Below are 55,498 nucleotides of genomic sequence, written 5' to 3' on the forward strand. Positions count from 1 at the left end.
GCGTGAGCTCCGTCGAACCCGTCACCCGTTCCGCGCCCGCGCTCGGCGGACCGCGCATCCTGAAGCAGCGCTGGACCGAGGCGACGTTCCTGCACTGGCGGGTCGACCCCGCCCTGGTGGCGCCCCACCTCCCGGCCGGGACGAGGCCCGACGAGCACGACGGCTCCTCCTGGGTGGGCCTGATCCCGTTCCGGCTCTCGCGGACGGCCTTCCTCGGCGGCCCGCGGGTGCCCTGGCTCGGCACCTTCCCCGAGGTGAACGTCCGGCTCTACTCCGTCGACGAGCAGGGACGACGCGGAGTCGTGTTCGTCTCGCTCGACGCCTCCCACCTCCTTCCCGTGCTCACCGCGCAGGCGGTGTTCGGGCTCCCCTACCGCTGGGCCCGGATGAGCATCGAGCACCGCCACGGCGCGGTGATCTACGACACGATCCGGCACTCGGACTCGGCCGCCCGCTCCCGGATCGTCGTCCGCCCGGGCGACCCGGTCGGCGAGGACCCGCTCGCCTCGTTCCTCACTGCACGCTGGGCCTACCACGAGCGCCACCTGGGCTCCACCTGGTACGGCCGCAACCTGCACCGGCCGTGGCCGCTGCGCCGCGCGGAGCTGCTGGCGCTCGACGACGGGCTGCTCGACGCCGCGGGCTTCCCCGGGCTGGCGACGCGCGCGCCGGACTCGGTGCTGTACTCGGCGGGAGTGGAGACCGTGTTCACGGTGCCGCGGAAGGTGTGAGGGGGGCGACCCTCGTGGGGGGTGGCGCTGACCGACATTCATCGGAGAGCATTCGTCTGCATCGATGTCAGCTCAGCTTCACCGGGAGTCAACCGTGGAATTCACCGAACGTCTCATCGCCCTGGCCACCAAGGTCCATCAGCAGCGGGAGATCATCCAGACCGAGGAGGCGACCAAGAACGCCTTCATCATGCCCTTCATCTCGACGATCCTCGGATACGACGTCTTCAACCCGCTCGAGGTCGTTCCCGAGTTCATCGCCGACGTCGGAGTGAAGAAGGGCGAGAAGATCGACTACGCGATCGTCCACAACGGCGATGTGCAGATGCTGATCGAATGCAAGAAGTCCACCGAGCCGCTCCGCATCGAGCACGCTTCGCAGCTCTTCCGCTACTTCGCCGTCACGAACGCGAGGATCGCGATCCTCACGAACGGCGAGCAGTACCACTTCTACACGGACCTCGACGCGCCCAACCGCATGGACGCGAAGCCGTTCCTGGTACTCGACCTGACGGATATCGACGAGACTCTCATCCCCGAGCTGATGAAGCTCACGAAAGAGGTGTTCGACCTCGATTCGATCATCAACGCGGCCGGCGAGCTCAAGTACATCGGGCAGCTGAAGCGGGAGCTCGGCGCTCAATTCACCGCTCCGAGCGACGAGTGGATCAAGTTCTTCACCACGCGGGTCTACGACGGCGCTTACACGCAGAAGGTGAGGGAGCAGTTCTCCGCACTCGTCTCGAAAGCCTCGAAGCAGTTCCTCAACGAACAGGTCAACGAGCGGCTGAAGACCGCCCTCGGCGCACCCAACTTCCCCCGCACGGAGGCGATTGCAGCGGAGCAGTCGCTGACCAGCCAGGTCGTCGTGGAGGAGGAGCTCGAGGAGCAGAGCGACATCGAGACGACGCTGGAAGAGCTCGAGGGCTACCAGATCATCAAGGCCATCGCCTGCAGCGAAGTGAAGGTGAACCGGATCGCGCAGCGAGACGCGAAGTCGTACTTCGCCGTCATCCTCGACGACAACAACCGGAAGCCGGTGGCTCGTCTCCATTTCAACCGGAAGCAGAAGTACCTCGGCACGTTCGACGCCGAGAAGGTCGAGACCCGGCACCCGATCGCCTCGCTCGACGAGATCTACGAGCACGCGCAGACGATCCGGGAGACAGTGCGCGCCTACGCCTGAAGGCCAGGAGGTAGTCGCTCCTCCACAGGCGGTCGACTCGACGTTCTTCTCACAGAGCGAGCGGGGAGCCACCCGTGGAACGCCTGCGATCGTTTGACTGGCGACATGCACATCACGAATAATCCGGAGGCCTCCGGCAGCGACCTGCTGACCTCGGTGGGGACGGTCTGCGCACGGCACGCCGAGCGCTCTGCCGTCGAGGCATCCCGGTACCGGGCGATCGAGGAGGCACGCCGCCTCGCGATGGCGGCACCGGCGGCTCTCATCGGCGACCACGTCCAGGTGCAGGTGGATCAGGCGGAGGCGGCGCACCGGGCGCTGATCGCGGAGCTCGCGACGGGACTCCGGGTCTCGGAGGCGCACGCCTCTGCACTGGTCGACGAGGCACGCCTGCTGGTGAACGACCTCCCGGCGACGTTGCGCGCACTCGCGGACGGAGCGCTCTCCCCCGAGCATGCGCGACTCGTGGTGCGAGGAGCAATCGACGTCCCGGCTGAGGCCCGTGGGCGCTTCGACGAGGAGGCCGCGACGATCGCGGTCGCCTGCACGCCGCCCCAGCTGCGACGCGCCCTCCGGTCGCTCCGGGAGCGGCTGCACCCGCAGACGCTCAGCGAACGTCATCGGGACTGCGCCCGTCGTCGCGCGCTCTGGGTGGAGGGCCTCGACGACGGGATGGCGATCCTGCACCTCTACACCGCAGCTCCCGATGTGCTCGGTGCGATGGACAGGATCGACCGGGCCGCCCGCTCCCTCGCGGATCTGCCGGACGAGGAGCGGACGCTGGGCCAGCTCCGCGCAGACATCGCCGCTGCGCTGCTGGTCGATGGGGAGACATCGGCCGACGGAGACGGCACGTCGATGCCGGCGGGAGTGCGCGCCGAAGTCGCGGTGACCGTGCCTGCACTGACCCTCCTCGGGCGCTCCGACCAGCCCGCCGTCCTCGACGGATACGGACCCGTCGATCCGGAGACCGCGCGGCGTCTCGCAGCAGGTGCTCCCTCGTTCACGCGGCTGCTCACCCATCCGGAGAGCGGAGCGGTCCTCTCCGTCGGACGCGACTCCTACCGAGTGCCGGCGGACCTGCGTCGCCACCTCCAGCACCGCGACGGGACCTGCCGGTTCCCGGGATGCACCCGCAGCACGCGCCGCGCGGACGTCGACCACACGAACGACTGGCAGCACGGAGGCACCACGTCGGCCGACAACCTCGCGCACCTCTGCCGACACCACCACCGGCTCCGCCACACCACGGGGTGGACGCACCGGCAGGAGCCGGACGGCACGCTGCGCTGGACGAGCCCGACGGGACGGCAGCATGTCACCCGGCCCGGGGAGCCAGGGAACGGGACGGAGGGCAGACACGATCCAACCGGGACCGGCGGGCCGTGACAAGGGGCAGGTCGGGTGGCGTGGACCGGCAGGTCAAGGGGCGGGCCCGCTTCGGCGCGCCCGCGTAGCGTGGACGCACGGGCCGATCGGCGTGGAAGCGACAAGAGGGGCAGCGACATGGCAGGAACGAAGGACAGGAAAGACGCGACGACGGGGACCTCGGCGGTGCTCTTCGACATCGACGGGACCCTCGCCGACACGAACTTCCTCCACGTCGAGGCGTGGTCGCGCGCCTTCTGGCAGGCCGACCTCGTCGTGCCCGCCTGGCACATCCAACGAGCGATCGGCGCAGACTCGTCGGAGCTGCTCGACATGCTCCTCGAGGACGACGTGAAGGAGGAGCAGCGCGCACTGGTGAAGTCGCTGCACACCAAGAACTACGCCGAGACGACAGCACGCATCGTTCCACTCCCGGGAGCTCGCGAGCTCGTCGCGACGCTCGTCGGTCGAGGCGTCCACGTCGTCCTCGCCACCTCGGCACCGCAGAACGAGCTGGACGTGCTTCTCGACGTCCTCGACTTCGGCGGCTCCGTCCACGCTGTCACCAGCGGCGCAGACGTCTCGACCGCCAAGCCAGCACCCGACCTGATCTCGATCGCGCTCGACCGCGCGGGCGTCTCCGTCGACCGCGCCGTCATGGTCGGCGACGCGACCTGGGACGTCCTGGCCGCCGAGCGCGCGGGCCTGGCAACGGTCGGAGTCCTCTCCGGCGGTACCTCGGAGCACGAACTCCGCGAGGCTGGGGCCGTCGCCGTCTACGAGGACGCGGCGGCCGTCCTGACCGGTCTCGGTGATGGGCCCCTCGCGAGCCTCCTGAGCTGACCGGCCGTCGTCACAGGAGGGTCACGAGCCTCAGTCGCGGGGCCGCCGTCGCAGCACGAGGAGCGTCACTCCGATGGCGGCGGCGACCGCGGCGAGAGCGCCGCCGATCCACAGGACGTCCCCGAGGAGTGCCGGGTCCGATCCGGACGTCGCCTGCGCCTCGTCGGCGGACTCGGCCTGTCCTCCTGAGAGCGCGACGGTGCCGTTGCAGTCCGGGACCGAGTCCGACCCGTCGGCGAGCGCGGTCCCGTCGACCGGTGCCCAGTCGAACGCGTACTGGCCCGACACGGGGTGCCCGTCGGTCGACACGACCTGCCAGGTCACCTCGTACTCCCCCGCCGCGCCGAGCTCGAGCGGCATCGACGCTTCCGGCCCGACGACGCTGACGCAGCCGTCGCCGTAGTAGAGCCCGTCCGGCCCGACGACGCGCAGAGCCGCCGCCGTTCCGTCTGTCCCGAGGACGAGCAGGTCGTCGTTCGTCGTCAGCACCAGCGTTCCCGGCTGCTCCGTCACGGTCGAGTCCGCAGCGGGAGTCGTCGAGACGAGGTAGTTGTGCGCGCTCGCGGGCGCCGCCACCGCGATCGAACCGAGCAGCCCGATCGCGGTAGCGGCGACGAGGGCCTTCCGACGGGTCACGCCGACGCCCGGGGTCCGCGGCGGCGGGAGGCGAGCCCGACGGCCACGCCGACCGCGCCGACGACGAGCCCGCCGACTCCGAGGATGCGGGCGAGCACGTCGTCGCCGCTCGTGGCCGTCGTCGCCGAGGCAGTGGTCGCGACCGCGTCGTCACCGTCGCCGTCGTCGTCGTGTCCGCCCCCGTGGCCGGACCCCGCTTCCGCCGCGGTCACCGCGACGGTGGGAGCGGGCAGCTCGGGCTCGTCCTGGCCGTCGACGGTCGGCTGGTCCCAGGCGGTGCTGCCGGTCTCGCACGTCTGCAGCACGGGGAACTCCAGCGTGGAGCCCGCCGCGTCCTCGGGGAGCTGAAGCTGGAGGGCGACGGTGTCGCGGTAGCCGTCGGCGAGGGGAGTCTTCGCCGTGTAGACCACGTCCGAGACCCGCTCGGTCGCGGTGTTCCCGTGGGAGTCGGTGACCGGGTCGGCGATTGCGACCTCGTTCTTCACGACGTCCCAGTTCGGGTTGATCGTCGGGCTGACCGAGTTGATGCCGTCGGGCATCGTGATCGTGAGTCCCGTCGTCGGCGAGCCCTCGCAGCCGTGGGCCAGCGAGAACGTCACCACCGTGTACGAGCCGGCGGCGGTGCTGCTCGCCGCCGCGGTCACGTGGGCGCTGGCCGCAGTGGGCGCGGCGACAGCGAGCGCGATCGATCCGGCGGCGACGAGTGCGCCGCTGCCGACGAGGCGGAGCCGCGAGAAGGAAGAAGAAGAAGAAGAACGGGTCATGACGGTCGTGTCCTCGGGGGAGATCCGGCGCGGGGCCGGGAGTTCTGGACGCAGCGCGGGTTCGCGGTGCATGCGGAGGCGCCGACCGGAGCCGCTCCCGCACGGGAGGGGCGTCAGGCGGCGCGGAGGACCCGCAGCGGCGGCCCGCGGTGCCGGAGGATCGAGAGGACCGCGTCGAGGGAACGGGGCGCCCGCGGCTCGGGGGTGCCCGTCATCGAGACGCCGGGTGCCGATGGGAGCGCGACCGCGGACGCGCGGGCGACGATCCGTACGACGACGCGCTGGAGGCCTGCTCCCAGCGTCCAGAAGAGGCGCTCGCCGTACCGGAACGACGCGATCGTGAAGGCAGCCGCAGCGAGGTGGGCGACGAGCATCACCGGCGCGTGAGCCGCGTGTCCGCCTCCGCCGGCGATCAGCTCGATGGTCGACCCGTCGTGGAAGTGCGCGCCGGTGCCCGTCGTCCCGACCACGCTCACCTCCCCACCACTGCCCGTGATGAGGAAGAGGCCGTGGTACGCGATCTGGCTGAGGAGCACGGAGAGCGTCAGCCGGGGAAGGGACAGACGGCGCCCCGAGAGGAGGACGCAGACGACGACGGCGAACGCCGCGGCGAGGGCGAGCACGGCAGGAGTGGGGGTCTCGGCGCCCGCGACCGTGTGGGAGGCGGCGGCCGTGGCGGTCGCGGCGAGAGCGGCGGCGACGCCGCGAGCCACTCGTGCACCTCGGGTCTGCACTCGCCCGTCCTCTCGTCGTCGTGTCGACGCGTGCGCGCGACGTCTCCAGGGTAATCGACGCGGCGGAGCAGCCGCCCGCCGTCCCGGTTCCCTGCCGTTACGAAGCCGTTACCTAGATCACCGAAAGAAATCCAAACCCCCGCAGGGAGGGCTCCGAACACATGTCAACGGCCGCGAAACGGTCCACACAGAACAGGTCCTCCGCATCACGTGGGGGCCGTCTCACGAAGGAGTAATCCCATGCGATCCACCAAGCGTTCCGCCCTCGCCGCATTCGCCCTGCTGGGCACCGCCGCCCTCGGCCTCACCGCCTGCTCGAGCGGAAGCGGCTCGACCACCGCCGCCAGCGACGCGGCGACCGAGATGTCGACCCCGATGGCCACCTCGTCGGCCTCCGCCTCCTCGACCCCCATGGCGACCATGGACCCGGCCGCGAACCTCGTCGGTCCCGGCTGTGCCGCCTACGCCGAGCAGGTCCCGGACGGCGCCGGCTCGGTCGAGGGCATGTCGCTCGACCCCGTCGCGACCGCCGCGTCGAACAACCCGCTGCTCACCACCCTGACCGCTGCGGTCTCCGGTGGCCTCAACCCCGACGTCAACCTCGTCGACACGCTGAACAGCGGCGAGTTCACCGTCTTCGCCCCGGTCGACGACGCGTTCGCCAAGCTCGACGCCGCGACCGTCGACTCCCTCAAGACCCCCGAGGGCGCCGCCACGCTGTCCTCGATCCTGACCTACCACGTCGTCCCCGGCCAGATCGCCCCTGACGCGATCGCCGGCGACCACGCCACCGTCCAGGGTGGCAACCTCACCGTCACCGGTTCCGGCGACGACCTGAAGGTCAACGACGCGTCCGTCATCTGCGGTGGCGTCCAGACCGCCAACGCGACCGTCTACCTCATCGACACCGTGCTGACCCCCCCGGCCAGCTGATTCCCCTCACCGGCTCCGGCCGGTGAACACGCCGAAGGGCGGGCACCTCGCGGTGTCCGCCCTTCGGCGTTCGTGCGTGCAGAAGCCCTCCGCGAAGCCGGGCACTGCAGAGCCGTCCAGCACAGAGCCGTCCAGCACAGAGTCGCGCAACGCAGCGCCGCCCCACGGGAAGCGGTACAGCGCGGAGCCCTGCGCAGTGCGGAGTCGGAGGGTCACCACGACCCGGCACTCGCCGTCACGCCGCACCACAGCACCCACCACGAAAGACGACGAGGCGCGGACCCCGATGCAGGGGTCCGCGCCTCGTCGTCGTGCGGTCGGCGGCTACTCGGCCGGGGCGCTGATCTCGCGCAGGACGCGGTCGCCGGGGCGGGCCTCGATCATCTCGGCCTCGATCTCGGCACGGTCGAGCAGTTCCTCCATGCGGCGGCGGCGGTTGCGCGTGATGAGCGTCACGACCGTGCCCGTCTTGCCCGCGCGGCCGGTGCGGCCGGAGCGGTGGAGGTACGTCTTGTACTCGTCGGGAGCGTCGGCCTGGATCACCAGGTCGATGTCGTCGACGTGGATGCCGCGCGCGGCCACGTCGGTCGCGACCAGCACGTCCACGCGTCCGCTGGTGAGCAGCGCGAGGTTGCGGGTGCGGCGCGACTGGTTGAGGTCGCCGTGGAGGCTCGTCGCGGGGATGTCCGCGTGGTCGAGCTGCTCCGCGAGCTGCTCCGCGAACGCGCGGGTCCGGGCGAAGATCAGCGTCTTGCCCTGGCGGGCGGCGAGCTGCTCGATGATCTCGGCCTTGTCGCGGTGCTCGATCAGGAGCACGCGGTGGTCGATGGTCGAGGACGCCTGGTCCTCGCCGGCGACCTCGTGGACGCTCGGCTCGACCAGGAACTCGTCGACGAGCGTCGCGACGCCCTTGTCGAGCGTGGCCGAGAACAGCAGCCGCTGGCCGCCGTCGGCGGTCTGACGGAGGATGCGCTGCACGGGCTCGAGGAAGCCGAGGTCGCACATGTGGTCGGCCTCGTCGAGCACCGTGATGGTGATGTTCGAGAGGTCGAGGCGGCCCTGCTCGACGAGGTCCTCGAGGCGGCCCGGCGTCGCGATGACGATGTCGACTCCGCGCTGGAGGGCTCCGACCTGCTTGTACTGGGGGACGCCGCCGTAGATGGTCGTCGTGAACAGGCCGACGGAGCGGGCGATCGGCTGGATCGTCCGGTCGATCTGCATGGCGAGCTCGCGGGTCGGCGCGAGGATGAGCGCGCGCGGAGCGCGGCCCGGCTTGCGGCCCTTCGCTCCGTTGTTCTCCATCAGGCGCTCGACGACGGGGGCGCCGAAGGCGATGGTCTTGCCGGAGCCGGTCTTGCCGCGTCCGAGGACGTCCTTGCCGGCGAGCACCTCGGGGATGGTCGCGGCCTGGATCGGGAACGGCGCGGCCGCTCCGAGCTCGGTCAGCATCCGGACGATGTTCCCGCCCAGGCCGAGGTCGCCGAAGGTGACGCCCTCGACGTCGACGGCGAGCGTGGCGGTCGCCTCGAGGCGCTCGAGCACGACGTCGTCGGCCTGGTGCGGCGCACGGGCGTCGCGGCTGGGGTAGAAGTCCGAGCCGGAGTCGCGGCGCGAGGGCCGGGAGTCGCGGTCGAACGAGCGGGTCGGGCGGTCGCCGCGGTCGTGGCCGCGCGAGGGGCGCGCGTCCCGGTCGAAGGAGCGGGCCGGACGGTCGCTGCGGTCGAACGAGCGGGCGGGACGCTCGGTGCGGTCGTAGCCGCGCGAGGGGCGCTCGTCGCGGTCGCCGGCGCGGGCCGGACGGTCGTCGCGTCCGTAGGAGCGGGCCGGACGATCGTCGCGGTCGTTCGAGCGGGCCGGACGCGCATCGCGGTCGAAGGAACGGGCCGGGCGGTCGCTCCGGTCGAAGGAACGCGCCGGACGCTCATCGCGCCCGTAGGAACGCGCCGGACGATCGTCGCGATCGTTCGAGCGGGCCGGACGCGCATCGCGGTCGAAGGAACGAGCCGGACGGTCACTGCGGTCGAAGGAACGCGCCGGACGCTCATCGCGATCGTTCGAGCGGGCCGGGCGTGCGTCGCGGTCGTACCCGCGGGCCGGACGCTCGTCACGGTCGTTCGAGCGGGCCGGACGCGCGTCGCGGTCGTAGCCGCGCGAGGGCCGCGCGTCGCGGTCGTAGCCGCGCGAGGGCCGCTCGTCGCGGTCGTTCCCGCGGGCGGGCCGATCGGCGCGCTCGGTGGCCCGCTCGGCGCGCTCGTCGGCGTTCCAGCGCGCCTTCTTGGGGGCGTTCTCGTCGACGGCGCGGAAGCCGCGGTGGCCCTCGCTGCGCGAGCCCGGCTTGGCGCCGGGGAAGCGCGAGCGGCCGCCGAGCTGGGACTTGCCGCTCGAGGCGCCGAAGCGGTTGGGCTCGAAGTTCTTGGCCGGACGTCCGCCGGCGGGCTTCTTGTTCTTGGGCATGGCAGTTCTTCCTGGGTTCAGGTCGTGCGCGAGGAGGCGACGCCGGAGGAGCCCCGTCGTGAGGGGCGTCCGTGCGCTGGACTGCTGCGGGGCAGCAGGGGGAGAACCCGGGCGAGTCATTGACCGGGGCCGATTCACACATGTGATTCGTCTCACGACGACTGTCGGAGACTCGGCCCACTTGACTAACAAACCCATCCGCACGAGAACGCACGGTGTCAAGAGCCGACCGAGCGAGTCTACACGCGGCCCCGGAGCCTGGCTAGGGCGGGGAGACGTGCGGCCAGGAGCCGCTCAGGTCGGGAGCCGCGAAGCCTAGGAGCCGCGAAGCCCGGGAGTCGCGCACCTCCGCGACCGGTCCCCCGCGGAGTCGCCCCGCATACAGCCCCCCGGCCCCGAGCCGCAGCACGATCGACGCGCGCCCGCGCGCAACTACCGCCCGTCCGCTACTGCGACGCCCGCCGAGCCCGGTACGCGGCCACGTTCGCGCGATTGCCGCAGTTGCCCGTGTCGCAGTAGCGCTTCGAGCGGTTGCGGGAGAAGTCCACGAGCACCGCCTCGCAGTCCTCCGCCGCGCAGACGCGGATCCGCTCGCGCTCGTCGCCGCGGATCACGTCGACGAACGCCATGGCGGCCTCGACCAGGATGCGCGTGGCGAGCGGGCTCTCGTCGCGCGTCGCGTGGAGGTGCCAGCCGTAGGGTCCGTGCCGGACCAGCTGCGGGAGCGCGCGGCCGGAGTCGAGCATCCCGTTGACGACGGGGACGAGGTCCTCCTCGGCCCGCGTGAGCCAGAGGGTGCGGAGGGAGGAGCGGATCGCCCGCACGGCCTCCAGCTCCTCGGTCGATCCGTCGCGGCTGCCCGTGTACCGGTTCTCGAGGAGGAAGTCGTCCAGCTGCTCGATCGTCGCCATCTCGTCCTCGCCGGACGGCGACAGCTCGGGGAGCGTGTTGACGAGGGTGGCGGTGGAGGTCAGTGACGCCTCGACGTCATAGGCGAACACCATGTTGACTCCTGACAGTGCGGCTCAGTAGTGTGCGATCAGCTCGCTGTCACGAGTGTAATCCTTTTGACTCCTGAAGGAGCCGAGCATGACCGCCGAGAGCACCGCCGCCGTCACCCTCCCCGCCGCGAGCGCGCCCGCGCCTGCACGGCGCCTCGGCTCGGGCCTCGTCGCGGCGCTGGCCGCGTCGGCGGCGTTCGGTCTGGGCGGGCCGTTCGTGAAGCCGCTCCTCGAGGCGGGCTGGACGCCGGCGTCCGCGGTCCTCTGGCGCGCGGGCGGCGCCGCCCTGATCCTCGCGATCCCGGCGGTCCTGTCCCTCCGCGGCCGCTGGCCCGTGCTCCGCCGCAACCTCGGCACGATCGCCCTCTACGGAGTCTTCGCCGTGATCGCCGCGCAGCTCTGCTTCTACAGCGCGATCGAGCACATGTCGGTCGGCGTCGCCCTGCTGATCGAGTACCTCGCGCCGGTGTTCCTCGTCCTCCTCGCCTGGGCGCGCACCCGCCGGCACCCCGGCCGCTTCACCCTCGCCGGCTCCGCTCTCGCGCTCGGCGGCCTGGTGCTCGTGCTCGACCTGTCCGGCGAGTCGACGCCCGAGCTGGTCGGCATCGCCTGGGCGCTGACCGCCTCGCTCGGCCTGTGCGTCTACTACGTCATCGCCGGCCGGGTGGATCCGGAGCTGCCGCCGATCGCGCTCACGGCGGGGGCGATGACGGTCGGCGCCGCGATCCTGCTGGCACTCGGGGCGCTCGGCGTCACACCGCTGCGCGCGACGTTCGGAGAGGTGGTGTTCGTCGGAGCGGAGGTCAGCTGGCTCCTCCCCGCGGGCGTGATCCTCGGCATGTCGACCGTGCTGGCGTATCTGCTCGGGATCGAGGGCGGACGCCGCCTCGGCACGCGGATCGCCTCCTTCGTCGGGCTGACGGAGGTGCTGTTCTCGATCGCGGCCGCATGGCTGATCCTCGGCGAGCTGCCCGCGCCGATCCAGTTCGGCGGCGGCGCGCTGATCCTCGCGGGGGTCGTCCTGGTCCGGCTGCAGCGCGAGCCCGGCACCCCCTGATCGCGGGGGTGCCGCATCCGGGGCGCCGGGCACCCCGTACGCTGATCGCACTCATGCGCGAGCCCACCCGATCCCCGCGACGCGTCGCCGCGGTCCTGGCCGCCCTCGCACTCCTCCTCTCGGGCTGCGCGAGCACCACTCCCGTCTCGGAGCCGGTGGCGCAGGCGCTCGGAGCGGCACCCGCACCCGACTGGTCCGGCGTGAGCGTGACGGCCGACGTCGTCTACGACGCGAGCACTGGGCAGAGCGCCGACGTCTGCTCCTCCCCTGCCCCGTCGGCGGAGCCGCGGCCCGCCGTCCTCGTCGTGCACGGCGGCAGCTGGGCCCGTGGAGGCAAGGCCGACGCGAACTGGCGTCCGATCTGCCAGTGGCTCGGATCGGAGGGGTTCGTCGCCGTCTCGGTCGACTACCGCCTCGCGCCCGCCGCCGTGTTCCCCGCGCAGCTCGACGATGTGACGGCCGCCCTCGACTGGCTGCTCGAGCCGGAGCAGACCGCGCGCTTCGGCATCGATCCGGAGCGGGTGGCGGCCTTCGGCGGCTCGGCCGGCGGCAACCTCGCCTCTCTGCTCGGCACGCTGCCGGCGACCTCGTCGCACCTGGCCGCCGTGGTCGACCTGAGCGGCCCCTCCGATCTCAGCGCCGCCGGCCTCGCCGACGACGACCCGGTTGTCGGAGTCGCGGCCGCCGTGCGCAGCTACCTCGACTGCGCGGACCTCGCCTCCTGCCCCTCCGCGACCGCCGCCTCGCCCCTCGCGCAGGTGGACGGCTCCGAGCCGCCGTTCCTCATCGCGCACGCGGCGCACGAACGGGTCGCGCTCAGCCAGTCGACCCGCTTCGCCGAGGCGCTGCGCGGAGCGGGCTCGAGGGTCGACCTCCTCGTCCTCCCCGGCTCGCTGCACTCGATCGCGCTCCTCGACGACGCTCTGCGTGCTCGGGTCGTCGAGTTCCTTCGCGCCCACCTGGGCTCGTGAGCGGAGTCGTCGTCCGCCTCGAGGACGCAGCCGGAGCGGAGGGCCTCCTCGCCGCGGTCCCACCCCCGCACGCCCGCGTCCTGATCGCCCGGATCGACGGGGCGGCGGCCGGCGTGCTGGTGCTCGCTCCCGGCCCGGACGACTTCGCCGAGGTGCTGGAGCTCGTGGTCGCCTCCGTCCACCGGCGCACGGGAGTCGCCCGACGGCTCGTCGCGGCGGCGGAGTCGTGGGCGCGGGTGCAGCGGATCCGCACGCTGCGCCTGGCCGCCGCGCCGGAGCTCGCCCCGGCGGCCGGGGCGCTCGGCTTCACGGCGATCGACGGCTTCGGAGCCCACGTCGGCGACGACGCGGTGCTCTGCTTCGCGCGTCCGGTCTGAGCAGCGCCCGCTCCGATCCGTGTGCCGCTCCCGAGAGGCGGCCCCGCCTCGTCCGGCGCGCACCCCCGCCGTCAGTCGATCGAGCAGCCCGGCTCGTCCGACAGCGCCCGCTGGATCCGGGCGCGGTGCTCGTCCGACATCGGCGGCAGCGCGTCGGGCGCGAACCAGCCGACCTCGGTCGACTCGTCGTCCGCGACGTGGGCCTCCCCCGAGATCCAGCGGCAGCGCACCACGTGGTCGAGGTACTGCGAGCGGTCCCCGTTGGGGTACTGCATCGGCGGCAGGGTGTGCACCTGCACGAGGCGCTCGACCTCGATCTCGACGCCCGCCTCCTCCTGCGCCTCGCGGCGGGCGGTGCCGGCGACGGTCTCGCCCGGGTCGATGATCCCGGTGACGGCCGTCCAGGCGCCGGTGTCGGCGCGCCGGACGAGCAGGACCTCGAGCGCCGGCTCCTCCCGGAGGATCACCGCGGTCACGCCGGTGAGCCAGAGCAGCTCGGTCCCGATCCGCTCGCGCAGTCGCAGCACGAAGTCGGGAGTCGCCATCAGTGCTCTTCGGGTCGGAAGTCGAACGCGACGATGCCGGCCGTGTCGACGAACGGCCCGACGAACTCCTTGAACGCGTCGTGCGCCGGATCCCAGTGCGCGGGGTCCTCGACGGCCGGCCGGCCCAGGTAGTAGTGCAGGTCGCCCTCGGAGGAGAAGGTCAGCAGGAACGCGCGGTCGAAGCCCTCGCCCGCGCCCTCGATGCTCAGCTGCGGCCCCGTCTCGATCGACTCGATGTAGGTCCGTCCGTCGCGGACGCACTCGTCGGCCAGGGCGAGGAAGCGGCGGGTGACCTCGTCCGCCTCGGCGACCAGCGCCGTCGGGCGGAAGCGGATCAGGACGAGGTGCCGGAGCGTGCCCGGGCGGAAGTCGCGGGCGACGAAGCGCTCCGGACCGATCTCGTCGAGGACCGCGGTGGCGCGCTCCGGGCCGCTGCGCCAGCGCGAGCCGACCGTCTCGGCCGCATCCCTGATGTCCGTCATGCCGACGCCTTCCCGGCGCGGGCGGCACGCCGCCGCTCACGATACCCCTCGACCAGGTTGTAGACGACGGGCAGGACCACGAGGGTCAGCACCGTCGAGGACACCAGGCCGCCGATCACGACGATCGCCAGCGGCTGCGAGATGAAGCCGCCGTGGCCCGTGATCCCCAGCGCCATCGGCAGGAGGGCGAAGATCGTCGCGAGGGCGGTCATCAGGATGGGCCGGAGCCGCCGCTCGGTGCCGTGCAGCAGCGCCTCCCGCACCGGCATCCCGCGGTCGCGGTACTGGTTCACCAGGTCCACGAGCACGATCGCGTTGGTGACGACGATGCCGATCAGCATCAGCACGCCGATCAGGGACGGCACGCCCAGCGGCACGCCGGTGATCACCTGCAGGAGGATCGCGCCGGTCGCCGCGAACGGCACGGACACGAGCAGGAGCAGCGGCTGCAGGAGCGAGCGGAACGTCGCCACCATCACGACGTAGACGATCAGGATCGCGACCAGCAGCGCGATGCCCAGCTGCGAGAACGCGTCGGCCTGGTCGGCGGTCACTCCGCCGAGGGAGGCATCGACACCGGCCGGAAGCGCCGTCGCGTCGATCGCGTTCTGCACGGCGACGTTGGCCGAGGCGAGGTCGTCGCCCTCGGGGGTGACGGTGATGGTCGCGGTGCGCTGCCCGCGCTCGGTGGTGATGCTCGCCGGACCGTCCGTCTGCTCGACCGCCGCGAGGGTGGAGAGCGCGACGGCGCCGGTGAGGGTCGGCACCTCGAGGTTCCGCAGCTCGTCCACGGTGGCCGGCGGCTGCCCGTCGGCCAGGTAGATCGAGAGGGTGCGGTCGTCGATCACGACGCTGCCGACCTGGCTGGGCTGGAGCGCCTGGCTGACGATCGTGCCCACGGCGACCTCGCTGAGACCCGCCCGGGCCGCGGCGTCGCGGTCGACCCGCACCGCGATGTAGGGCAGCGAGGAGGAGAGGTTGCTCTCGGCCTGGCTGATCCCGTCGGTCCCGCGCAGGGCCTCGAGGAGCTGGTCGCTCGCGCTCTGGAGGTCGCTCTGCGAGGCGGTCGAGAGGTCGACCTCGATGTCCGAGGAGGCGCCGAAGCCGGAGGAGGCGGCGACGCTGATGTCCTCGGCCGAGGCGACGCCCGACAGCGCGTCGCGGACGTCCGCCTGCACGGCCTCCTGGTCGGCCGACTCGTCGGTGGTGACGGAGTAGCGGATCGAGGTGCCGCCGCCGCCTCCCCCGCCGAACGCGCTCTGCAGGCCGCCGGAGGAGCCGACGGTGAGCTGGACGGTCTCGACGCCGCCGACGCCGAGGATCGCCGTGCTCGCCTGCTGCGCCGTCGCGTCCTGCGCGTCGAGGCTCTGGCCGACGGGGACCGTCTGGGTGACGGTGAAGGTGTCCTGCCCGCTGGAGCCGAGGAAGTTCGTCTTCATCAGCGGATACAGCGCACCGGTCCCGACGAGCACGAGCAGCGCCAGGAGGACGGTGACGACCGAGTGCTTCAGCGTCCAGTGGATGATCGGGCCGTACACCGACTGCAGCCCGCGCGCCCGCCGGGGAGCGGCGTGGGCGCCGTGGTGCGGGGCCTCCTCCACCGGCGCAGCGGTGTCGGCCGGGACGCCCGAGGCGGGTGCCCCTCCGGCCGCCGCGCGCTCCTCCGCGAGCGCCGCCTGCGCGGCCTGGCGCACAGCCGGCCGCTTCGAGGGGCGGAGGAACCAGTAGGCGAGCACCGGCACGATCGTCAGCGCCACCACGAGGGAGGCGAGCAGGGCGATCGACACGGTCAGCGCGAAGGGCCGGAACAGCTCGCCCGTGGTGCCGCCGACGAACGAGATCGGCAGGAACACCGCGACCGTGGTGATCGTGGAGGCGGTGATCGCGCCGGCGACCTCGCGGACGGCGACCGCGATGGTCCGGGCCCGGTCCTCACCCGCGTCGAGGTGCCGCTTGATGTTCTCGATCACGACGATGGAGTCGTCGACCACACGGCCGATCGCGATGGTGAGCGCGCCGAGGGTCAGGATGTTGAGGGTGTAGCCGGCCGTCTGCAGGCCGATGAAGGTGATCAGCACCGAGGTCGGGATCGAGATGGCCGTGACCAGGGTCGAGCGCACCGACAGCAGGAACAGCAGGATCACCAGCACGGCGAAGACGAGGCCGAGCGCCCCCTCCTGCGCGAGCGACGCGATCGACTCCTGGATGTAGGGCGCCTGGTCGAAGACCGGGGTGAAGGCGGCGTTGTCGCCGATCGACTCCTCGAGGTCCGGGAGCAGCGCGGCCACGCCGGTCGACACGTCGACGGTGTTCGCGGCGGGGAGCTTGGTGATCGAGAGGGTCAGGGCGGGCTGGCCGTTGACGCGCGAGATCGAGGTGACGGGGGCGTCGGTGACGGCGACCGTCGCGACGGAGCCGAGGGTGGTGACCGTCGGCTCCGCGGTCACGGCCGCGCCTCCCGCCGCCGCTCCGACGTCGGAGCCGCCGACCGAAGCGCCGGAGCCCGCGGAGGCACCCGCGCCCGCTGACGCACCGGCGCCGCCCGCACCCGCGGAGGCACCTGCGGACGGCAGCAGCGGCAGCGCCGCGATCGCGTCGGTCGAGTCGAGCTTGACGCCCGACTGCACCGAGAAGGTCGACCCGTCCTGGGTGATCTGTCCGCCCGCGACGAGCACGCCGTTCTGCTGCAGGGCCGAGCGGATGTCGCCGGTCGAGAGGCCGGCCGCGGCGAGCGCCGCGTCATCGGGAGTGATCGTGACGCGCTGGGCGGTCTCGCCGACGAGCGCCGCCTCGCGCACGCCCTCGACCTTCTCCAGGTCCGGGATGACCGTGGTGCGCAGGCGCTCGGCCAGCGCGTCCGCGTCGCCGTCGCTCGACACGGCGAGCTGCAGCACCGGCAGGTCGTCGAGGGAGCCGGTGACCACCTGCGGGTCGACGCCGTCCGGGAGCGTGCTCTTGATCCGGTTGATCGCCTGCAGGATCTTCTGCTCGGCGGTGGCGAGGTCGGTGCCGTAGGTGAAGGACGCCGAGATGAGGGAGGAGTCCGTGGAGGACGTCGCGCTGGTCGTCTCGAGCCCCGGCACCCCCTGGATGGCGGTCTCGATCGGCGTCGAGACGTCGTCGTTGACCACCTCCGGAGCGGCGCCCGGGTAGGACGTGACGACGGCGAGCTGCGGGAAGGAGATCGACGGCGCGAGCTCCTGCTTGAGCCCGGTCAGGGCGACTCCGCCGAAGACGGCGATGACGACGGTGACGAGCGCGATGAGCGCCCGGTTCTTCATGCTGAGGACCGCGAGGAGATGCACCCTCCGAGTCTTCCATCAGCCGACTGAGTGTTGGGAGGGACGCGGCGTTCCGGGGCGCGCGACGGGGCGACCCGCGCCACCGGCCGGCCCGGACGCCCTCAGCCCAGGCGGACCTCCGCCGTCGACGACCCGACAGGGAGGCTCACTGCAGCGCCCGCCCCCGCGCTCGAGAGCGCGAAGTCCCCGGCGAAGGCCCGGACGCCGACGCGCCCCTCGGCGTCCGTCCGGAGCACCGTCGGCTCGAGCCACCAGTCCCCGCGGATCCGCGAGCGCAGCGCCTTGTAGGCCGGCTTCGGGCTCCCGTCGCGGCGGAGGAACCCGCCCGGCGCTCCGAGCCAGGCTCCGGCGTCGTCGAAGCCCCAGTAGGTGATCGCCTCGACCGCCGGATGCGCGACCAGCGTCTCGTAGTGCCGCACCATCTCGTCCGCCTGCCGTGCCTCCCCCTCCGGAGTGGTCGGCCAGTCCTCGACCACGTGGTCGTTGAGGTCCTCGATCTCGGCGGGCATCAGCTCGCCCGAGACGAGGGTGGTCTCGGTCCAGTGCAGCGGCAGACCGAAGCGCGCGAACCTGTCGCAGATCGCCGCGATCTGCTCCTCCCCGCGGAACCCCTGGTGCATGTGCGACTGCAGGCCGATCGCATCGGGCCGGATCCCGGCCTCGAGCACGTCCTCGATCAGCCGCTCGTACTCGGGCCCGAGGTCGAAGTCGTTCAGCACGAGCACCGGTCCGGTGCCGAGGCTGCGCGCCTCCGAGAAGGCCAGCTCGACCATGCCGACGCGTCCCTTCTCGCGGGCGAGGCGTGTGACGGCGTTCGTCACGCCGTCCGGCTCGTTCGCGAAGCGCGGCATGATGACGACCTCGTTGATCGCGTCCCAGGTGTCGATCAGCCCGGCGAAGGCGCCCACCCCCCGGCGGATGCGCGCGCGGAGGAGCTGCTCGGCCTCGTCCAGCGGCAGCGCGTCGAGCCACTCCGGCTTCACGTAGTGCCAGACCAGCGGGTGCCCCTTCAGCCGGACGCCGTCCGCGGCGAGCGCGCGCGCCTCGGCGAGCACCTCCTCCGTCGCGGTGCGGCCGCGCTCCGGCTCGAAGCGGCCCCAGTAGACGGGGAGCGTCGCCGTGTCGAACAGGTCGAGCCAGAGCCGGCGCTCCTCGGCGCGGGCGGGGTCGGTGCTCGGAGGAGTGCAGCCGAAGGCGAAGGCGTGGCGGCGCTGCTCGACCGTCACGTCGGCGTGGGCGAGCGGAGCGCCGTCGGCGCCGAGGACGGTGACGAGGGCGTCGGCGAGACGGGGGCTGAAGTCGGTCATGCGGGGCCTCTCAGGCGGGGTGGCGCTCGTCGAGCGCCGTGTACTCGGATCGGGTGAGCGGGAGGACCGCTCCGTGCTTGGTGTCCTCGGGCAGGTCGAACTCCTCCGCGAGCTCCCAGCGGCCCGAGGCCGGGTCGGTGCTCGTGTAGGCGCGGTAGCCGTAGGGGCGGAGGGCGTACTGGTCGACCCAGAGCGACCAGCGCTCCTCGCGGTGGTGCCGGAAGACCAGCGGCCCCTCGATGCTCGGGCCGAGCTCCTGCCCGATCCCCCGGGCGACGGTGGCGAAGTCGTCCGCGAGGAGGGAGGAGCCGACCTGCTGGAACACCTGCATCGTGTCGGGGGCCTCGTCGTGCTGCTTGGCGAAGCGGTGGACGGCCGTGCCCTCGATCAGCAGCGTCATGTCGATCACTCCGCCGGGCAGCCGCAGGTAGGTCTCGGGCTCGGCGAACGTGCGGAAGTCGCGCGTGCGGGCGAGCAGGATGCGGCTGCCGCCCGTCTCGCCGGTGGCGGGGTCGCCGTCCTCGGCCAGGCCGGAGGACCAGTGCACGAGGAAGTCGCCCGAGACCGGGTCGTAGACCGACTCCGGCGCCCAGGCCATGCCCGCGCCCTCGGGAGCGACGGCGACCGCGCGCGGCTCGGACCACTCGAGGAGGTCCGGGGAGTCCCAGACCACGAGGTCGCGGCTCCCCCGGTGCCGGTAGAGGTCCCAGTCCGGGCCCTCGGGCCGCCAGACGCGGAGATCGGTGGCGACGAGGTGGAAGCCCCGCGGCCCGCGGACGATGTGGGGGTCGCGGACGCCGCCCGTGCCGCCGGTCCACTCCAGCACCGGCCCGAGCGCTCGCCAGCGCAGCGGATCGTCGCCCCGGCTGAGCGAGAGGAAGATCTTCTCGCTGTGGCCGGTCCGGTCCTCCATGAAGTGGACCAGCAGGTAGCCGTACCCGTCGCTCATGAGAGAACGATCTCACACGCCCGGCAGGCACTCCACCTCAGACCACGTCGGCGAGGTACCCCGGGTCGGCCGCCGGGTGCCGGGCGACCTGCGCCCAGGCCGTCGCGAGCGCCTCCACGGCCCGATCGGTCGCCTCGGGCGAGTAGCCGATCGGGATGCGGAGGAAGCGCTCGAAGGCGCCGTCGATCCCGAAGCGCGGGCCCGCGGTGATCAGCAGGCCCGCCGTCCGGGCGGCGAGCGCCAGCTGCGAGCTCGCCGGCCGGCCCAGCCCCACCCAGGTGGAGAGGCCGCCCGAGACCCGCGGCACGCTCCACTCCGGGATCGCGCGCGCCAGGGCCGCCTCGAGGTGGTCGCGGCCGGCGCGCAGCTGCGAGCGCCGCAGCTCCAGCACGCCGTCCATCCGGCCGAGCATGTCCGCGACCAGGAGCTGCTCCAGGATCGGCGTGCCGAGGTCGCTCGCCGAGCGCGCCAGCGCCAGCTTGCGGATCACCGCCCGCTCGGCGCGGATCCAGCCGATCCGGATGCCGCCCCACAGTGTCTTGCCGACGGAGCCGATCGAGAGCACCGTCCCCTCGGTCCCGTAGGCGGCGAACGGCAGCGGCGACATCCGCCGGTCGATGTCGAGCTCGGCCGTCGTCTCGTCGGCGATGATCAGGGTCCCCTGCCGGGCCGCGGCGGCGATCGCCCGCTCCCGCAGCTCGGGGGCCATGGAGCGGCCGGTCGGGTTGTGGAAGTCGGGCATCAGGTAGGCCAGGCTCGGGCTCGTGCCGCGCAGCGCGGCGATCAGGCCCTCTCCGTCCCAGCCCTCCGCCCCGTCGACGTTCACCGGCACGAGCCGCGCGCCGGCCAGCCGGAGGGCCTCGTAGGCGTGCGGGTAGGTCGGGGCCTCGATCAGCGCCCGGTCACCCCTCGCGAGCAGGGTGCGGGCGACGAGCGCGATCGCGTGCTGCGCGCCGATGGTCACCATGATCTGGCCGGGCTCGGTGCGCAGACCCCGCGCGGTGTAGCGCTCGGCGATCGCGCGGCGCAGCACCGGCAGGCCGACGGTGTCGTAGGAGCCGGAGTCGAAGTGCTCGGGGGCCGCCTGCGCCGCGCGGGTGTACGCCTCGGCCAGCTCGGGGACGGCGGGCAGGGCCGCCTTGGTGAAGTCGAGGAAGTCCGGCGCGAGCGAGGGCACCGCGTGCACGGCCGCTCCCGGCAGGCGGGTGACGCTGCCGGAGCCGCGCACGCTGACGAGGTAGCCGCTGTCGCGCAGCTCGCGGTACGCGGCGGCCACGGTCGTGCGGCTGACGCCGAGGCGGGCCGAGAGCTCGCGCTCGGCGGGCAGGCGGCTGCCCGCGGGGATGCGGCCGTCGATCCCGAGGAGGCGGATCCGATCGGCCAGCGCGAGGTAGGCGGGCCGGGTGCCGCGCTGCTCGCGCCAGTCGCCGAGGAGGGTCTGCAGGGCGCGCGCGCCGAAGTGGACATCAGCCATGCGTCCAAGGTAGCCGGATTGGACCGCGCGAAGAAGGCCAATGTCGCGCTGTGATGAGTCCATGACCCTCACCGCTCCCGTTGCCGCCGCCGCTCCCCCAGCGGGCCAGTGGCGCCTCCGACCCGTGCCGCGCCTGCTGATGGGCCTGATCCTCTACGGATTCGCCGACGCGATGATGATCCGCGCGGCGATCGGCGTGGACCCGTGGACCGTCTTCGCCCAGGGGGTCGCGCACCAGACCGGGCTCGGGATCGGACTGCTCACGAACGTGATCGGCCTGCTCGTCCTGCTGCTGTGGATCCCCCTCCGGCAGCGGCCCGGCCTCGGCACCGTGCTGAACGTGCTCGTGGTCGGCACGATGATCGATGTCGGGCTGCGCGTGCTGGCGACGCCGGACGAGTGGTGGGCCCGCGGCCTGCTCTTCGCCGGAGGCCTCGTGCTTCTGGCGGTCGCGAGCGGGATCTACATCGGCGCCCACCTCGGTCCGGGGCCCCGCGACGGACTGATGCTGGGCCTGCACACCCGCACGGGCCTGCCGATCTGGGTGGCGCGCTCGGGCGTCGAGCTCACGGTGCTGCTCATCGGCTGGGCCCTCGGCGGCGACGCCGGCCTCGGCACCCTCCTCTTCGCGGTGCTGATCGGGCCGCTCTGCTCGGTGACCCTGCCTCTGCTCGGGGTGCGGAGGCACTGACCCGCGGACGACGAAGGCCCCGCCTCCCGGACCGGTTCCGGGAGGCGGGGCCTTCGCGATCGGATCGGCTAGCGCTTGGCCGCGATCTCCGCGCGCATCCGCGACGCGTCGTCGGAGTCCTGGATCGAGGCGATCCCCTCGGTGATCGAGGTGCCCGACGCGGGGGCCTCGTGCTCGTCCGCTCCGCGCGTGGTCTCGTCGAAGGGCGAGCGCCCGCCGAGGACCTCGCGGACCTGCACCATGTCGATCTGCTTGGTCCAGGTGCCCACGAGAAGGGTGGCGACCGCGTTGCCGGTGAAGTTGGTGACCGCGCGGGCCTCGGACATGAAGCGGTCGATGCCGACGATCACGCCGACGCCGTTGACCAGGTCGGGACGGAAGGACTGGAGGCCGCCGGCCAGCGTGGCCAGGCCCGCTCCGGTGACGCCCGCGGCGCCCTTCGAGGCGATCATCATGAAGAGGAGGAGGCCGATCTGCTCCGGGATCGACATCGGCGCTCCGGTGGCCGAGGCGATGAACAGCGACGCCATCGTGAGGTAGATCGCCGTGCCGTCGAGGTTGAAGGAGTAGCCGGTGGGCACGGTGATGCCGACGACGGGCTTGGAGACGCCGAGGTGCTCCATCTTCGCGATCAGGCGGGGCAGCGCCGCCTCCGAGGAGGAGGTGCCGACGATCAGCAGGTACTCGCGGGCCAGGTACTTCATCAGCGAGAAGATGCTGACGCCGGTCACCAGGCGCAGCAGCAGGCCGAGGACGACGACCACGAAGATCGCGCAGGTGATGTAGAAGCCGATCATCAGGGTGGCGAGAGCGACGACCGCTCCCCAGCCGGTCTTGCCGACGACCGCGGCGATGGCGCCGAACGCGCCGATCGGGGCGACCCAGAGCACCATCGAGAGGATGCGGAAGACCAGGACCTGGAGCTGCTTGATCGCTCCGAGGATCGGCTGGCCCTTGGCGCCCATCTTCTGCAGCGCGAAGCCGACGAGCAGCGCGACGAAGAGGGTCTGCAGGATGCTGCCGTCCACGAGCGAGGAGAACAGCGAGACGGGGATGATCCCGAGGACGAAGTCGCTGGTGCTCTCGGCCTTGAGGTCGCTGGTGTCGTAGGTGGCGCTCGAGATGTCGAGGCCCTCGCCCGGGTGCAGGATGTTGCCGACGACGAGGCCGATCGCCAGGGCGAAGGTCGACATCACGATGAAGTAGCCCAGCGCGAGTCCGCCGACCTTGCCGACCGTGGCGGCCTTCGCGATGGAGCCGATGCCGATGACGATGGTGCAGAAGATGATCGGCGCGATCATCATCTTGATCAGTCCGACGAAGGCCTTGCCGACGGGCTCGAGCGTCGCCGCGAAGGCGGGAGCGACGAGTCCGACCACGACGCCGGCGACCACGGCGATGATGACGGCGATGTAGAGCCAGTGGTTCCGGTCGATGCGCCGCCGGGTCTTCGGAGGGGTGACCGCGGGGATCAGCCGGTCGGCCGGCGTCTGAGGCGTCTTCGCCATGGGGTGTCCTTCTCTTCGTCGAGGTGAGGGGGTAGGACGATGGTGGCCCCGCCTCCGGAGCCCGGCACGGTTGCGTTCATACTGTTCACGGCGGGGCGCCCCGAGCGCTCGCTCACGAGGGAGTGGCATGGTCAGGACGCCGAGCGCACGCGGACCGCGCGGCAGCATCGCCGCGCGCCTGTTCGCCGTGCAGCTGCTGAGCATCCTGCTGATCGCCGCGGCGGCGGTCGCGGTGCTGGCCCTCGACGCGCGGAGCCGGGCGGGCGACGAGGCGGCGCAGCGGAGCCTCGTCGTGGCGCGCACAGTGGCCGACAATCCGTTCGTCCTCGAGTCGGCGGCGGGAGCGGATCCCTCCGCGAGCCTGCAGCCGTACGCCGAGGAGGTCATGCGGGACACCGGCGTCGACTTCCTCACGATCATGGCCCCCGACCGCACCCGGTACACCCACCGCGACCGCGACCGGATCGGCCTGCCGTTCCAGGGCACGATCGAGCCCGCGCTGGAGGGGCGGACCTTCACCGAGACGTACACCGGCACGCTCGGGCCCTCCGTCCGCGCCGTCGCGCCGATCGAGGACGCCGACGGCGCGGTCGTCGCGCTCGTGTCGGCGGGCGTCACGCTCTCGGCCGTGGACGCCTCCTTCGCCGCCCGCGTGCAGGTCGTCGCGTGGGGCGCGCTCGGCGCGGTCGCGCTCGGCGCGCTCGGCTCGTGGCTCCTCGCCCGCTACCTGAGGCGGGTCACGGGCGGGCGGGGCCCGGAGCAGATGAGCCAGGTCTTCGCCTACTACGAGTCCGTCCTGCACTCGGTGCGGGAGGGGCTGCTGCTGGTCGACGACCGCGGCCGACTGGTGCTCGCCAACGACCACGCGCTGGAGCTGCTCGGGCTCGAGGGCGTGCGGACGCCGGTGCCGGTCGCCGAGCTCGACCTCCCCGGCGCCCTGCGCGAGCTGCTGCAGGACGACGAGCCCGTCTCGGACCGCCTGGTCGTGGCCCGCGAGCGGATCCTCGTGGTGAACGAGCGGCCCGCCGCCTCCCCCGGAGCCCGCCCCCTGGGCACGGTCGTCACGCTCCGGGACCGCACCGAGCTGCAGCGGGTGAGCGGCGAGCTGGAGTCGCTGCGCACCCTCTCGGACGCGCTGCGCTCGCAGACCCACGAGTTCTCGAACCGCCTGCACACCATCGCGTCGCTGATCGAGCTCGGCCGCCCCGACGAGGCGCTCGCGTTCGCCGCCGGCGAGCTGAACCTCAGCCAGCGCCTGGCCGACCGGGTCCTCGGCTCCGTGCAGGAGCCGGTGATCGCCGCCCTGCTGCTGGGCAAGGCCGCACAGGCCCGCGAGCGCGGCGTCGAGCTGCACTTCGAGACGCACCTCGAGCCCGGCACGCAGGGGCTGGAGCCCGGGGACCTCGTGACGGTGCTCGGCAATCTGATCGACAACGCCCTCGACGCGGCCGCCTCCTCCGCTCCGGACCGCGAGCCGTGGGTGGAGGTCTACCTCGGCCTCGCGGAGGGCGAGCTGGTGGTGCAGGTGTCGGACAGCGGCCCCGGAGTCGCGAGCGCCGCCGACGTCTTCGCGCGCGGCTACTCGACGAAGGAGTCGGACGGCTTCGGCCGCGGCATCGGCCTGGCGCTGGTGCAGCAGGTGGTGGAGCGCCTCGGCGGCTCGATCGAGGTCTCGCGCCACGTCGGCGCGGTGTTCACGGTGCAGCTGCCGCTGCCCGCGCGGGTGGCGTCGTGATCCGGGTGCTCGTCGTCGAGGACGAGCCGCTGACCGCGAGCGCCCACGCCGACTACGTCCGACGGGTCGACGGCTTCGAGGTGGCCGCGGTCGCCGGCAGCGGGGCGGAGGCGATCCGGGCCCTGCGCGCGGACCCGGGCATCGCGCTGATCCTGCTCGACATGAACCTGCCGGACATGGGCGGCCTCGACCTCTGCCGGGCCGTCCGGGCGGCGGGCCTGGACGTCGACGTCATCGCGATCACCGCCGTCCGCGACGCCGCGAACGTGCGCGCCTCCGTCGCCGCCGGCATCGTACAGTACCTGATCAAGCCGTTCGTCTTCAGCGCGTTCGCCGCCAAGCTCGCCAGCTACCGGTCGTACCGCGAGCGGATGCACGGCGCCGACGTCGCCAGCCAGCACGAGGTGGACGGGGCCTTCGCGGCGCTCCGCACCTCCAACGCCCCGGGTCTGGCGAAGGGGCTCTCGGCGCAGACCCTCGAGGCCGTCACCGCGCTGCTGGGCCCCGTCGGCCTCTCGGCGGCCGAGCTCGCCACCCGCCTCGACATCTCGCGAGTGACGGCCCGCCGCTACCTCGAGCACCTCGCCGACTCCGGAGTCGCGGACCGCGCGCCCCGCTACGGCTCCCCCGGCCGCCCGGAACTGGAGTACCGCCGCCGCTGAGCGCGCGTCAGGCGGCCCGCAGTGCGGCGGCGATCTCCTCCTCGATCAGGTCGTGGTTGATCGCCGCGCCCACGCGCAGCCCGTCGGCGGACGAGGCGACGACCTGCGCCATCGGCTCGACCAGCGAGCCCGCGGCGAAGACCCCGGCGACGCCGGTCCGGCCCATCGGATCGACGGCGAGGTGCCGCGCGACTCCCGACGGATGGTCGGCGAGCTCGAGGCCGAGCCCCTCGGGGAGCCGCCCCTCGACCCGCGGGCCGACGACGAGCGCGTCGAGCTCGTGCCGCCGACCGTCGATCACCACGCCGACCAGGCGGTCGTCCTCGACGAGGACCTTCTCGACGCGGCCCGGCACGAGAGCGATCCCGCGGGCGGCCAGCGCCGCCGCCTCGTCCCCGGCGGGCGCGGGTGCGCCGTGGAGCAGGATCGACGTCCGGTCGCTGAGCTGCCGGAACATCTGCGCCTGGTGCCCGGCGAACGAGCTGCCGAGCACGCCGATCCGCCGGCCGCGCACCTCGAAGCCGTGGCAGTAGGGGCAGTGCAGGACGTCCCGTCCCCAGCGGGCGCCGAGCCCGGGGATCTCCGGCAGCAGGTCGCGGACGCCGGTCGCGAGCAGGAGGCGGCGCGCGCGGAGGACCGTGCCGTCGACGAGGGTCGCGGTCACGCCCTCGGCACCCGCGGAGGCGCGGACCGCCTCGCCCTCGACCACCCGGGCACCGTAGCCCTCGGCCTCGGCGCGCGCCAGGCGCACCAGCTCCGTGGGCGGGACGCCGTCGCGGGTCAGCACGTTGTGGGCACCGGGCGAGGGTGCGTTGCGTGGAGGTCCGCCGTCGACGACGAGGACGTCGCGGAGACTGCGGCCGAGGGCGGTGGCGGCGGCGAGGCCGGCGAAGGAGGCGCCGAGGATCAGGACGTCGGCGGGGGCGGGGGCGGACGGGCCGGTGGGGGCGTCGGTGGAGGTCATGGGTCGATGCTCCGCCGCCCCGGGGCGGGCCGCGAGGATCCGTGCTGTTCCGGCATGCGGCGCGACCGCACGTGCCAGGATGGCGTCGTGCCCGAGACCCCGCCCGCCCCGTCCGACGACGAGATCGTCGCCGCCGTCGGGCCACGGCTCCGGCGCCTGCGCACCCGCCGCGACCGCACGCTCGCGTCCCTCGCGGCCGAGACCGGCATCTCGGCGAGCACTCTCTCGCGCCTCGAGAGCGGCGGCCGCCGCGCGACGCTGGAGCTGCTCCTCCCGATCGCCCGCGCCCTCGGGGCGCCGCTCGACGAGCTCGTCGGCGCCGCGCCGGAGGATCCCCGCGTGCACGGGCGGCCGGTGCGCCGGAACGGCATGCTCATCCAGCCGCTCAGCCGCGACTCGGGCGCGCTCCAGGCGTTCAAGCACACGCTCCCGGCCGGGCCGGTGACGGAGCCGGCGGAGCAGCGCGCGCACGAGGGCTTCGAGTGGCTCTACGTGCTGAGCGGGCGGCTCCGCCTGCGGCTCGGCGAGCACGATCTGGTGCTGCCGGCCGGCGAGGCCGCCGAGTTCGACACCCGGGTGCCGCACTGGTTCGGCCGCGCCGACGAGCAGCAGGTCGAGTTCCTCAGCCTCTTCGGCCGCCAGGGCGAGCGGATGCACGTGCGCGCGTCAACGCGCCGCTGAGCGCGGTCACGCCTCGCCGAGCACCTCGCGCGCGAAGCCCTCGGTGCGCGCCCGCAGAGTCGCGATCCGCTGCGCTCGCGCCGCCTCGAGGTCGAAGCCGATGTAGGCCACCGACGGACGCCGCCGCACGTTCACCGAGCACTCGAAGCGGGAGCAGACGAGCGTGCCGAGCGAGTCCCCCGCCCGCCCGGCCGCTCCGGCCTTCCGCGCCCCGAAGAAGACGACGTCGTTCGGGAGCTGCACGTCGCGGCACCACGAGCACTGCGCCCGCGAGCGCGGCAGGGCGTCGGCCTGGGTGAGCAGGACCCCGACGAGGCGCTCCTCCAGCGGCACGACGACGTAGGCGCGGCGGCCCATCCTCCGGTCGCGCCACCCGAGATGGTCGATGACCGACCAGTCCAGCGCGTCGAAGTCCTTCGGCAGCGCGAGATCGGCGACCTCCTTGCGGGAGGCGTTGACGAAGGACTCGCGGATCTCGGTCTCGGTCAGTGGCTGCATAGCGCTTCCGAGCCTAGGCCGGGATCAGCCCAGGTGGGCGACGGCCTCCTTCGGAGCCTGGGCGAGGAACTCCTCCTTCTTCACCCGGATCATCGCGACGGCGACGACGGAGGCGACGACCAGCCCGATCGCGGCCGCGACGAAGACCGCGGAGTAGCCGTCGACGAAGGCGACCGGCGACTGCTGCTCGCCCGCGACTCCCGCGTAGAGGGTCGTGAAGATCGACAGCCCGATCGAGCCGCCGATCTGCATGGCGGCGTTCGCGGTCGCTCCGGCGGCACCGGCGTCGTGGGCCGCGACTCCGGTGAGCGCGAGGTTCTGCAGCGGCACGAAGACCATCGCCATGCCGACGCCCAGGAGGATCAGCGCGGGCAGCACCTCGAGGAGGTAGCCGCCGTCGGGGGTGATGCGGCTCAGGTAGAGGAGCCCGGCCGCCGCGATCAGCGGGCCGACGATCATCAGCACGCGCGGGCCGATGCGCGGCAGCAGCTTGGCGGCGACTCCGGCGACGATCATGATCGTCACCGTCATCGGCAGATTGGCCAGGCCCGCCTCGAGCGGCGGCAGGCCCAGGACCAGCTGCAGGTGCAGGGTCAGGTAGAGGGTGGAGCCGATCATCACGCTGCCGACGATCGCCTGGACCAGGAAGGCTCCGCCGCGGACGCGGTCGGCGACGATGCGCAGCGGCAGCGACGGGTGGTCGGAGCGGGCCTGGATCCGCACGAAGAGGGCCAGCAGCAGCACGCCGACGAGGAGGAAGCCGAGGGTGTCGACGCGGAGCCAGCCCTGCTCGGCGAGGGTGAAGCCGTAGACGACGCTCGCGAGCCCGAGCGCGACGGTGATCGTCCCGGCGACGTCGAAGCGGTTGCGCCCCTCCGCGCGGCTCTCGGTGACGAGCAGCTGGCCGGCGATCGCGCCGACCACGACGACGGGGACGTTGACGAGGAGGCACCAGCGCCAGTCGGCGAACTCGGTGAGCAGCCCGCCCAGCACGAGGCCGACGGCGGCGCCCGCTCCGGCGACCGCTCCGAAGACGGCGAAGGCCGTGCCCCGCTCGCGGCCGGAGGGGAAGGAGACGGTGAGGAGGGCCAGAGCGGCCGGAGCGAGCAGCGCGGCGAAGGCGCCCTGCAGCCCGCGGGCGGCGATCAGCTCGGTGCCGGAGGTGGCGAGGCCGCCCCAGGCGGAGGCGGCGCCGAAGCCGATCATCCCGATCAGGTAGGTGCGCTTGCGGCCGGTGTAGTCGGCGATGCGGCCGCCCAGGAGCAGGAGCGCGCCGAACGCGAGGGCGTAGGCGGTGACGACCCACTGGCGCTCGACGTCGGTGAGGCCGAGGTCGGCCTGCGCGGCGGGGAGGGCGATCGTGACGATGGTGCCGTCGAGCACGACGACGAGCTGCGTGAGCGCGAGGATCACGAGCACCCACCAGCGGCGGGCGGAGGAGGGAGCGGACGGGGAGGGCATGGCGGCCTTTCACACGGAGCGGAGCGGGACCGGCGGGTCCGGATCCGAGCCGCGTCATCGGGGCCGAACCACCCCAACCAGTTGGTTGGGCGAAGAAGAGTGTATCGTTCGAGCGCCCGGAGGTGAACCATGGAGCCGACATCCGATGCGGCGCTGCCCGCGCGCGAGCGGATCCTCCGCGCGGCCTCCGTCGAGTTCGCCGCCCACGGCTTCGCGGGCGCCCGGGTCGACCGTGTGGCCGCGGCCGCGGGTCTGAACAAGGAGCGGCTCTACGCCTACTACGGCGGCAAGCGCGGCCTGTTCGTCGCGACCGTCGTCGAGGCGCTCGGCGCTCTCGACGAGACGCTCCTCGCCGAGGCGGCGGACCTCCCCGACCTCGCGGGCCGCATGTTCGACCACGTGTGGGAGCACCCGGAGTTCCTGCGCCTGCTCACGTGGGCGCGCCTGGAGGGAGCCGGCGTCTGGGAGGAGGCCGGCGAGCAGCTCGGCGGGGTCCCCGCCCCCGAGGCCCGGGTCCTCGAGTGGCAGCGCACCGGCGTCGTCGACGCGAGCTGGTCGGCCGACGACCTCTTCATCGCCCTCCTCGGCCTGTGCGAGATCTGGCACCTCACCCCCTTCGCCTCCCGGAGCGGAGAGGAGACGCGAGACCGCCGCCGCGCCTTCGTCGTGCACGTCGCGCAGCTGGTGGGCGCACCGCGCTGAGGCCGGCCCCTCCCCCCTCACGGGGAGCGACGTCGGCATCTCCGATCCGGACGCGGTGGACGGGGCGGCTCATCCCTCCGAGCCGGAACCCGACGGATCGGACTGGAGTGGGAGGTCCCACGGATCCGGCTTCGGGACGACACCTTCATCACCCGGAAGGACCGCGCCCGCCGCGCGCTGAGCCTCGTCCTCGAGGAGGAGTGATTCGAAATCGCCGGGCGCGCACGGCATCTCCGCCCCGATCATGTACATCTCCTCGACAGCGCCGGTGACGAAGCTCGCCCGCAGCACCGGTCCGCCCTGCCCGTAGACCGTCGGGCGCGGAGTCGAATCGGTCACTCTCACCGTCATCCCCAGCGACTCCCAGTAGTCCGCGACCTTCCGCGCATCCCCCTCGACATCGGTGCCCGCCGGGGCCCACCAGGCGTAGCTGTAGCTCGCACCGCTCACCCGGTCGCCGGGGCCGCACACATCGGGCCTGGCCGCGCCGCTCCGCGGCCACCACCCCTCCACATCGAGCCGCCCCGCGGAGTCCCGCACGAACTCCACCACCCGATCCCGACCCTCCCGAGGACTCATCGTGCTCACCGGTCTCGCCTCCTTCTCCGTTGCACAAGCGGTCATCGACATCACGAGCAGAGCGGCGACGGTCAGCGCGACGCCCGTCCGCTGAGGAGAGCCTCTACCCGCCATGGGAGGCTCCCACGACCGCCTTCTGGAAGGCGGTCGGCCCGAGCGGCCGGTTCTCGGTCAGCAGGTCGAGTCGCCGGGAGACGGCCCACGCCGCGTTCTGCAGGGACTCGGTGTTCTTGTCGAGATACCCCGCGAGATCGCCGTCGTCGCTCTTCAGCGCAGCGTGATCCGTCACGATCCTCCCGGCGTCGCCTCCGGTCTCGACACCGAAGACGCGCGCGCCGAAGTCCTCGTCAGCGGGATCCGTGTGGTGGTTCCAGCTGAAGGCGCGGCCCATCCACGCGGCCTCGTCGCCGCTCTCGGTCTCGCCGAGGTACTTGTCCCGCGCCTGCCCCGCGAAGACGGATTCCGCGTGCAGGTCGCTCGCCTCGTCGACGCTGTCCGGGAGGCCGGCCGAGCCCAGCGTCACGACGACCCCGAGCTCGACGTCCGAGCGCGAGGCGGCGACGGCCATGACGGTGCTGCCGTAGGAGTGGGCGACGACGTTCGGCTTCGGCAGGTCGTCGCCCCGGACCGCGGAGAGCCCCTGGACAGCCGAGGCGAGTGCGGCGCCGCCGGCGACCGCCTGGTTCGAGGTGAGGACGTCCATGCCGTTCCCGCCGAGCCGCGCCATCGGCGGGGTCTCGTAGCCGATCCAGGAGACGACGGCGCTGCCGGGCGGGAGGAGCGACTGCAGATTCTGCGACGCCTTCGTCCATCGGGTCATGCTCTCCGTCGTCTGTCCCATCCCGGGGACGGCGTAGGTGACGTTCGTGGCGATGTCGGGATCGCCGATCGAGACGGCGGCGAGCGGAGGCTCGTTGGCGGTCAGGGAGACGAGGAAGCGCGGGTCCTGACCGAGACCGCGCCGGAGCGATGCCCGCACGTCCCTCAGCGCCACCAGCTGCGACTCCACCGCCGCGAGTCGCTCCCCGTCGCCCGCCTTCCCGCGCAGGCCCGCCGCCTCGCTCCTCAGCGCCACGATCCGCGCCCTCAGCGCCCTCTCGTTCGCCCTCACCCGGGCGCGGTAGGGAACACCCTCCAGATTCCCGATCACCCCGGGCAGACCGGCGACCAGCGCCTCCTGCTGCGGCGAGAAGCGCGCGCCGTCCGTGGAGTCGAGGCTCCGCCACCAGTCGTTCACGAGGGTCGGAGCCAGTCGCCCGAGGCGCGCCGCGAGGTCGGGCGACGCCGCCAGGAGTGTCGCGAGATCGTCTGACGAGAGCGCCGCGAGGGAGTCGAGCAGGCTCCGGCCGCCCCGGGGCCGCGCCAAAGTGCCGACGGCGTCGAGGACCGGAACGGAGAGCGCCGCTCCCCCCGCGGCGGTGAAGGCCAGGGAGATCTGCTCGACCCAGGTCGCGTCGGCCGCACCGATCGACAGCAGCTCGCGGAAGCCCCGGAGCACCGAGAAGGACTCGACCGGCGCCCACGAGCAGCGGTTGCCGAAGGCTCCCCAGGCGGCCATCAGATCCTGGAGCCGGGAGCGCATCGCCTCGTCCGCCTGCCGGGTCTGCGAGACGAAGACGTCGAGGCGCTCGGGGTCGGCGGAGGTCGTGCCTCCCGCGGCGGGGCCGCCCGGGGACGTGCGGGGCACCGACCGGGGGGAGAACAGCGCACGGATCGGCGGAGGCACGACCGGCCGATCGGACGGCGGCCGGTCGACGATCTCCTCGACTCCCGCCGCGAGGGCCGCGACCGGATCGAGGCGGCGCTGCTGCTCGCGCTCGTCCGCCCGCCGCTCCCAGGCCGCGTACTCCTCCCGGCGCCGACGCTCCTCCTCGGCCTTCCTCGCCACGAGCCGCACCGTGTCGGCGAGCTCGTGCAGCTCGGCGCTCAGCCGACCGCGGTTCTCCCTGTCGCAGAGGCGGACCCGGCGGAACAGCTCGGCGTACGCGCCGCGGAACTCGCCCAGTGCGTGCTCGGCAGCGACGGACCTCAGCAGCTCCTGGGAGGCGAGCGCCTCCGCCGCCTCGTCCGAGGCACGGACCAGCTCCGCCGCTGCTGCATGGTCGAAAGAGAACAGGGTCATCGCCTCCTGAGTGAGAACATCTCAGGAAATGTAGAACGGCCACGACGGCGTCGGCACCGGGTGGCGCGAGACGGCGCGCGGTCAGCGCGCCCGCGCCGCGTCCGGCGGCACGCAGAAGTGGCGCGGACCGCATCGGTCCGCGCCACTCGTTCAGATCACGCGGCTCACTCCGCCGCGGTCAGCCGCTCCAGGTATCCCGCGAACGCGCGCAGGTCCTCCTCGGGCCAGGCGCTCAGCGCCTCCTGCATCCGCTGCCGCTGACGGCCGCCGAGGTCGCGCATCCGCTCGCATCCGGCCGCGCTGAGCGAGAGGAACCGCGCTCGGCCGTCGGCGGGATCGGAGGTCATCTCGACCAGGCCCAGCTCGGCGAGCTGGCGGGCCTGGCGGCTGATCGCGCTGCGGTCGACCCCGAGCCGCTCCGCCGCGGCGCCGGAGTGGACCGGACCGCAGCGCTCGAGGATCCGCAGCAGCCGCAGTCCGAAGGGCGGCAGCGCCGGGTCGATCGACGCCGCCGCGTCCCGGACGGCGAGGCGCACCTGGACGGCGAGCACGGTGATCTGCTCCTCGACCTCGTGCAGCGCCTCGGCCGAGGGCGCGGCGGCGGGCATCAGGAGCGCTCGATCACGTCGACCGAGCCGGTGGGAGCAGCGTGCCGGGCGTGCCCGACCGGCTCCTCCTGCCGCTCCTCGTCGGCGTGGCGGCCGTGTCCGGCGGGAGTGGCCTCGCGACCCTCCCGGGCGTGCGTCGCGTCGTCCGTCCGCCGGGCCTGGCCGACGGGGCGGAGCGCCGCCTGGCCGTCCGAGGCGGCGATGAGGGCGTCCTCCGCGGCCTGCAGCGGAGTGGTCGGCTCCGCCTTGAGCTGCACCGCGTTCTTCGAGCCGAGGCTCACGTTGGGCAGGAGGACGACGGCGATCAGCGTGACCACGGCGAGCGGGATGCTGTAGAGGAACACGTCGCCCACGCCGATCCCGTAGGCGCTCTCGACCACGACGCGCACGGCGTCGGGCAGGGTCGCCGGCTGCGGGATCGTGCCGCTGCCCAGCGCCTGCGCGGCGAGAGCCTGGTCGGCGGGAGCGAGACCCGCGATGCCGGTCTTGATGCGGTCGGCGATCACGGTGCCGAGCATCGAGCCCAGGACCGAGACTCCGACGGTGCCGCCGAGGCTGCGGAAGAACGTGACCGCGCTGGTCGCGACGCCGAGGTTCTTCACCTCGATCGAGTTCTGCACCACCAGGACGAGGTTCTGCATCAGCATGCCCAGGCCGGCGCCGAGGACGGCCATGTAGATCCCGACGAGGACCAGGTCCGTGTCGTAGCGGAGGGTGCTGAGGAGGGAGGTGCCGATCACGGCGAGCACGCCGCCGCTGATCATGATCGCCTTCCACTTGCCGGTGCGCGAGATGATCCCGCCGAAGATCGTCGAGGCGATCAGCAGGCCGGCCATCATCGGGATGGTGAGCAGGCCCGACTGGGTCGGCGTGGCTCCGCGGGCCAGCTGCATGTACTGCGCGAGGAAGACGGCGACGCCGAACATCGAGACGCCGACCGAGATGCTCGCCACGACGGCGAGGCTGAAGGTGCGGTTCTTGAACATCCCCATCGGGATGATCGGCTCGGCCACGGTGAGCTCGGTGATCACGGCGGCGATCAGCAGCACGACGGCACCGCCGACCATGACCGCGGTCTCCCACGAGGCCCAGTCGAAGTTCTTGCCGGCGAGGGAGACCCAGATCAGCAGGAGCGAGACTCCGCCCGCGATGAGCACGGCGCCGAGGTAGTCGATCCGCACCTTGCGCTTCGGGTGCGCGGGGAGGCGGAGGGTCATCTGGAGGAGGACGATCGCGACGATCGCGACGGGCATCGCGATGAAGAAGTTCCAGCGCCAGCCGAACGCGTCGGTCACGACGCCGCCCAGGAGCGGGCCGCCGACGGTGCCGATCGCCATCACGCCGCCGAAGAGGCCGGCGTACTTGCCGCGCTCACGGGGGCTGATGATGTCGGCCATGATGATCTGGCTCAGCGCGGCGAGTCCGCCGGCGCCCAGGCCCTGGAACACGCGGAAGACGATCAGCATGTTCGTGTCCTGCGAGAAGCCGGCCAGGGCGGAGCCGATGACGAACAGCCCGAGGGCGAGCTGGATCAGCAGCTTGCGGTTGAACAGGTCGGCGAACTTGCCCCAGAGCGGGGTGGAGACCGTGGTCGCGAGCAGGGTCGCGGTGACGACCCAGGTGTAGGCGTTCTGGTCGCCCTTGAGGTCGGAGATGATCCGGGGCAGCGAGGTCGACACGACCGTGCCCGCGAGGATCGAGACGAACATGCCCAGCAGCAGGCCGCTGAGCGATTCGAGCACCTGCCGGTGCGACATGGCGCCGTCCGGCCCGGCGGGGGCGTGCGGCGCGGTGGTTCCGCGCGATGCGGCGCGGTGTTCGGGGTGTGACATGGGCTCCTCTTCAGCACGGCGGCAGTTCTAGTTGACCGCGATCAACTATTGACCGAGAGCAACTATATAGCCGGGCGTCACGAATCTCCAGTGGCACTCTGCTGCCGTCCAGGCGCCGCTCCGGCCGCGCCTATCCTCGGAGCATGGACAACATCGATCGGAAGATCCTCGATCTGCTGCGCCAGAACTCCCGCGCGGGCTACGGCGACATCGGCGGCGTGGTCGGGCTCTCCGCCTCCGCGGTGAAGCGCCGCGTCGACCGCCTCGTGGCCGACGGCGTGATCCGCGGCTTCACGATCAAGGTCGACCCCGCGGTCGACGGCATGGCCACCGAGGCCTACGTCGAGCTCTTCTGCCGCGGCACCGTCGCTCCGGACGAGCTCCGCCGCATCCTCTCCGCGGTCCCCGAGGTCGTCGACGCGGGCACGGTCACCGGCTCCGCCGACGCGATCGTCCACATCCGCTCGCGCGACATCCCCAGCCTCGAGCTCGCCCTCGAGAAGGTCCGCATCGCGCCCAACGTCGACCACACGCGCTCCGCGATCGTCCTCTCCCGCCTCATCCAGCGCAGCGAGGCCTGACGGATCGCGCCACCTCCTCGACGCGCGTCGCGACCGCCTGGTACTCCATACCTGTATGGTGAATCCAGGAGGGCGAGCATGAGCGACAGGGAACAGGCCGGTACGGCGGCACGACGGAGACGGCGCATCTGGCTGATGCTGCCGGCACTGTTCGTCGGCGTCCTGGCCGGGCACCTCGTCGCGACCGCGGTGGGCGCCGAGGATCCGTGGGACGTCGTGGTCACCGCCGCCGTCGCGGCAGCGGTGGCGTCCGTCGTCCTCGCCCTCGTCGACCGGCGGCGCTGAGCCCTCCCTCCTGGATCGGAATCCGAGGGAGGGAACGACGATGGAACGACAGAGGACGAGCACGGCACTGGTCGCGGCGGCGGCCGCTCTGCTGGCGGTGCCGCTGTTCACAGCGCAGGCCGCGCACGCCGAGCGGGCGAGGCAGGAGACGAGCAGCCGGGTGCACCTCGAGGCGCGGGGCGGATCGGCGTCGACAGTGACCTTCGACGTCACCGACGGCACGCGGATCGTCGAGCTGGCGGGCGGCGGGGTCGGCTTCACGGACGGCGCCGAGACGTCCGACGCACTCCCGGAGAGGATCGACGTCGGACGCGGCCGCACCGTGTCGGGCCACTGGTCGATCGACGACTCCGACACGCTCACCTTCCACTTCGCCCCGGACTCGGCGTCCCGCTCGGCGGCGGGCGGCCTGCACCTGAACAGCGACTGGAGCTCGCCCGAGTGGGGCCACTGCGTCGCCGGGAGCGGCGTCAGCGGTGCCGCGACCGGCGGGGTGATCGGCGCGATCTCCGGTCCCGGCGCGATCGCCTCCGCGACCGGCGGGCTGCTCGCGGGGATCATCGGCGGAGCGATCACCTGCTGAGCGCCGCCTCCTGAACGACCCGGATCAGGCGGGCGCGTCCGCTGCGGTGTGGACGCGCTCGCCGCCGATCCAGGTGCCCAGCACCCGGGTGTCCCCGATCGCCCGGGGGTCGCCGGCGAAGGGGTCCCGGTCCAGCAGGGCGAAGTCCGCCGCGAGTCCCACGGCGATCGAGCCCGACTCGCCGTCCAGGCCGTTCACCCACGCCGAGCCGGCCGTGGAGGCGGAGAGGGCGGTGGCGAGGTCGAGGCGCTGCTCCGGGAGGAACACCTCCTCGCTCCACCCCGGCTCGCGCTCGGACGGCGCCGAGAGCCGGTTCACCGCGACGTGGATCGCGGCGAGCGGGTCGGGCGTCGACACCGGCCAGTCGCTCCCCGCGGCGAGCACCGCGCCCGAGCGGAGCAGGTCGCCGAAGGGGTACTGCCACGAGCCGCGCCGCTCGCCGAGGAACGGCAGCGTCAGCTCCACCATCTGCGGCTCCAGCGAGGCCCACAGCATCTGCAGGTTGGCCGTGACGTCGAGCGCACGGAAGCGCGGCAGGTCGTCCGGATGCACGACCTGCAGGTGGGCGAGGTGGTGGCGGTTGCCGCGGCGCCCGTTCGCCTCGATCGCCCGCTCGACGGCGTCCAGGCACTCGCGCACGGCGCGATCGCCGATCGCGTGGAAGTGCACCTGGAACCCGGCCGCGTCCAGGAGCGGCACGGCCTCGTTCAGGAGGCGCGGGTCGACCATCGAGAGGCCGTCGCCGTGACCGTGGCCGCCGTGCCCGTCGAGGTAGGGCTCGAGCATCGCCGCCGTGAAGTTCTCGGCGACCCCGTCCTGCATGATCTTGACGGTCGTCGGCGCGAAGCCGTCGGCGGCGAGCGCCGCGCGCCGCTCGACGAGCTCCGGGATCTGCTCGACGCCGCGGCCCCGGTCCCACCACAGCGCACCGCGGACGCGCCCGGTCAGCTCGCCGCTCAGCGCCGCGCGGCGGTACACCGGACCGGGGTCGCCCACATCGCCGTAGGAGCCGATGATCGCGTCCTGCCACGCCGTCACTCCGAACGAGTGCAGGGTCTCCTGCCCGAGGAGCAGCGCGCGGTGGAGCTCGTCCGCGCTCGCGGGCGGGAGGTGGCGGCGGACCGCGTCCATCGCCCCCTCGTGCAGGGTGCCGGAGGGGGTGCCGTCGGCCAGGCGCTCGATGCGGCCGTCGGCGGGGTCCGGCGTCGTGCGGTCGATCCCCGCGAGGCGCAGTGCGGCGGAGTTGACCCAGGCGCCGTGCCCGTCGGCGTTGGTGAGGAAGGCGGGCCGGTCAGGGACGACCGTGTCGAGCTCGCGGGCGGTCGGGGTGCCTCCGGGGAAGTCGGGCAGGTTCCAGCCGCCGCCGAGGATCCACTCCGCTCCGCTCTCCCGAGCCGCGTACCCGGCGACCGTCGCCAGGTGCTCGGCGGGCGACCCTCCCGCTCCGAGCCAGCAGCGCAGCAGCGCAGCGCCGCCCCAGACCGGGTGCACGTGGGCGTCCTGGAAGCCGGGGACGAGCATCCGGCCCTCGAGGTCGACCACCTCGGTGCGCGGCCCGATCAGGTCGGAGGCGTCGGCGCCGACCGCGACGATCCGCCCTCCGACGACAGCGACGCCGTGCGCTCGGGAGCGCACGGCGTCGGCGGTGAAGACGGCGCCGCCGGTCAGGACGAGATCGGCGGCGCGCACGGGTTCAGAAGCCCGCGGGAGCGAAGGCCTGCGTCATCAGGGAGAACAGCGACACCGTCCAGCCGATCGCGATGAGGAACGACACGACCACGACGCCGAGGAAGACCCAGAGCGGGAGGAGGCCGCCGCCGGTCACGCGCTTCACGACCACGCTGCGGCCGATCACGTAGACGTAGGGAGCGGCGAGGAAGGCCCACGCCCAGTGGAACGGACGCTGCAGGCCGGCTCGCTTCAGCTGGCGCCAGTCGAGGAAGGCGAAGACGACCTCCGCCGCGTAGATCAGGAAGCCGACGACCTGGAGCACGCCGAGGCCGACGAGGTAGGCGGTCGACATCCCCATCGAGGAGCTCGGCCCGTAGGTCGAGGCCATCGACGAGTCGACGATCGCGCTCGGCGGGAGGAGGAAGATCGACAGCGCCGAGAGCAGCGGCAGGAGGACCACCACCCAGATCCACGGGGTGGACGTGACGATGCTCGTGTCGCGCTGCTGCACGGGTGCTCCGGGAGCCGCGGCGTAGGCCGGGTACTGCGGCTGCTGCTGGCCGTAGGGCTGCTGCGGCTGCTGGCCGTAGGGCTGCTGGGGAGCCTGCTGCCCGTAGCTCTGCTGCCCGTAGCTCTGCTGCGGGTCGGCGGACGACGGCTGCTGCGGATACCGACCCGAGGCCGACTGTCCGTAGCTCGTCGCCGCTCCGCTCGACGTCTCCCCGTAGGCGGGACGCTCGGCGGGCGGCGCGGGCGGAGTCGGTGCGGTCGGCGGAACGGGAGTCGCGGCGGCCTGCGCCGACCCGCTCTCGGCCGGGGCGGTGGGAGTGGCCGCCGGCGCGTCGCGGAGCGACTCCGTCCAGCCGGTCCCGTCCCACCAGCGCTGACGGGACGAGCCCGCCGGGTCCGGGTACCACCCGGCGCGGGGTCCGGAGGCCTCGCCGCCCGTGCTCGCGCCCTGGTCCGTGCCGGTTCCGTTGTCGTCCGTCATGGCGTCCTCCACTCCCCTCCGGGCGTCTGCCCGCGATCTCGGACCACCGTAGCGCCGCGACACGATGCGTGGCCTGAGGGCGGGCTGATCGCGCGCTGTCCGAGCGCTGTCCGCACCGGCAGGCGCCGGAGGCCGCCGACCGCCAGGATGGACGCATGCCCCACCTCCTCCGAGCCCGCGCCGCCCTCTTCGACATGGACGGGACGCTCGTCGACTCGACGGCCGTCGTGGAGACCATCTGGGGTGCCTTCGCCGAGCGCTTCGCTCTCGACCACGACGCGGTGCTCGGCGCCGTTCACGGTGTCCGCGCCGCCGACAGCGTCCGCCGCTTCGCTCCGGCCGGCAGCGACGTCGACGCGCTCGTCGCGGAGCTCGACGCGTACGAGCTCGAGCACACCGAGGGCACCGTCGAGATCCCCGGCGCGACGGCGTTCCTCGCCTCACTCCCCCGCGAGCGCGTCGCCCTGGTCACGTCCGCGAGCCCGGCGCTGGCGGCCGCACGTCTGGCTGCGGCGGGCGTCCCCTCCCCCGACACCGTGGTCACCGCGCACGACGTCGCGAACGGCAAGCCTGCTCCCGACGGCTACCTCGCCGCCGCGGCCCTGCTCGGCGTCTCCCCCGAGGACGCGCTGGTGTTCGAGGACGCCGAGGCCGGCATCCGGGCGGGTCTGGACGCCGGCATGCGCGTGATCGTCGTCGGGAGCCACGAGAGCGCGAGCACCCGGGGGCTGCCCCGGATCGCGCACTACTCCGACGCGCACGCCGCGCTCGAGGGCGACGAGCTCGTCGTCACCCTCGGCGGGCCTCAGTAGCGGATCGCGTCGATCACCTTCACCCGCACGGCGACGATCGCCGGCACCAGGCCCGCGAGCGCGCCGACGAGGGTCGCCGCCCCGAGCCCGAGCAGCGCCGCCTCGGCCGGGAAAGGCGGGATGTCGGCGATCCCGTTGTCCTGCACGAAGGCCACCGTCCACGGGTTGGTGACGAGGATGACCGCGACCGTCACGCCGACCACTCCCGCGACGACGGTCGCCACGACGCTCTCCATCATGATCGAGAAGAAGATGCGGCCGGAGGAGGCGCCGAAGCTGCGCCGGATGCCGATCTCGCGGATCCGCTGCCGGACGGTGACCAGGGCGATGTTGAGCAGTCCGAGCGCGCCGAGCGCCAGCACCAGGCCCGCCACGCCGCCGATCACCCAGGTCAGCACGCCGAAGGGGTCGGAGTCGTAGACCAGGTAGTCCTGCCGGTCGACCGACACCTCGAAGTCGGATCCCAGGGCGCCGGCCACGTCGCGCTCCACCGCCGCGGCGAGGGGCTCGGCCAGGTCGAGCGGCACCCACATCTCGTAGTTCGGCACGCCCTGCCCGCCGTACTGCGGGTCGGCGTCGCGGGCGACCGCCGGGTAGGCGTCCGCGAGCATCATCATCGACGGATCCGTCTCGAACTGCGAGGAGGGAGTCACGCCGACCACCACGCCCGTGACGTCGCGCTCGGAGCCGAGCAGGGTGACCACCGGGTGGGTGCGCAGATCCGGGCTCCCGATCCGCTCCCAGAAGCGCTCGTTGACGACGAGGGCGGGAGCGAGGCGCTGGGAGTCGCGGGCGGTGAACCAGGAGCCGTCCACGATCTTCAGCCGGTGCATCTCGGCGAAGGGCTGGTCGACCGCCTGCACCGCGACGTCGACGGCGCCGTCGGCGAACTGGACGCGCGCGCTGCCGTAGGTCGAGCGGCTCGCGTAGGTGATGGAGTACCGCTCGAGCGCACCGGTCCACGCGGCCTGGAGTGCGTCGGCATCCACCTCGGCGGTGCCGGTGCCGGAGGGGTAGGCGGAGAGGAAGAGGCTCGCCGGGCGCCCGCTGGAGCGCTCGGCCTGCTCGATGCTGGCCTGGCGGGCGATACCGCCGGCGGCGACGACCGCGGTCAGGGCGGCGACGGCCACCGCGACTCCGATCAGCGAGAGCAGCACGCGGCCGCGGTGGATCCGCAGCTCGGTCCACGCCTCGACGATCGCGCCGGCGATCCCGACGAGCGCGCGCATCAGAGGACCACCGCCTCGGCGACGGGGCCCGCATCCGCGGTCGAGCCCAGGCGGCCGTGGTCGAGCCGGTAGTGGCGCTCGGCCCGCGCCGCGATGGCCGGGTCGTGGGTGATGGTGACCAGCGCCGAGCCGGACTCGCGGGCGATCTCGTCGAGCAGGCCCATCACGCTCTCGCCGGTGTCGGTGTCGAGGGCGCCCGTCGGCTCGTCGGCGAGGATCAGCCGCGGTCGGCGCACCAGGGCGCGGGCGATCGCGATCCGCTGCTGCTCGCCGCCCGACATGCGCCCGGGCATCGAGTCCACGCGGTGCCCGAGGCCGACCCGCTCCAGCATCTCGGCCGCGAGGTCGCGGCGGCGCCAGAACTCCGATCCGGTCGCGTAGAGCAGCGGCGTCATCACGTTCTCGCGGGCGGTCCGCCCCTCCAGCAGGTTGAACTGCTGGAAGATGAAGCCGATGCTGCCGCCGCGGATGCGCGCGCGGGCCCGCGAGGACAGGGTCTCGGTGGGAGCACCCTCGAGCAGCATCCGCCCCTCGGTCGGCTCGTCGATGAGTCCGAGGATGTTGAGCAGCGTCGACTTGCCGGAGCCGCTGCGGCCCACGACCGAGACGTGGTCGCCCTCGCCCACCTCGAGATCGACGCCGTCGAGGATCGTCAGCGGCGGTGCATCGGGCAGCGGGACGACCTTGCGGATCCCCTCGAGCCGGAGGATCGTCACGAGCAGAAGACCGAGCCGTCGGGCTGCGCGATGCAGTCGCCGCCCAGCTGGACGTCGGGAGCAGCCTCCTCCGCGCCCGGCACGAACTGCAGGAGCTCGGCGCCCTCCTCCACTCCGCCGGTGATCTCGACGGAGCTGCCGTCGGTGAGTCCCAGCGTCACCGGGACCTCCTCGGTGCTGCCGTCGTCCGCCCGGCGGAACACGACGCCGGACTGGGCGGTGCCCTCGACCGCGGTGGTCGGCACGACGAGGACGTCCTCCGCCTTGCCTCCCGCGAGCGTCACTGAGGCGGCGAGCCCGGGGAACACGGTGACCTCCGTCGGCACCTGGCAGGTGAAGCTCGTGCCGGAGCCGCCGGTGGAGGTTCCACCGCCGCCGCCGCCGCCGTCCGTCGCTCCGCCGGTCGTGCCGCCCTCGCCGGCTCCGGCGAGAGGGGTGCTGATGGTGAGGTCGGTGCAGGTGAAGCCGGCGGGCCCGCCGGTGATCGCGACCTGCGCCTCCGTCGGCCGGTTCTGGATGCGGTAGAGCTGCTGCGCGTCGATCGTGCCGGTGACGGCGTAGCTCGGCGGCGCGACCTGTCCGGTCACCTCGCCGACCGTGACGGCCTGGTCGTGGATGACGCCGAGCGCGCTGAGGGTGCCGCCGGTCGCGGCGTAGACCCGCTCGAAGCGCACGGAGGGCTCCTGCTGGGTGAGGGTGACGGCGCCGTCCGGGCCGGTCGTCTCGACCGGGTCGCGCGGAGTCTCGACGCGGATGTCGTAGATGAGATCGCCCGACGCGACGGCCGCGCCCTGCTGCACGTAGACGTCGTCGACCGTTCCGGCCGCCGTCGCCTTCAGCGGCACGGCGGGGTCGGCGGCGACGGTGCCCTGGAGGGTGAGGTCGTTGGTGACCGTGCCGCGGGCGACCGTGACGGTCGGCTCGGTGATCTCACCGGTCGGCTGCGTCGGATCGGCCTCGGCCGCGCCGTCCGGGAAGAACGCGATCTTCACCAGGGCGATGCTCGCCGCTCCGATGATGACCATCCACACGATCGGGAACACCCAACGCCGAACCGCACCCATCAAGTCCCCCGACTCCGCTTCCAGGGCGCTCCGCCGTGGGGCGCCGGAGGCAGCCTATCCGGCGGGGAGGTCGCGTCCCGGACCGTGGCGCGCCCGTCAGCCGGCGAGCGCCGCGACGATCGAGGCGACGCGGCGCGCCCTGGTCTCGGCGGCCTTCGCGCCCTCGACCGACGTGACGTGGGCCTTCCGCGCGCTGGGCGAGAGCGCGGCGAAGCGCCCCGCAGCGCCCGCCGAGGCCAGCGCGGACGCCAGGTCCTCCGGCACGACGACCTCGCGCGGCGCGGTGTCGAGCTCGATCACGACGTCGATCGCGTCACCGCCGGCGAGCTGCGTCTCGCGGCGCTTCTCGGCCGAGAACGGGATGAGCGCGCGTCCGCCCATCGCTCCGACCGTGCTGATGAAGCGGTAGCCGTTCACCGTCACCGCGACGGCGGGACGCTTGCCGCCGCCGAGGGCCTCGAGGACCTCGGGCGGCACCTCGATGCCGGTGTTGTTGCCGATCCGGAAGAGCGTCGTGGTGAACTGCACGAGGCGATGATGGCACGGACTCCCGCCTGTCGCGCGGCCGATCGCTGTACTGACGCGGAGGGCCGTCGACTCGATCCTCGTCGACCTCCCATTCACGGATCCGGAGCGCTCGAGGGCGTTCTCCACGGCGCTCGGCCGGACCCTGGATCCTCTGTTCAGCCCTGAATCCGCTGTTCAGCAACGATGCCGCCAGCTCCGTCGCCTCCGAGCCCGTGTCCGCGATGCTCCTCCCGCACCCCTCCTTCTCGACCTCCAGGTCGAAGGAGATCATCGACGCGCGCTCCCGGGTGCAGGGCCTCTTCGCGGTGAGCGTCGGCAGCCGGGAGGAGATCGGCGAGGTGCTCGGGAACGGGCCGGCGTCCGGCGGCGCCGAGCCGGTCGCGGTGCAGGACCTCGGCTCCATGCGGGCGCGGCCTCGAGGACCCTGACGGGCACGTCCGGGAGTCCCTGTACACGGATCCGGCCGCGGCCGAGGCCGGTCCGCCCCGGGAGTGAGGGGTCGGTGCGCTCAGCAGGAGCGGGTGTCGGGGTCTCCGAGCGAGGAGCGCACGGCGTCGACCGTCATCCTGCCCTCGGGGTCGAGCCGGGCGAGCATGCGCGACATGATGTCGGCCAGCTGCGGGATCTGGTCGGCGTCGAGCGGATCGATGACGTCGGCCAGCACGGTCGCGACGTGACCGGGCGCCGTGTCGACGATCTTCTGGAGGCCGGCGTCGGTGAGCACCGCGTTCGTGGCGCGGCCGTCGGAGGCGCAGGGGCGGCGCTCGAGGTAGCCGCGGGCGACGAGGCGGGTCACCACGTGCGAGAGCCGGGGCAGGGTCGCGTTGGTGCGGGCGGCGAGCGTGGTCATCCGGAGGGCGCGGTCGGGCGCCTCGGACAGCATCGCCAGCGTCAGGTACTCGAAGTGCGTGAGCCCCGCGTCGCGCTGCAGCTGCGTGTCGAGGGCGCCCGGCAGCAGTTCCACGACCGCGATGAAGCGCAGCCAGGCGTCGAGCTGATCGGGCGTCAGCCAGCGTGTCTCGGGCGCACTCATCCCCCCACCCTACCCACTACTTGCCGCGACAAGTAAGTCCCCCCGCGCCTCGTTGAGCCGCGTCCCGAGCCTCCGTCGGGAGGCCGACCCGCGCCAGCCTGATCTCACCATCGTCGCGAGCACCGCCCCCGAGGCGAACCAGCGATCCGCGTACCAGCGGATCGCTGCAGCCGAACGCACCCCGCCCCTCAGAACGCACCCCGTCGCGAAGCCGACCGCGCCCCGCCCGATCCACACCATCCCCGCGAGCACCGCCCCCGAGGCGAACCAGCGATCCGCGTACGAGCGGATCGCTGTAGCCGAACGCCCCCCGCCCCTCAGAACGCACCCCGTCGAGAAGCCGACCGCGCCACACAGAATCCACACCATCCCCGCGAGCACCGCCCCCGAGGCGAACCAGCGATCCGCGTGCGAGCGGATCGCTGTAGCCGAACGTCCCCCGCTCCACAGAACGCACCCCGTCGAGAAGCCGACCGCGCCACGCCCGTCAGGGACGGGCGTGGAATCCAACTCACAGCACGTCGTCGCTCAGATCGATCGGGTTGCCGAAGCGGTGGTTCGTGATCGAGATCGCCTGCTCGCGGAGGAAGGGCAGCAGTTCGACGCGGCCGGCGGGGGTGACCGGGTCGGCGTAGACGGCGGTGTCGAGGGCGCCGCCGAGGGCTTCGGCGAGGGCGGTCGCGAGGGGGACGCGGGATCCGTCGGCGCGGGTGAGCGGGACCGGCGTGCCCGTGCTGCCGCGGGTCATGCCGGCGACGACGTCGGTGAAGGAGCCGGTCGAGTCGGACGATCGGCGGACGACGGCCTGCTGTCCGTGCGTCGGGCTGCCGGGGGCCTGCGGGCCCGCATAGCCGTCCACGCGGTCGGAGACGATGTCGCCGATGATGCGGATGCGCGGCGCCGTGATGCGGCCGGCCGCGGCGCGCTCGAGCCACTGGGCGTCGGTCTCGACGACGATGCGCGGGACGAGGCCCGCCATCTCGGCGAGCTCGTCGCCGCCGAGCATCTCCTGGACCCGCGGCGGGAGCGGGAGGGACGTGGAGATGTCCATCCGGGAGCGGGTCAGCAGGCCGGCGGCGATGACGCGGAGGAGCTCTCCGAGGTCGCCGCCGTCGGCCAGGCGCAGCGCGATCGGCACGCGGAGGTAGCGGAACAGGTTCCGCTCGACGCCGACCTTCGAGATGTCGGTGACGACTCCGAACTCGGTCGCCCAGGCGAGCTGGTCGGAGAGTGCGGAGCGGCGGAGCAGGTCGAACTGCTCGAACCGGAGCGAGGACTGGGCCGCCTCGATGAACTGGCGCGCGCGGTCGTCGAGGCCGCGCAGGTGCAGTGTCGAGGAGGAGCGCGCGGGCGAGGGCTTCCAGGAGCCGAGGCCGATGAGGTGGTTGGGTCCGCCCGCCTTCGCGCCGCCGCCGACGGACGAGCGCTTCCAGCCGCCGAAGGGCTGGCGCCGGACGATCGCTCCGGTGATGCCACGGTTGACGTAGAGGTTGCCCGCCTCGACCGAGTCGATCCAGAGGGCGAGCTCGTCGGCGTGCAGGGAGTGGAGCCCGGCCGTGAGCCCGTACTCGGTGCCGTTCTGCATCCGGACGGCGTCCTCGAGGGTCGCCGCGTGCATGATCCCGAGCACCGGGCCGAAGAACTCGGTGAGGTGGACGTAGCTGTCCTCGGTGACGCCCTCGCGGATCCCGGGCGACCAGAGCGTGCCGCTCTCGTCGAGCCGCTGCGGCTCGACGAGCCACGACTCGCCTCCGCCCAGCGTGGTGAGCGCGTGCAGGAGCTTGCCGGTGGGCTCCTCGATGAGCGGCCCCATCACCGCCGACGGGTCGTCGGGCCGGCCGACGCGGAGCGACGTGACGGCGTCGACCAGCTGGGCGCGGAAGCGCTTGGAGCGGGCGACCGAGCCGACCAGGATCACCAGGGAGGCGGCGGAGCACTTCTGGCCGGCGTGCCCGAAGGCGCTGCGGACGATGTCGGCGACGGCGAGGTCGTAGTCGGCGTGGGGAGTGACGATGATCGCGTTCTTGCCGCTGGTCTCGGCCTGCAGTGCGAGGCCGGGCCGCCAGGAGCGGAAGAGGCGGGCGGTCTCGTAGGAGCCGGTGAGCAGCACGCGGTCCACGAGGGGGTCGGTGATCAGCGCCCGTCCCAGCTCCTCCTCGTCGAGGTCGACCAGGGCGAGGAGCTCCTGCGGGACGCCCGCGTCCCAGAGCGCCTCGACGAGCACAGCCGCCGAGCGGCGGGCCTGGGGCGCCGGCTTCACCACGACTCCGGAGCCGGCGGCGAGCGCCGCGAGGATCGATCCGGCCGGGATGGCGACCGGGAAGTTCCACGGCGGAGCGACGACGGTGACCCGCGCGGGGACGAAGGTGGCCCCGGTGACGGCGTCGAGCTCGCGGGCGCGGGTGGCGTAGTAGTGGGCGAAGTCGATGGCCTCGGAGACCTCGGGGTCGGCCTCGGCGATCGTCTTGCCGGTCTCGGAGGCCATCACCTCGATCAGGCGGTCGCGGTTCGCGGCGAGGACGAGGCCGGCGCGGTCGAGCACGGCCGCTCGGTCGTAGCCCAGGCGCTCGCCCCAGCGCTCCGCGCGGCGGGACACCGCGCGCAGCACCTCCTGGAGCTCCGCCTCGGTGCTCACGCGTGCGGCGTCGGCCGTGCCCGCTCCGATGGTCGACCCGGCGATGCGCTCGGTGATCAGGCGCGCCCAGCGTCGGTTGCCGGGGAGGGCGGGGTCGGTGTCGGGCTCGTTGTGGAAGCCCGCGGTCGCGGCGGCCGCACCGGAGCCGCGGCTGAGGCCGAGGACGGCCTGCGTCAGGCCCGCGGCGGCCGGGTCCTGCGCCCGCTCGCCGGCGCGGGCGTGCTCCTGCACGAGGCGGCGGCCGGAGCCGGAGGACCACTCCCGCAGGCGGTCCTGCGTGCGGTTCGGCAGCGGGACGGAGTCGTCGAGGGCCTCGAGCGAGGCGCGGAAGCGGCCGAGCTCCCGCTGCAGCACCTCCTCGTCGTCGAGGCGGAACGCGGCCGAGAGGAAGTTCTCGGGGCTGCTGTTCTCCTCGAGCCGGCGGATGAGGTACGAGATGGCCACGTCGAACTCGTGCGGGTGCACGACGGGCGTGTAGAGGAGGAGGCGTCCCACGTCCTCGCGGACGGCGCGCGCCTGCCCGGTCGCCATGCCGAGCAGCATCTCGATCTCGACCGCGCCGGTCACCCCGCGCTCGGTCGCCGTGAGCCACGCCCAGGCGAGGTCGAAGAGGTTGTGCCCGGCGACGCCCACGCGCACCGCGTCGACGCGCTCCGGCCGCAGTGCCCGGTCGAGCAGGCGCTTGTAGTTCGTGTCGGCCTCCACCTTGCTGCCGACCGTCGCGAGCGGCCAGTCGTGCAGGGCCGCGTCGACCCTCTCCATCGCGAGGTTCGCGCCCTTCACGACGCGCACCTTGATCGGGGCTCCGCCGCGGGCCCGGCGCTCCTGCGCCCACTCGGTCAGCTCGTCGAGCACGCGGACGGAGTCGGGCAGGTAGGCCTGCAGGACGATGCCCGCCTCGAGGTCGAGCATGCCCGGCTGCTCGAGGAGGCGCCGGAACACGGCGACCGTCAGGTCGAGGTCGCGGTACTCCTCCATGTCGAGGTTGATGAAGGTGGGGTCGGCTCCGGACGCGGCGGCCTGGTAGAGCGGGGTGAGACGCTCCACGACGCGGTCGACCTCCTCCTCGAAGGCCCACATCGACAGCTGGCTGACGACGCTCGAGACCTTGACGCTGACGTAGTCGACGTCCGGTCGCTCGAGCAGGCGGAGGGTCCCCTCGAGGCGCCGGCGGGCCTCGCGCTCGCCGAGCACGGCCTCGCCGAGGAGGTTGAGGTTGAGCCGGTCACCGCCCTCGCGCAGCGCGGCGACGGCCGCACCGAGACGCGCCTCCGAGGCGTCGACCACGAGGTGCCCGACGAGGCGGCGGAGGACCCGGCGGGCCGCGGGCACGACCACCCAGGGCAGCACGGGGCCGACGGCGCCGCCGGTGCTGATCGCGGCGCGCAGGTAGGAGGGGAGGAAGGCGGGCGTCTTCGCGGTGAGCGCCGCGAGGTTCTCGGCCGCGACCGAGAGGTCCTCGGGCCGGGCGACGCCGTCGACGAACCCGACGGTGAAGTCGAGTCCGTTCGGGTCCTGGAGCACGCCCGCGAGCCGCTGGGCGGCGGGCTCGACCGGGAACTCGCCGCTGCGCGCGATCCAGCGGCGGACCAGGGACTCGACGCGCTCGATCATCGGGCGGTCGTCGACCTCGGGCTCGGCGGCGGCGGGCGCGGCGAGCTCCGACTCCGACGCGGCGTCGGGCCCGCGCAGGACCTCGTCCTCAGCGTCGCGCACGACCTCGTCGTCGGCATCGGGCTCGCTCACGGCCGCGTCCTGAGCGTCGCGCACGTCCTCGTCCTCGTCCTGAACACCGGACTCGCGCAGGTCCTCGTCCTCAGCGTCGGACTCCTGCGCGTCCTGCGGCTCGGGCACGTCCTCGGACGCGGACTCCGGCGCCGGCTCGGCCACGTCCCCGCTCCCGGAGTCGCGGGCCTCACCGGCCTCGACCTCGTCGTCCGACTCCGTGCCGCCCTCGGGCGTCCGACCACCGACCGTCGCGTCGACCCCGCTCCGCACGGCCGCGTCGTCGGGCTCGCGCTCCGGGTCGCTGCCGGGCACACCTGGGGTCGTCGACTGCTGCATCCTCCGAGGCTAAGCCCGACCCGCCGCCCGGACGCGGCGTGACGCGGTGGTCGCGCCGACTCGCCCGCGAGCCGCCCCTGTGGAGGAGCGGATCAGTGCCGGCGGTGGTCCTGGATGGTCATCCGCGGGCCGTGCCGCGGCTTCCGCGCTCCGCTGCAGCCGATCAGCCGGATGACCCGCTGCCGGTGCCCGCGCCACGGCTCGAGGAGCTCGAGCATGCCGTCGTCGTCGACCCCGAGCCGGCCCGTGAGCGCGAAGCCGACGGCCGCGGCCAGGTGGTAGTCGCCCACGCTGACCGCGTCCGGATCGCCGTGGGCCCGCATCATCACCTCGGACGCCGTCCACGGCCCGATCCCCGGCACCGACTGCAGCCGGCGGGCGACCTCGTCGCCGCCCCGCCCGAGCGCGAGGGTCCGCTCGAGGCCGGAGGCGACGAGCGCGGCGGTGAGGACGGTCCGCGAGCGCCGCGGATCCACTCCCGCGCGGTGCCAGTCCCACGAGGGCACGCGCCGCCACTGCTGCGCGCTCGGAGCCACGTGCAGAGCGACCGGCCCCGGGGCGGGCTCCCCGTGGAGGCGCACCAGCACCCGGTAGGCGCGCCACGCCTCCGTGCTCGTGACCTTCTGCTCGAGGACCGACGGCGCGAGCATCTCGAACACCAGGTTCGCGCGCGTGAGGCGCAGGCCCGACGAGCGGCGGAGCACCTCGGCGAGCGGCGCGTGGGCCGACAGGTCGAGCCCGCTCCAGTCGTCGCCGTGGCCGAGGAGCTCGGGGACCGCGTCGATCAGCCACTCCGCTCCCCCGCCCCAGGCGCGCGCGTGGACCGCGCCGTCCACCGCCTGCCGCAGATGCAGCGTGCCCGGGCCGAGCGGCGTGCGGAACGCCCGCCAGAAGCCGGACGCGTCGAGGAGCATGGTCGGGTCGCCCGAGCCCCGCAGCAGCGTGCGGAGGGTGAGCGCGAGGCTCACCGGCTCCGACGGCGCGTAGACCGTCGCCCAGGAGGGCTCGGGAGCGGAGACGGGGATCGACACGCAGTGATGCTAACCGGCGGCTCCGACACCGGATCGGACGCTCCTCCGCAGAACCCCCATCCACGACGTGTTCGGAGCGACACGCCCGGCGGATTGGTTCAGACGGCGTGAACACATGCGCGGATCCGATCGCCCGTTTCCACTGGTCAGCAGGTCGATCCCGGGCGTAGCTTCGCGCTGTCGCGGCGGCGCTCCAGCCGCCCGGCACCCGCCTATCACTGGAGATGCGCACATGTTCGACACGACCTTCATCCGCAACGCGATCGTCAAGAGCTCTGAGACCGCTCTCGACCGTCGCCGCTTCTTCGAGGCCACCGGCGTCGCCGGCCTCGGCATCGGAGCCGCGGCCCTCGCCGCGCCCACCGCCTCCGCCGAGGAGGTCGCTGCCAGCGGCCCCAGCGACGCCTCGATCCTCAACTTCGCCCTCAACCTCGAGTACCTCGAGGCCGAGTTCTACCTCCGCGCCGTCTACGGCACCGGCCTCGGCGGCTCGGACGTGACCGGCAAGGGCACGCCCGGCGGCGTCATCGGCGGCCGCCCCGTCGACTTCAAGACCCCGTGGCTGAAGAGCTTCGCCACCGAGGTCGCGAACGACGAGAAGGCCCACGTGCAGTTCCTGCGGGCCGCGCTGGGCACCGCGAAGGTGGCCCGCCCGGCGATCAACCTGAAGGACAGCTTCAACTCCGCCGCCGTTGCGGCGGGGCTGATCAAGGCCGGTCAGTCGTTCGACCCGTTCGCGAGCGAGTCGAACTTCCTGCTCGGCGCCTTCGTCTTCGAGGACGTGGGAGTGACCGCCTACAAGGGCGCCGCCCCGCTCATCCAGTCGAAGACCTACCTCGACGCGGCCGCCGGCATCCTCGCGGTGGAGGCGTACCACGCGGGCGCGATCCGCTCGGCGATCTACGCCGCCGACCTGTCCGACTCGGCGAACAAGCTCTCCGACGCGCGCGACAGCCTCGACGGCAAGACCGACCTCGACCAGGGCGTCAAGGTCAACGGCCAGGCGAACATCGTCCCGACCGACGGCAGCTCCATCGCGTTCAGCCGCACCCCGGGCCAGGTCCTCAACATCGTGTACCTGAACCCCGCGGCCGGCACGCGCACCGGCGGATTCTTCCCCCGCGGCGTCAACGGCGAGCTCGTCACGACCTAGTCCCACCAGCACCGAGCACGACGACGGGCCCTTCCTCGAGGCGGCGAGGAGGGGCCCGTCGTCGTCCGCGTGCACATCCGTTCACCGGGTCCTCTAACCTGAGCGGGTGAAGATCGGGATCCTGACCTCCGGTGGCGACTGCCCCGGCCTCAACGCCGTCATCCGCGGTGCCGTCTACAAGGGCATCAAGGTCTACGACCAGGAGTTCGTGGGCTTCCGGAACGGCTGGCGCGGAGTGGTCGACGGCGACCTCCTGCCCCTGGGCCGCCCCGAGATCCAGGGCATCGCTAAGCAGGGCGGCACGATCATCGGCACCAGCCGGACGAACCCCTTCGAGGGCGAGAACGGCGGCCCCGAGAAGATCGCCGAGATGATGGACCGCAACGGCATCGACTCGATCATCGCGATCGGCGGCGAGGGCACCCTGGCCGCGGCCAAGCGCCTCACGGACGCGGGCCTCAAGATCGTCGGCGTCCCGAAGACCATCGACAACGACCTCGGCGCCACCGACTACACCTTCGGCTTCGACACCGCCGTCGGCATTGCGACCGACGCGATGGACCGCCTCCGCACCACCGGCGACTCGCACGGCCGCTGCATGGTCGCCGAGGTCATGGGCCGCCACGTCGGCTGGATCGCCCTGCACTCCGGCATGGCCGCGGGCGCCCACGTCATCCTCATCCCGGAGAAGCGCACCTCCCTCGACCAGATCGTCGAGTGGGTGCAGAGCGCGCAGGACCGCGGGCGCGCACCGCTCGTCGTGGTCGCCGAGGGCTTCTCGCTCGACACGATGGACGACGCCCACTCCGAGCGCGGCCTCGACGCCTTCGGCCGGCCCCGCCTCGGCGGCATCGGCGAGCTGCTGGCCCCGCTCATCGAGGAGCGCACCGGCATCGAGACCCGCGCCACCACGCTCGGCCACATCCAGCGCGGAGGCACGCCCACCGCGTTCGACCGCGTCCTCGCGACCCGCCTGGGCATGGCCGCCATCGACTCCGTCGTCGCCGAGCACTGGGGCCGCATGGTCGCCCTGCGCGGCACCGACATCTACCACGTGGACTTCGCCGAGGCGCTCGGCACCCTCAAGACGGTGCCGGACGCCCGCTACGAGGAGGCGCGCACCCTCTTCGGGTAGCGCGCGCTCCCCGCGGAGCGGTCAGTCCTTCGCGCCGTCCGGCGTCGCCGTGGCGACGATCTGCGCCCGCGCGAGGGTGTGGAAGTGCGCGTTGAAGCCGAGGATCGCCGGCGTCGACTCCGGGTCGAGGTCGAGCGACTCGACGTCGAGGGCGTGCACCACGAAGAAGTAGCGGTGCTCGCGGTCCGGCGGCGCCGCTCCGACGAACTGACGCAGCCGCATCTCGTTGGGCAGCGTCTGCGCGCCCGCCGGGAGCAGCTCGAAGCCGGCGGCTCCGGCTCCCGTGGGGAGCTCCGTGGTGTCGGCCGGGAGGTTGTAGACGGCCCAGTGCCAGAAGCCGGAGCCGGTGGGCGCGTCGGGGTCGAACACCGTCACGGCGAAGCTCTTCGTCTCGGCGGGGGCTCCCGACCAGCGCAGGTGCGGCGAGACGTCCTCCCCGCCGGAGCCCTCGCCGTAGTGGCGGGCGGACAGGGGCGCACCGTCGGCGATGTCGTCGCTCTCGAGCGCGAAGGTCGGCACCTCGCCGAGGCGGGCGTAGGGGTCGTAGGTCCAGTCGGACATCCGGTTTCTCCGTTCGGGAAGGGCGGGCGGAGGCCCGCTCCCTCAGCCTAGGAACCCGGCGGAGCGCGCCGAAGGGCTTGCGGAGGGGGTCAGGACCCGAGATAGCGCCCGGGCCGGTGGTTGAACGCCAGCACCAGGTTGAGCACCACCACGCCCGCCGCCGAGATCAGCACGTTCAGCGGAGGCACCACCAGCAGCGCGGCCGCGACCACGCACGCGTCGAGCGCCATCATCACGTAGCCCGCCCGCCAGCCGAGCCGCTCCTGCGCGATCAGGGCGACGATGCTGAATCCGCCCAGGCTCGACCCGTGCCGGAAGAGGATCAGGAGGCCGATCCCCGCGAGCACGTCGCCCGTGAAGACCCCGTAGACGGGCTCGATCCGCAGCTCGCCGAACGCCGGCGGGTGCAGCCCCGCCAGGACCGAGACGAGCACGATCGAGAACATGGTCCGCAGCGTGAAGCGCCAGCCCTTCTTCCACAGCGAGAGGGCGAGGAACGGCAGGTTGACCGTGACGAGGATCACGCCGAACGGGATGTCGAGCGGGTACCCGAGCAGCAGGGCGAGGCCTGCGGTACCGCCCGTGACCGCCTGGCTCGCGCGCAGCAGGTAGAGGCCGAGCGACACGACGAACGCACCGGTGACGAGACCGAAGACGTCCTCGAGGCGGGAGTGCGGCACGGGGGCGGAGGCGTCGGGCACCCGACGATGCTGCCACACGCCGCGCCCCGGTCCGGACGTCCTCGTAGGATGTGCCGGTGCTGCCGAAGATCCTGCTGTTCTACCGCTTCGTGCCGCTGGCCGACCCCGAGTCCGTCCGGCTGTGGCAGCGGGAGCTGTGCGAGTCGCTGGGGCTGCGCGGACGCCTGCTGATCTCGGAGCACGGGGTGAACGGCACGCTGGGCGGCGGGATGGACGCCCTGAAGCGCTACGTCCGCCGCACCCGCGAGCACTCCGCGTTCCGCGGCCTCGAGGTGAAGTGGAGCGACGGCTCCGGCCTCGACGACGACGGCCGCAGCCTCGACTTCCCCGGGCTCTCGGTGAAGGTGCGCGACGAGATCGTCTCGTTCGGCGCGCCCGACGAGCTGAGGGTGGACGCCGGCGGCGTCGTCGGGACGGCGCCGCGGCTCGACCCGGATCAGCTGGACGCCCTGGTCGCCGAGCGCGACGACGTGGTGCTCTTCGACGGCCGCAACGCCTTCGAGGCCGAGATCGGCCGGTTCGAGGGGGCGGTCGTGCCCGGGGTCGCCAGCACCCGCGAGTTCGTCGAGCAGCTCGACGCCGGCGTCTACGACCATCTCAAGGGCCGGCCGGTCATCACCTACTGCACCGGCGGCATCCGCTGCGAGGTGCTGTCGAGCCTGATGACGGCGCGCGGCTTCGGCGAGGTGTACCAGCTCGACGGAGGCGTCGTCCGCTACGCCGAGGCGCGCCGCGACCGCGGGCTGTGGAAGGGGGCGCTGTACGTCTTCGACGGCCGCGGCTCCGTCTCCTTCTCCCCCGACGCCGAGGTGCTCGGCCGCTGCGCCTCGTGCGCCGCTCCGACGAGTCGGATGCGCAACTGCACCGACCTCTCCTGCCGCGCGCAGCTCGTGGTGTGCGCGGACTGCGAGGCGGCGGCCTGCGCCGCGCACGCGGGCCGTACGCTCGTGCCATGAGCATCGAAGCGCGCGGGCGCATCCTCGTCGACCTCCACACCGCCCCCGAGCTGCTGCAGGTGGTGAACGTGTGGGACGTGATCAGCGCGACCACTGTCGCCGCGCTCCCGGACACCCGGGCGCTCGCGACCGCCAGCCACTCCATCGCCGCGGCGTTCGGCTACGAGGACGGCGAGCGGATCCCGCTGGAGCTGCACCTGGGCATGATCGAGCGCATCGTCGCCGCCGTCGAGGTCCCGGTCTCGGCCGACCTCGAGGCGGGCTACGGCGACGCGGGCGAGACGGTCCGGCGCGCGATCGGGATCGGCGTCGTGGGCGCGAACCTCGAGGACCAGGCGAAGCCGCTCCCGGAGGCGCTGCGGGCGGTCGAGAAGGCCGTCGCCGCGGCCGAGGAGGAGGCGGTGCCCTTCGCGCTCAACGCCCGCACGGACGTGCTCCTCCGCGCCGGCGACCGCGACCGGGGCGAGGTCCTGGCCGACGCCGTCGAGCGCGGCCGCGCGTACCTCGACGCCGGCGCCACCTGCTTCTTCGTCCCCGGGCTGCTCCAGGACGCCGAGCTGGAGTCCCTCGTCGCCGCCCTCGGGCGGCAGCGCGTCAGCGTCATCGGCGTCC

At 73.0% G+C, this 55,498-nt stretch carries 52 protein-coding genes (1 of these 52 only partly in view); 22 read left to right on the plus strand and 30 right to left on the minus strand.

Annotated features, from left to right (window positions below; translation table 11 throughout):
* The first annotated feature begins 2 nt into the window (after nt 1-2).
* The 4 genes from GSU40_RS13225 to GSU40_RS13240 all read left to right on the plus strand — a co-directional run bounded on the left by GSU40_RS13225 (nt 3) and on the right by GSU40_RS13240 (nt 4,128).
* Nucleotides 3-731, plus strand: coding sequence for a DUF2071 domain-containing protein (locus tag GSU40_RS13225; protein ID WP_104237664.1), 729 nt, complete (start codon nt 3-5; stop codon nt 729-731).
* 94 nt (nt 732-825) lie between these two features.
* On the plus strand, nt 826-1,917 hold the full coding sequence (locus GSU40_RS13230) for a type I restriction endonuclease (RefSeq protein ID WP_244229484.1): 1,092 nt from the start codon (nt 826-828) through the stop codon (nt 1,915-1,917).
* Nucleotides 1,918-2,022: 105 nt separating this feature from the next.
* The gene (locus GSU40_RS13235) at nt 2,023-3,306 is read left to right on the plus strand and encodes an HNH endonuclease signature motif containing protein (RefSeq protein WP_160035253.1); all 1,284 of its coding nucleotides are present in this window, start codon (nt 2,023-2,025) and stop codon (nt 3,304-3,306) included.
* A 117-nt stretch (nt 3,307-3,423) separates the two neighbouring features.
* Nucleotides 3,424-4,128: an HAD family hydrolase gene (locus tag GSU40_RS13240; protein WP_160035255.1), complete on the plus strand. Its 705-nt coding sequence runs from the start codon at nt 3,424-3,426 to the stop codon at nt 4,126-4,128.
* 30 nt (nt 4,129-4,158) lie between these two features.
* Here the strand turns inward: GSU40_RS13240 and GSU40_RS13245 are convergent, their stop codons facing one another.
* The 3 genes from GSU40_RS13245 to GSU40_RS13255 are packed head-to-tail and all read right to left on the minus strand — an operon-like array spanning nt 4,159 to nt 6,241.
* Nucleotides 4,159-4,764, minus strand: coding sequence for a copper resistance CopC family protein (locus GSU40_RS13245; RefSeq protein WP_160035257.1), 606 nt, complete (start codon nt 4,762-4,764; stop codon nt 4,159-4,161).
* The gene (locus tag GSU40_RS13250) at nt 4,761-5,600 is read right to left on the minus strand and encodes a YcnI family protein (RefSeq protein ID WP_160035259.1); all 840 of its coding nucleotides are present in this window, start codon (nt 5,598-5,600) and stop codon (nt 4,761-4,763) included. The genes GSU40_RS13245 and GSU40_RS13250 overlap by 4 nt, the downstream gene beginning before the upstream one ends.
* A gap of 41 nt (nt 5,601-5,641) precedes the next feature.
* Nucleotides 5,642-6,241, minus strand: coding sequence for a hypothetical protein (locus GSU40_RS13255; protein ID WP_160035261.1), 600 nt, complete (start codon nt 6,239-6,241; stop codon nt 5,642-5,644).
* A 261-nt stretch (nt 6,242-6,502) separates the two neighbouring features.
* Here GSU40_RS13255 and GSU40_RS13260 point away from each other — a divergent pair, with 261 nt between their 5' ends.
* On the plus strand, nt 6,503-7,195 hold the full coding sequence (locus GSU40_RS13260) for a fasciclin domain-containing protein (RefSeq protein WP_104223824.1): 693 nt from the start codon (nt 6,503-6,505) through the stop codon (nt 7,193-7,195).
* 324 nt (nt 7,196-7,519) lie between these two features.
* Here the strand turns inward: GSU40_RS13260 and GSU40_RS13265 are convergent, their stop codons facing one another.
* Both GSU40_RS13265 and GSU40_RS13270 read right to left on the minus strand, forming a co-directional pair.
* Entirely contained in the window at nt 7,520-9,649 is a 2,130-nt protein-coding gene (locus tag GSU40_RS13265; RefSeq protein ID WP_160035263.1) for a DEAD/DEAH box helicase, read from the minus strand.
* A gap of 446 nt (nt 9,650-10,095) precedes the next feature.
* Nucleotides 10,096-10,653 carry a CGNR zinc finger domain-containing protein gene (locus tag GSU40_RS13270; protein ID WP_104262740.1) on the minus strand — a complete coding sequence of 186 codons (558 nt, stop codon included), beginning with the start codon at nt 10,651-10,653 and terminating at the stop codon, nt 10,096-10,098.
* Nucleotides 10,654-10,738: 85 nt separating this feature from the next.
* Between GSU40_RS13270 and GSU40_RS13275 the strand changes: the two genes are divergently transcribed.
* The 3 genes from GSU40_RS13275 to GSU40_RS13285 are packed head-to-tail and all read left to right on the plus strand — an operon-like array spanning nt 10,739 to nt 13,055.
* The gene (locus GSU40_RS13275; protein WP_104257663.1) at nt 10,739-11,707 is read left to right on the plus strand and encodes a DMT family transporter; all 969 of its coding nucleotides are present in this window, start codon (nt 10,739-10,741) and stop codon (nt 11,705-11,707) included.
* Between the two features lie 53 nt (nt 11,708-11,760).
* A complete protein-coding gene (locus tag GSU40_RS13280) occupies nt 11,761-12,678 on the plus strand; it encodes an alpha/beta hydrolase (RefSeq protein ID WP_160035265.1) in 918 nt (305 codons plus the stop codon).
* On the plus strand, nt 12,675-13,055 hold the full coding sequence (locus GSU40_RS13285; protein WP_104273638.1) for a GNAT family N-acetyltransferase: 381 nt from the start codon (nt 12,675-12,677) through the stop codon (nt 13,053-13,055). Before GSU40_RS13280 ends, GSU40_RS13285 begins: the two co-directional genes overlap by 4 nt.
* A gap of 71 nt (nt 13,056-13,126) precedes the next feature.
* Here the strand turns inward: GSU40_RS13285 and GSU40_RS13290 are convergent, their stop codons facing one another.
* The 6 genes from GSU40_RS13290 to GSU40_RS13315 all read right to left on the minus strand — a co-directional run bounded on the left by GSU40_RS13290 (nt 13,127) and on the right by GSU40_RS13315 (nt 21,114).
* A complete protein-coding gene (locus GSU40_RS13290; RefSeq protein ID WP_104246894.1) occupies nt 13,127-13,600 on the minus strand; it encodes an NUDIX domain-containing protein in 474 nt (157 codons plus the stop codon).
* Nucleotides 13,600-14,082, minus strand: a complete 483-nt coding sequence (locus tag GSU40_RS13295) for a Dabb family protein (protein ID WP_160035267.1) — start codon at nt 14,080-14,082, stop codon at nt 13,600-13,602. The genes GSU40_RS13290 and GSU40_RS13295 overlap by 1 nt, the downstream gene beginning before the upstream one ends.
* Nucleotides 14,079-17,387, minus strand: coding sequence for an efflux RND transporter permease subunit (locus GSU40_RS13300; protein ID WP_160035269.1), 3,309 nt, complete (start codon nt 17,385-17,387; stop codon nt 14,079-14,081). The genes GSU40_RS13295 and GSU40_RS13300 overlap by 4 nt, the downstream gene beginning before the upstream one ends.
* A gap of 98 nt (nt 17,388-17,485) precedes the next feature.
* Nucleotides 17,486-18,691: an endo-1,4-beta-xylanase gene (locus GSU40_RS13305; protein ID WP_160035271.1), complete on the minus strand. Its 1,206-nt coding sequence runs from the start codon at nt 18,689-18,691 to the stop codon at nt 17,486-17,488.
* A gap of 10 nt (nt 18,692-18,701) precedes the next feature.
* Nucleotides 18,702-19,640, minus strand: a complete 939-nt coding sequence (locus GSU40_RS13310) for a glycoside hydrolase family 43 protein (protein ID WP_160035273.1) — start codon at nt 19,638-19,640, stop codon at nt 18,702-18,704.
* Nucleotides 19,641-19,677: 37 nt separating this feature from the next.
* Entirely contained in the window at nt 19,678-21,114 is a 1,437-nt protein-coding gene (locus GSU40_RS13315) for a PLP-dependent aminotransferase family protein (protein ID WP_160035275.1), read from the minus strand.
* Nucleotides 21,115-21,253: 139 nt separating this feature from the next.
* Here GSU40_RS13315 and GSU40_RS13320 point away from each other — a divergent pair, with 139 nt between their 5' ends.
* Nucleotides 21,254-21,805 carry a hypothetical protein gene (locus tag GSU40_RS13320; protein ID WP_160036235.1) on the plus strand — a complete coding sequence of 184 codons (552 nt, stop codon included), beginning with the start codon at nt 21,254-21,256 and terminating at the stop codon, nt 21,803-21,805.
* 68 nt (nt 21,806-21,873) lie between these two features.
* Here the strand turns inward: GSU40_RS13320 and GSU40_RS13325 are convergent, their stop codons facing one another.
* The gene (locus GSU40_RS13325) at nt 21,874-23,313 is read right to left on the minus strand and encodes a cation:dicarboxylase symporter family transporter (protein ID WP_160035277.1); all 1,440 of its coding nucleotides are present in this window, start codon (nt 23,311-23,313) and stop codon (nt 21,874-21,876) included.
* Between the two features lie 127 nt (nt 23,314-23,440).
* Here GSU40_RS13325 and GSU40_RS13330 point away from each other — a divergent pair, with 127 nt between their 5' ends.
* Both GSU40_RS13330 and GSU40_RS13335 read left to right on the plus strand, forming a co-directional pair.
* Complete coding sequence (locus GSU40_RS13330; protein ID WP_160035279.1) at nt 23,441-25,048, plus strand: sensor histidine kinase; 1,608 nt, start codon at nt 23,441-23,443, stop codon at nt 25,046-25,048.
* Complete coding sequence (locus GSU40_RS13335) at nt 25,045-25,710, plus strand: response regulator (RefSeq protein WP_104223809.1); 666 nt, start codon at nt 25,045-25,047, stop codon at nt 25,708-25,710. Before GSU40_RS13330 ends, GSU40_RS13335 begins: the two co-directional genes overlap by 4 nt.
* Nucleotides 25,711-25,717: 7 nt before the next feature.
* Here the strand turns inward: GSU40_RS13335 and GSU40_RS13340 are convergent, their stop codons facing one another.
* Complete coding sequence (locus GSU40_RS13340; RefSeq protein ID WP_160035281.1) at nt 25,718-26,674, minus strand: NAD(P)/FAD-dependent oxidoreductase; 957 nt, start codon at nt 26,672-26,674, stop codon at nt 25,718-25,720.
* Nucleotides 26,675-26,761: 87 nt separating this feature from the next.
* On the opposite strand from GSU40_RS13340, the gene GSU40_RS13345 reads away from it, so the two are divergent.
* Nucleotides 26,762-27,355 carry an XRE family transcriptional regulator gene (locus GSU40_RS13345; RefSeq protein ID WP_244229485.1) on the plus strand — a complete coding sequence of 198 codons (594 nt, stop codon included), beginning with the start codon at nt 26,762-26,764 and terminating at the stop codon, nt 27,353-27,355.
* Between the two features lie 6 nt (nt 27,356-27,361).
* Here GSU40_RS13345 and GSU40_RS13350 read toward each other — a convergent pair whose 3' ends face one another.
* Nucleotides 27,362-27,853, minus strand: coding sequence for an FBP domain-containing protein (locus GSU40_RS13350; RefSeq protein WP_104222848.1), 492 nt, complete (start codon nt 27,851-27,853; stop codon nt 27,362-27,364).
* A gap of 24 nt (nt 27,854-27,877) precedes the next feature.
* Nucleotides 27,878-29,314 (minus strand): MFS transporter, encoded by a 1,437-nt coding sequence (locus GSU40_RS13355; protein WP_104222849.1) that lies wholly within the window; start codon nt 29,312-29,314, stop codon nt 27,878-27,880.
* Between the two features lie 129 nt (nt 29,315-29,443).
* On the opposite strand from GSU40_RS13355, the gene GSU40_RS13360 reads away from it, so the two are divergent.
* On the plus strand, nt 29,444-30,016 hold the full coding sequence (locus GSU40_RS13360) for a TetR family transcriptional regulator (protein ID WP_104352823.1): 573 nt from the start codon (nt 29,444-29,446) through the stop codon (nt 30,014-30,016).
* Between the two features lie 69 nt (nt 30,017-30,085).
* Here GSU40_RS13360 and GSU40_RS13365 read toward each other — a convergent pair whose 3' ends face one another.
* From GSU40_RS13365 to GSU40_RS13380, 4 genes are all read right to left on the minus strand, one after another.
* On the minus strand, nt 30,086-30,709 hold the full coding sequence (locus GSU40_RS13365) for a hypothetical protein (RefSeq protein ID WP_104295269.1): 624 nt from the start codon (nt 30,707-30,709) through the stop codon (nt 30,086-30,088).
* Nucleotides 30,699-32,717, minus strand: coding sequence for an alpha/beta hydrolase (locus GSU40_RS13370; RefSeq protein ID WP_160035285.1), 2,019 nt, complete (start codon nt 32,715-32,717; stop codon nt 30,699-30,701). The genes GSU40_RS13365 and GSU40_RS13370 overlap by 11 nt, the downstream gene beginning before the upstream one ends.
* Nucleotides 32,718-32,881: 164 nt before the next feature.
* Nucleotides 32,882-33,325, minus strand: coding sequence for a MarR family winged helix-turn-helix transcriptional regulator (locus GSU40_RS13375; RefSeq protein WP_104222853.1), 444 nt, complete (start codon nt 33,323-33,325; stop codon nt 32,882-32,884).
* Complete coding sequence (locus GSU40_RS13380) at nt 33,325-35,082, minus strand: MDR family MFS transporter (protein ID WP_104237640.1); 1,758 nt, start codon at nt 35,080-35,082, stop codon at nt 33,325-33,327. The genes GSU40_RS13375 and GSU40_RS13380 overlap by 1 nt, the downstream gene beginning before the upstream one ends.
* Before the next feature lie 218 nt (nt 35,083-35,300).
* Between GSU40_RS13380 and GSU40_RS13385 the strand changes: the two genes are divergently transcribed.
* The 3 genes from GSU40_RS13385 (at nt 35,301) to GSU40_RS13395 (ending at nt 36,606) form a co-directional block, all read left to right on the plus strand.
* The gene (locus tag GSU40_RS13385) at nt 35,301-35,738 is read left to right on the plus strand and encodes an Lrp/AsnC family transcriptional regulator (RefSeq protein WP_104222855.1); all 438 of its coding nucleotides are present in this window, start codon (nt 35,301-35,303) and stop codon (nt 35,736-35,738) included.
* Between the two features lie 78 nt (nt 35,739-35,816).
* The gene (locus GSU40_RS13390; RefSeq protein ID WP_146076614.1) at nt 35,817-36,023 is read left to right on the plus strand and encodes a hypothetical protein; all 207 of its coding nucleotides are present in this window, start codon (nt 35,817-35,819) and stop codon (nt 36,021-36,023) included.
* 40 nt (nt 36,024-36,063) lie between these two features.
* Nucleotides 36,064-36,606, plus strand: coding sequence for a hypothetical protein (locus tag GSU40_RS13395; protein WP_160035287.1), 543 nt, complete (start codon nt 36,064-36,066; stop codon nt 36,604-36,606).
* A gap of 24 nt (nt 36,607-36,630) precedes the next feature.
* Here the strand turns inward: GSU40_RS13395 and GSU40_RS13400 are convergent, their stop codons facing one another.
* Complete coding sequence (locus tag GSU40_RS13400; RefSeq protein WP_160035289.1) at nt 36,631-38,295, minus strand: amidohydrolase; 1,665 nt, start codon at nt 38,293-38,295, stop codon at nt 36,631-36,633.
* A 4-nt stretch (nt 38,296-38,299) separates the two neighbouring features.
* Nucleotides 38,300-39,268 (minus strand): DUF2510 domain-containing protein, encoded by a 969-nt coding sequence (locus GSU40_RS13405; protein ID WP_160035291.1) that lies wholly within the window; start codon nt 39,266-39,268, stop codon nt 38,300-38,302.
* 155 nt (nt 39,269-39,423) lie between these two features.
* On the opposite strand from GSU40_RS13405, the gene GSU40_RS13410 reads away from it, so the two are divergent.
* Nucleotides 39,424-40,080, plus strand: coding sequence for an HAD-IA family hydrolase (locus tag GSU40_RS13410; protein ID WP_160035293.1), 657 nt, complete (start codon nt 39,424-39,426; stop codon nt 40,078-40,080).
* On the opposite strand, the gene GSU40_RS13415 is transcribed toward GSU40_RS13410, so the two are convergent.
* The 4 genes from GSU40_RS13415 to GSU40_RS13430 all read right to left on the minus strand — a co-directional run bounded on the left by GSU40_RS13415 (nt 40,074) and on the right by GSU40_RS13430 (nt 43,617).
* Complete coding sequence (locus tag GSU40_RS13415) at nt 40,074-41,309, minus strand: ABC transporter permease (RefSeq protein WP_104233103.1); 1,236 nt, start codon at nt 41,307-41,309, stop codon at nt 40,074-40,076. The two genes, GSU40_RS13410 and GSU40_RS13415, sit on opposite strands and share 7 nt — an antisense overlap.
* Nucleotides 41,309-42,025 carry an ABC transporter ATP-binding protein gene (locus GSU40_RS13420; RefSeq protein ID WP_104283158.1) on the minus strand — a complete coding sequence of 239 codons (717 nt, stop codon included), beginning with the start codon at nt 42,023-42,025 and terminating at the stop codon, nt 41,309-41,311. Before GSU40_RS13420 ends, GSU40_RS13415 begins: the two co-directional genes overlap by 1 nt.
* On the minus strand, nt 42,022-43,050 hold the full coding sequence (locus GSU40_RS13425; protein ID WP_208543317.1) for an efflux RND transporter periplasmic adaptor subunit: 1,029 nt from the start codon (nt 43,048-43,050) through the stop codon (nt 42,022-42,024). The genes GSU40_RS13420 and GSU40_RS13425 overlap by 4 nt, the downstream gene beginning before the upstream one ends.
* 135 nt (nt 43,051-43,185) lie before the next feature.
* Nucleotides 43,186-43,617, minus strand: coding sequence for a YdeI/OmpD-associated family protein (locus tag GSU40_RS13430; protein WP_160035297.1), 432 nt, complete (start codon nt 43,615-43,617; stop codon nt 43,186-43,188).
* Between the two features lie 212 nt (nt 43,618-43,829).
* On the opposite strand from GSU40_RS13430, the gene GSU40_RS13435 reads away from it, so the two are divergent.
* On the plus strand, nt 43,830-44,045 hold the full coding sequence (locus GSU40_RS13435) for a hypothetical protein (RefSeq protein WP_104283155.1): 216 nt from the start codon (nt 43,830-43,832) through the stop codon (nt 44,043-44,045).
* A gap of 80 nt (nt 44,046-44,125) precedes the next feature.
* Here GSU40_RS13435 and GSU40_RS13440 read toward each other — a convergent pair whose 3' ends face one another.
* From GSU40_RS13440 to GSU40_RS13450, 3 genes are all read right to left on the minus strand, one after another.
* Nucleotides 44,126-44,650, minus strand: coding sequence for a MarR family transcriptional regulator (locus GSU40_RS13440; RefSeq protein WP_104246915.1), 525 nt, complete (start codon nt 44,648-44,650; stop codon nt 44,126-44,128).
* A 511-nt stretch (nt 44,651-45,161) separates the two neighbouring features.
* Nucleotides 45,162-48,899 (minus strand): proline dehydrogenase family protein, encoded by a 3,738-nt coding sequence (locus tag GSU40_RS13445; RefSeq protein WP_160036237.1) that lies wholly within the window; start codon nt 48,897-48,899, stop codon nt 45,162-45,164.
* A 542-nt stretch (nt 48,900-49,441) separates the two neighbouring features.
* Nucleotides 49,442-50,380 (minus strand): DNA-3-methyladenine glycosylase 2 family protein, encoded by a 939-nt coding sequence (locus GSU40_RS13450; protein ID WP_160035299.1) that lies wholly within the window; start codon nt 50,378-50,380, stop codon nt 49,442-49,444.
* Between the two features lie 232 nt (nt 50,381-50,612).
* Between GSU40_RS13450 and GSU40_RS13455 the strand changes: the two genes are divergently transcribed.
* Nucleotides 50,613-51,533, plus strand: coding sequence for a ferritin-like domain-containing protein (locus GSU40_RS13455; RefSeq protein WP_104222865.1), 921 nt, complete (start codon nt 50,613-50,615; stop codon nt 51,531-51,533).
* A gap of 106 nt (nt 51,534-51,639) precedes the next feature.
* Nucleotides 51,640-52,668, plus strand: coding sequence for a 6-phosphofructokinase (locus tag GSU40_RS13460; RefSeq protein ID WP_104237632.1), 1,029 nt, complete (start codon nt 51,640-51,642; stop codon nt 52,666-52,668).
* Nucleotides 52,669-52,689: 21 nt separating this feature from the next.
* Here the strand turns inward: GSU40_RS13460 and GSU40_RS13465 are convergent, their stop codons facing one another.
* The gene (locus GSU40_RS13465; protein WP_104249897.1) at nt 52,690-53,229 is read right to left on the minus strand and encodes a YbhB/YbcL family Raf kinase inhibitor-like protein; all 540 of its coding nucleotides are present in this window, start codon (nt 53,227-53,229) and stop codon (nt 52,690-52,692) included.
* Between the two features lie 89 nt (nt 53,230-53,318).
* Nucleotides 53,319-53,930 carry a YitT family protein gene (locus tag GSU40_RS13470; protein WP_244229486.1) on the minus strand — a complete coding sequence of 204 codons (612 nt, stop codon included), beginning with the start codon at nt 53,928-53,930 and terminating at the stop codon, nt 53,319-53,321.
* 56 nt (nt 53,931-53,986) lie between these two features.
* Here GSU40_RS13470 and GSU40_RS13475 point away from each other — a divergent pair, with 56 nt between their 5' ends.
* Together GSU40_RS13475 and GSU40_RS13480 are read left to right on the plus strand one after the other, a co-directional pair.
* A complete protein-coding gene (locus tag GSU40_RS13475; protein WP_159915648.1) occupies nt 53,987-54,886 on the plus strand; it encodes a rhodanese-related sulfurtransferase in 900 nt (299 codons plus the stop codon).
* Nucleotides 54,883-55,498, plus strand: the 5' portion of a protein-coding gene (locus GSU40_RS13480) for an isocitrate lyase/phosphoenolpyruvate mutase family protein (protein WP_160035303.1). The gene runs 158 nt beyond the window's last position; only the first 616 of its 774 coding nucleotides appear in the window; it begins with the start codon at nt 54,883-54,885; its stop codon lies off the right edge, out of view. The genes GSU40_RS13475 and GSU40_RS13480 overlap by 4 nt, the downstream gene beginning before the upstream one ends.

This window comes from Rathayibacter sp. VKM Ac-2805, from assembly GCF_009834265.1.
GTDB lineage: Bacteria > Actinomycetota > Actinomycetes > Actinomycetales > Microbacteriaceae > Rathayibacter.

Excerpts from the sequence above, each read along its gene's own strand:
- GSU40_RS13235 (WP_160035253.1), top strand. The coding sequence starts at position 2,023 with ATGCACATCACGAATAATCCGGAGGCCTCCGGCAGCGACCTGCTGACC.
- GSU40_RS13240 (WP_160035255.1), top strand. The coding sequence starts at position 3,424 with ATGGCAGGAACGAAGGACAGGAAAGACGCGACGACGGGGACCTCGGCG.
- GSU40_RS13250 (WP_160035259.1), bottom strand. The coding sequence starts at position 5,600 with ATGCACCGCGAACCCGCGCTGCGTCCAGAACTCCCGGCCCCGCGCCGG.
- GSU40_RS13260 (WP_104223824.1), top strand. The coding sequence starts at position 6,503 with ATGCGATCCACCAAGCGTTCCGCCCTCGCCGCATTCGCCCTGCTGGGC.
- GSU40_RS13265 (WP_160035263.1), bottom strand. The coding sequence starts at position 9,649 with ATGCCCAAGAACAAGAAGCCCGCCGGCGGACGTCCGGCCAAGAACTTC.
- GSU40_RS13270 (WP_104262740.1), bottom strand. The coding sequence starts at position 10,653 with ATGGTGTTCGCCTATGACGTCGAGGCGTCACTGACCTCCACCGCCACC.
- GSU40_RS13275 (WP_104257663.1), top strand. The coding sequence starts at position 10,739 with ATGACCGCCGAGAGCACCGCCGCCGTCACCCTCCCCGCCGCGAGCGCG.
- GSU40_RS13280 (WP_160035265.1), top strand. The coding sequence starts at position 11,761 with ATGCGCGAGCCCACCCGATCCCCGCGACGCGTCGCCGCGGTCCTGGCC.
- GSU40_RS13290 (WP_104246894.1), bottom strand. The coding sequence starts at position 13,600 with ATGGCGACTCCCGACTTCGTGCTGCGACTGCGCGAGCGGATCGGGACC.
- GSU40_RS13295 (WP_160035267.1), bottom strand. The coding sequence starts at position 14,082 with ATGACGGACATCAGGGATGCGGCCGAGACGGTCGGCTCGCGCTGGCGC.
- GSU40_RS13305 (WP_160035271.1), bottom strand. The coding sequence starts at position 18,691 with ATGACCGACTTCAGCCCCCGTCTCGCCGACGCCCTCGTCACCGTCCTC.
- GSU40_RS13310 (WP_160035273.1), bottom strand. The coding sequence starts at position 19,640 with ATGAGCGACGGGTACGGCTACCTGCTGGTCCACTTCATGGAGGACCGG.
- GSU40_RS13315 (WP_160035275.1), bottom strand. The coding sequence starts at position 21,114 with ATGGCTGATGTCCACTTCGGCGCGCGCGCCCTGCAGACCCTCCTCGGC.
- GSU40_RS13320 (WP_160036235.1), top strand. The coding sequence starts at position 21,254 with ATGGGCCTGATCCTCTACGGATTCGCCGACGCGATGATGATCCGCGCG.
- GSU40_RS13325 (WP_160035277.1), bottom strand. The coding sequence starts at position 23,313 with ATGGCGAAGACGCCTCAGACGCCGGCCGACCGGCTGATCCCCGCGGTC.
- GSU40_RS13330 (WP_160035279.1), top strand. The coding sequence starts at position 23,441 with ATGGTCAGGACGCCGAGCGCACGCGGACCGCGCGGCAGCATCGCCGCG.
- GSU40_RS13340 (WP_160035281.1), bottom strand. The coding sequence starts at position 26,674 with ATGACCTCCACCGACGCCCCCACCGGCCCGTCCGCCCCCGCCCCCGCC.
- GSU40_RS13350 (WP_104222848.1), bottom strand. The coding sequence starts at position 27,853 with ATGCAGCCACTGACCGAGACCGAGATCCGCGAGTCCTTCGTCAACGCC.
- GSU40_RS13355 (WP_104222849.1), bottom strand. The coding sequence starts at position 29,314 with ATGCCCTCCCCGTCCGCTCCCTCCTCCGCCCGCCGCTGGTGGGTGCTC.
- GSU40_RS13360 (WP_104352823.1), top strand. The coding sequence starts at position 29,444 with ATGGAGCCGACATCCGATGCGGCGCTGCCCGCGCGCGAGCGGATCCTC.
- GSU40_RS13365 (WP_104295269.1), bottom strand. The coding sequence starts at position 30,709 with ATGGCGGGTAGAGGCTCTCCTCAGCGGACGGGCGTCGCGCTGACCGTC.
- GSU40_RS13370 (WP_160035285.1), bottom strand. The coding sequence starts at position 32,717 with ATGACCCTGTTCTCTTTCGACCATGCAGCAGCGGCGGAGCTGGTCCGT.
- GSU40_RS13375 (WP_104222853.1), bottom strand. The coding sequence starts at position 33,325 with ATGCCCGCCGCCGCGCCCTCGGCCGAGGCGCTGCACGAGGTCGAGGAG.
- GSU40_RS13380 (WP_104237640.1), bottom strand. The coding sequence starts at position 35,082 with ATGTCGCACCGGCAGGTGCTCGAATCGCTCAGCGGCCTGCTGCTGGGC.
- GSU40_RS13385 (WP_104222855.1), top strand. The coding sequence starts at position 35,301 with ATGGACAACATCGATCGGAAGATCCTCGATCTGCTGCGCCAGAACTCC.
- GSU40_RS13390 (WP_146076614.1), top strand. The coding sequence starts at position 35,817 with ATGAGCGACAGGGAACAGGCCGGTACGGCGGCACGACGGAGACGGCGC.
- GSU40_RS13395 (WP_160035287.1), top strand. The coding sequence starts at position 36,064 with ATGGAACGACAGAGGACGAGCACGGCACTGGTCGCGGCGGCGGCCGCT.
- GSU40_RS13405 (WP_160035291.1), bottom strand. The coding sequence starts at position 39,268 with ATGACGGACGACAACGGAACCGGCACGGACCAGGGCGCGAGCACGGGC.
- GSU40_RS13410 (WP_160035293.1), top strand. The coding sequence starts at position 39,424 with ATGCCCCACCTCCTCCGAGCCCGCGCCGCCCTCTTCGACATGGACGGG.
- GSU40_RS13415 (WP_104233103.1), bottom strand. The coding sequence starts at position 41,309 with ATGCGCGCGCTCGTCGGGATCGCCGGCGCGATCGTCGAGGCGTGGACC.
- GSU40_RS13425 (WP_208543317.1), bottom strand. The coding sequence starts at position 43,050 with ATGGTCATCATCGGAGCGGCGAGCATCGCCCTGGTGAAGATCGCGTTC.
- GSU40_RS13440 (WP_104246915.1), bottom strand. The coding sequence starts at position 44,650 with ATGAGTGCGCCCGAGACACGCTGGCTGACGCCCGATCAGCTCGACGCC.
- GSU40_RS13445 (WP_160036237.1), bottom strand. The coding sequence starts at position 48,899 with ATGATCGAGCGCGTCGAGTCCCTGGTCCGCCGCTGGATCGCGCGCAGC.
- GSU40_RS13455 (WP_104222865.1), top strand. The coding sequence starts at position 50,613 with ATGTTCGACACGACCTTCATCCGCAACGCGATCGTCAAGAGCTCTGAG.
- GSU40_RS13465 (WP_104249897.1), bottom strand. The coding sequence starts at position 53,229 with ATGTCCGACTGGACCTACGACCCCTACGCCCGCCTCGGCGAGGTGCCG.